This is a genomic window from Streptosporangium sp. NPDC050148, assembly GCF_055586505.1.
In genome coordinates, this window is the sequence record NZ_JBVJIA010000041.1 from 1 (window position 1) to 57,229 (window position 57,229).

46 protein-coding genes and 1 pseudogene (1 of these 47 cut by a window edge) are annotated in these 57,229 nt (G+C 72.8%); 17 read left to right on the forward strand and 30 right to left on the reverse strand.

What is annotated here, in order from left to right; all coding sequences use genetic code 11:
• The first annotated feature begins 125 nt into the window (after window positions 1-125).
• Together ACZ6RT_RS32400 and ACZ6RT_RS32405 are read left to right on the forward strand one after the other, a co-directional pair.
• Entirely contained in the window at window positions 126-2,840 is a 2,715-nt protein-coding gene (locus tag ACZ6RT_RS32400; RefSeq protein WP_470157644.1) for a CDP-glycerol glycerophosphotransferase family protein, read from the forward strand.
• Window positions 2,841-2,973: 133 nt separating this feature from the next.
• The gene (locus ACZ6RT_RS32405; RefSeq protein WP_470157646.1) at window positions 2,974-4,101 is read left to right on the forward strand and encodes a glycosyltransferase; all 1,128 of its coding nucleotides are present in this window, start codon (window positions 2,974-2,976) and stop codon (window positions 4,099-4,101) included.
• Window positions 4,102-4,209: 108 nt separating this feature from the next.
• On the opposite strand, the gene ACZ6RT_RS32410 is transcribed toward ACZ6RT_RS32405, so the two are convergent.
• Window positions 4,210-5,883, reverse strand: a complete 1,674-nt coding sequence (locus tag ACZ6RT_RS32410) for a hypothetical protein (RefSeq protein ID WP_470157648.1) — start codon at window positions 5,881-5,883, stop codon at window positions 4,210-4,212.
• Between the two features lie 264 nt (window positions 5,884-6,147).
• Between ACZ6RT_RS32410 and ACZ6RT_RS32415 the strand changes: the two genes are divergently transcribed.
• Complete coding sequence (locus tag ACZ6RT_RS32415; protein WP_470157650.1) at window positions 6,148-6,972, forward strand: polysaccharide deacetylase family protein; 825 nt, start codon at window positions 6,148-6,150, stop codon at window positions 6,970-6,972.
• Here the strand turns inward: ACZ6RT_RS32415 and ACZ6RT_RS32420 are convergent.
• The 3 genes from ACZ6RT_RS32420 to ACZ6RT_RS32430 all read right to left on the reverse strand — a co-directional run bounded on the left by ACZ6RT_RS32420 (window position 6,876) and on the right by ACZ6RT_RS32430 (window position 10,910).
• Window positions 6,876-8,357 carry an acyltransferase family protein gene (locus ACZ6RT_RS32420; RefSeq protein WP_470157652.1) on the reverse strand — a complete coding sequence of 494 codons (1,482 nt, stop codon included), beginning with the start codon at window positions 8,355-8,357 and terminating at the stop codon, window positions 6,876-6,878. The genes ACZ6RT_RS32415 and ACZ6RT_RS32420 overlap by 97 nt on opposite strands.
• Window positions 8,358-8,434: 77 nt before the next feature.
• Complete coding sequence (guaA, locus tag ACZ6RT_RS32425) at window positions 8,435-10,036, reverse strand: glutamine-hydrolyzing GMP synthase (protein WP_399186090.1); 1,602 nt, start codon at window positions 10,034-10,036, stop codon at window positions 8,435-8,437.
• Window positions 10,037-10,076: 40 nt separating this feature from the next.
• The gene (locus tag ACZ6RT_RS32430; protein ID WP_399185807.1) at window positions 10,077-10,910 is read right to left on the reverse strand and encodes an SDR family NAD(P)-dependent oxidoreductase; all 834 of its coding nucleotides are present in this window, start codon (window positions 10,908-10,910) and stop codon (window positions 10,077-10,079) included.
• Between the two features lie 114 nt (window positions 10,911-11,024).
• Between ACZ6RT_RS32430 and ACZ6RT_RS32435 the strand changes: the two genes are divergently transcribed.
• A complete protein-coding gene (locus ACZ6RT_RS32435; protein WP_470157654.1) occupies window positions 11,025-11,771 on the forward strand; it encodes an SDR family NAD(P)-dependent oxidoreductase in 747 nt (248 codons plus the stop codon).
• A gap of 73 nt (window positions 11,772-11,844) precedes the next feature.
• Here the strand turns inward: ACZ6RT_RS32435 and ACZ6RT_RS32440 are convergent, their stop codons facing one another.
• Genes ACZ6RT_RS32440 through ACZ6RT_RS32455 form a run of 4 tightly spaced genes read right to left on the reverse strand, consistent with a single transcriptional unit; the run spans window position 11,845 to window position 17,796 of the window.
• Entirely contained in the window at window positions 11,845-13,380 is a 1,536-nt protein-coding gene (locus ACZ6RT_RS32440; protein ID WP_470157655.1) for a DUF885 family protein, read from the reverse strand.
• Window positions 13,381-13,410: 30 nt separating this feature from the next.
• Entirely contained in the window at window positions 13,411-16,143 is a 2,733-nt protein-coding gene (locus tag ACZ6RT_RS32445; protein ID WP_470157657.1) for an ATP-binding protein, read from the reverse strand.
• Between the two features lie 46 nt (window positions 16,144-16,189).
• A complete protein-coding gene (locus ACZ6RT_RS32450) occupies window positions 16,190-17,173 on the reverse strand; it encodes a zinc-binding dehydrogenase (RefSeq protein WP_399185803.1) in 984 nt (327 codons plus the stop codon).
• Window positions 17,174-17,208: 35 nt separating this feature from the next.
• The gene (locus ACZ6RT_RS32455; RefSeq protein ID WP_399185802.1) at window positions 17,209-17,796 is read right to left on the reverse strand and encodes an NADPH-dependent FMN reductase; all 588 of its coding nucleotides are present in this window, start codon (window positions 17,794-17,796) and stop codon (window positions 17,209-17,211) included.
• A 193-nt stretch (window positions 17,797-17,989) separates the two neighbouring features.
• Here ACZ6RT_RS32455 and ACZ6RT_RS32460 point away from each other — a divergent pair, with 193 nt between their 5' ends.
• Window positions 17,990-19,378 (forward strand): MFS transporter, encoded by a 1,389-nt coding sequence (locus ACZ6RT_RS32460; protein WP_470157659.1) that lies wholly within the window; start codon window positions 17,990-17,992, stop codon window positions 19,376-19,378.
• A 235-nt stretch (window positions 19,379-19,613) separates the two neighbouring features.
• Here the strand turns inward: ACZ6RT_RS32460 and ACZ6RT_RS32465 are convergent, their stop codons facing one another.
• Complete coding sequence (locus ACZ6RT_RS32465; RefSeq protein WP_470157661.1) at window positions 19,614-20,447, reverse strand: NAD(P)H-binding protein; 834 nt, start codon at window positions 20,445-20,447, stop codon at window positions 19,614-19,616.
• A gap of 82 nt (window positions 20,448-20,529) precedes the next feature.
• Between ACZ6RT_RS32465 and ACZ6RT_RS32470 the strand changes: the two genes are divergently transcribed.
• Complete coding sequence (locus ACZ6RT_RS32470) at window positions 20,530-20,943, forward strand: winged helix-turn-helix transcriptional regulator (RefSeq protein ID WP_399185799.1); 414 nt, start codon at window positions 20,530-20,532, stop codon at window positions 20,941-20,943.
• Window positions 20,944-20,982: 39 nt separating this feature from the next.
• On the opposite strand, the gene ACZ6RT_RS32475 is transcribed toward ACZ6RT_RS32470, so the two are convergent.
• Window positions 20,983-22,350, reverse strand: coding sequence for a pyridoxal phosphate-dependent decarboxylase family protein (locus tag ACZ6RT_RS32475; RefSeq protein WP_470157663.1), 1,368 nt, complete (start codon window positions 22,348-22,350; stop codon window positions 20,983-20,985).
• An 89-nt stretch (window positions 22,351-22,439) separates the two neighbouring features.
• Here ACZ6RT_RS32475 and ACZ6RT_RS32480 point away from each other — a divergent pair, with 89 nt between their 5' ends.
• The gene (locus ACZ6RT_RS32480) at window positions 22,440-22,907 is read left to right on the forward strand and encodes an Lrp/AsnC family transcriptional regulator (RefSeq protein ID WP_344889838.1); all 468 of its coding nucleotides are present in this window, start codon (window positions 22,440-22,442) and stop codon (window positions 22,905-22,907) included.
• An 8-nt stretch (window positions 22,908-22,915) separates the two neighbouring features.
• On the opposite strand, the gene ACZ6RT_RS32485 is transcribed toward ACZ6RT_RS32480, so the two are convergent.
• Window positions 22,916-23,119 carry a hypothetical protein gene (locus tag ACZ6RT_RS32485; protein WP_470157665.1) on the reverse strand — a complete coding sequence of 68 codons (204 nt, stop codon included), beginning with the start codon at window positions 23,117-23,119 and terminating at the stop codon, window positions 22,916-22,918.
• A 101-nt stretch (window positions 23,120-23,220) separates the two neighbouring features.
• Between ACZ6RT_RS32485 and ACZ6RT_RS32490 the strand changes: the two genes are divergently transcribed.
• A complete protein-coding gene (locus ACZ6RT_RS32490) occupies window positions 23,221-23,433 on the forward strand; it encodes a DUF397 domain-containing protein (RefSeq protein WP_470157667.1) in 213 nt (70 codons plus the stop codon).
• A 25-nt stretch (window positions 23,434-23,458) separates the two neighbouring features.
• On the opposite strand, the pseudogene ACZ6RT_RS32495 reads toward ACZ6RT_RS32490, so the two are convergent.
• The 4 genes and pseudogenes from ACZ6RT_RS32495 to ACZ6RT_RS32510 form a co-directional block, all read right to left on the reverse strand.
• A pseudogene (locus ACZ6RT_RS32495) lies at window positions 23,459-23,668 on the reverse strand (hypothetical protein); the annotation flags it as partial.
• A gap of 17 nt (window positions 23,669-23,685) precedes the next feature.
• A complete protein-coding gene (locus ACZ6RT_RS32500; RefSeq protein ID WP_470157669.1) occupies window positions 23,686-24,075 on the reverse strand; it encodes a type II toxin-antitoxin system VapC family toxin in 390 nt (129 codons plus the stop codon).
• Window positions 24,072-24,323 carry a hypothetical protein gene (locus ACZ6RT_RS32505; protein WP_399185794.1) on the reverse strand — a complete coding sequence of 84 codons (252 nt, stop codon included), beginning with the start codon at window positions 24,321-24,323 and terminating at the stop codon, window positions 24,072-24,074. The genes ACZ6RT_RS32500 and ACZ6RT_RS32505 overlap by 4 nt, the downstream gene beginning before the upstream one ends.
• Before the next feature lie 396 nt (window positions 24,324-24,719).
• Window positions 24,720-25,361: an FMN-dependent NADH-azoreductase gene (locus ACZ6RT_RS32510; protein WP_470157670.1), complete on the reverse strand. Its 642-nt coding sequence runs from the start codon at window positions 25,359-25,361 to the stop codon at window positions 24,720-24,722.
• Window positions 25,362-25,464: 103 nt separating this feature from the next.
• Between ACZ6RT_RS32510 and ACZ6RT_RS32515 the strand changes: the two genes are divergently transcribed.
• The gene (locus ACZ6RT_RS32515) at window positions 25,465-25,992 is read left to right on the forward strand and encodes a MarR family winged helix-turn-helix transcriptional regulator (RefSeq protein WP_470157672.1); all 528 of its coding nucleotides are present in this window, start codon (window positions 25,465-25,467) and stop codon (window positions 25,990-25,992) included.
• 17 nt (window positions 25,993-26,009) lie between these two features.
• Here the strand turns inward: ACZ6RT_RS32515 and ACZ6RT_RS32520 are convergent, their stop codons facing one another.
• The 3 genes from ACZ6RT_RS32520 to ACZ6RT_RS32530 form a co-directional block, all read right to left on the reverse strand.
• Window positions 26,010-26,744: a Gfo/Idh/MocA family protein gene (locus tag ACZ6RT_RS32520; RefSeq protein ID WP_470157673.1), complete on the reverse strand. Its 735-nt coding sequence runs from the start codon at window positions 26,742-26,744 to the stop codon at window positions 26,010-26,012.
• A 542-nt stretch (window positions 26,745-27,286) separates the two neighbouring features.
• Window positions 27,287-28,981, reverse strand: coding sequence for a GMC oxidoreductase (locus ACZ6RT_RS32525; protein ID WP_470157675.1), 1,695 nt, complete (start codon window positions 28,979-28,981; stop codon window positions 27,287-27,289).
• 6 nt (window positions 28,982-28,987) lie between these two features.
• Window positions 28,988-30,553: a succinic semialdehyde dehydrogenase gene (locus ACZ6RT_RS32530; RefSeq protein WP_399185789.1), complete on the reverse strand. Its 1,566-nt coding sequence runs from the start codon at window positions 30,551-30,553 to the stop codon at window positions 28,988-28,990.
• Window positions 30,554-30,642: 89 nt separating this feature from the next.
• On the opposite strand from ACZ6RT_RS32530, the gene ACZ6RT_RS32535 reads away from it, so the two are divergent.
• Complete coding sequence (locus tag ACZ6RT_RS32535; protein WP_470157676.1) at window positions 30,643-33,024, forward strand: beta-propeller domain-containing protein; 2,382 nt, start codon at window positions 30,643-30,645, stop codon at window positions 33,022-33,024.
• A gap of 201 nt (window positions 33,025-33,225) precedes the next feature.
• On the forward strand, window positions 33,226-36,132 hold the full coding sequence (locus ACZ6RT_RS32540; protein WP_399185787.1) for a M36 family metallopeptidase: 2,907 nt from the start codon (window positions 33,226-33,228) through the stop codon (window positions 36,130-36,132).
• A 176-nt stretch (window positions 36,133-36,308) separates the two neighbouring features.
• On the opposite strand, the gene glpD is transcribed toward ACZ6RT_RS32540, so the two are convergent.
• From glpD to ACZ6RT_RS32555, 3 genes are all read right to left on the reverse strand, one after another.
• Window positions 36,309-38,051: a glycerol-3-phosphate dehydrogenase gene (gene glpD / locus ACZ6RT_RS32545; RefSeq protein ID WP_399185786.1), complete on the reverse strand. Its 1,743-nt coding sequence runs from the start codon at window positions 38,049-38,051 to the stop codon at window positions 36,309-36,311.
• A gap of 410 nt (window positions 38,052-38,461) precedes the next feature.
• The gene (locus tag ACZ6RT_RS32550) at window positions 38,462-41,455 is read right to left on the reverse strand and encodes a hypothetical protein (protein WP_470157678.1); all 2,994 of its coding nucleotides are present in this window, start codon (window positions 41,453-41,455) and stop codon (window positions 38,462-38,464) included.
• Window positions 41,452-41,655, reverse strand: coding sequence for a hypothetical protein (locus ACZ6RT_RS32555; RefSeq protein WP_470157680.1), 204 nt, complete (start codon window positions 41,653-41,655; stop codon window positions 41,452-41,454). Before ACZ6RT_RS32555 ends, ACZ6RT_RS32550 begins: the two co-directional genes overlap by 4 nt.
• 184 nt (window positions 41,656-41,839) lie before the next feature.
• On the opposite strand from ACZ6RT_RS32555, the gene nagA reads away from it, so the two are divergent.
• Entirely contained in the window at window positions 41,840-42,976 is a 1,137-nt protein-coding gene (gene nagA, locus ACZ6RT_RS32560) for an N-acetylglucosamine-6-phosphate deacetylase (RefSeq protein ID WP_470157682.1), read from the forward strand.
• Window positions 42,977-43,104: 128 nt separating this feature from the next.
• Here nagA and ACZ6RT_RS32565 read toward each other — a convergent pair whose 3' ends face one another.
• Together ACZ6RT_RS32565 and guaB are read right to left on the reverse strand one after the other, a co-directional pair.
• Window positions 43,105-44,223, reverse strand: coding sequence for a GuaB3 family IMP dehydrogenase-related protein (locus ACZ6RT_RS32565; RefSeq protein WP_399185780.1), 1,119 nt, complete (start codon window positions 44,221-44,223; stop codon window positions 43,105-43,107).
• A 71-nt stretch (window positions 44,224-44,294) separates the two neighbouring features.
• Complete coding sequence (guaB, locus tag ACZ6RT_RS32570; RefSeq protein ID WP_470157684.1) at window positions 44,295-45,776, reverse strand: IMP dehydrogenase; 1,482 nt, start codon at window positions 45,774-45,776, stop codon at window positions 44,295-44,297.
• A gap of 575 nt (window positions 45,777-46,351) precedes the next feature.
• Between guaB and ACZ6RT_RS32575 the strand changes: the two genes are divergently transcribed.
• Both ACZ6RT_RS32575 and ACZ6RT_RS32580 read left to right on the forward strand, forming a co-directional pair.
• Window positions 46,352-47,368, forward strand: coding sequence for a response regulator transcription factor (locus tag ACZ6RT_RS32575; protein WP_399185778.1), 1,017 nt, complete (start codon window positions 46,352-46,354; stop codon window positions 47,366-47,368).
• 247 nt (window positions 47,369-47,615) lie between these two features.
• Window positions 47,616-47,993, forward strand: coding sequence for a DUF5319 family protein (locus ACZ6RT_RS32580; protein ID WP_344889895.1), 378 nt, complete (start codon window positions 47,616-47,618; stop codon window positions 47,991-47,993).
• Here the strand turns inward: ACZ6RT_RS32580 and ACZ6RT_RS32585 are convergent.
• The 4 genes from ACZ6RT_RS32585 to groES all read right to left on the reverse strand — a co-directional run bounded on the left by ACZ6RT_RS32585 (window position 47,954) and on the right by groES (window position 51,248).
• On the reverse strand, window positions 47,954-48,166 hold the full coding sequence (locus tag ACZ6RT_RS32585) for a hypothetical protein (protein WP_470157686.1): 213 nt from the start codon (window positions 48,164-48,166) through the stop codon (window positions 47,954-47,956). The two genes, ACZ6RT_RS32580 and ACZ6RT_RS32585, sit on opposite strands and share 40 nt — an antisense overlap.
• Window positions 48,167-48,248: 82 nt before the next feature.
• On the reverse strand, window positions 48,249-48,887 hold the full coding sequence (locus ACZ6RT_RS32590; RefSeq protein WP_344889898.1) for a sigma-70 family RNA polymerase sigma factor: 639 nt from the start codon (window positions 48,885-48,887) through the stop codon (window positions 48,249-48,251).
• Between the two features lie 334 nt (window positions 48,888-49,221).
• Window positions 49,222-50,844, reverse strand: a complete 1,623-nt coding sequence (groL, locus tag ACZ6RT_RS32595) for a chaperonin GroEL (RefSeq protein WP_399185776.1) — start codon at window positions 50,842-50,844, stop codon at window positions 49,222-49,224.
• A 92-nt stretch (window positions 50,845-50,936) separates the two neighbouring features.
• The gene (groES, locus tag ACZ6RT_RS32600) at window positions 50,937-51,248 is read right to left on the reverse strand and encodes a co-chaperone GroES (protein ID WP_399185775.1); all 312 of its coding nucleotides are present in this window, start codon (window positions 51,246-51,248) and stop codon (window positions 50,937-50,939) included.
• A gap of 243 nt (window positions 51,249-51,491) precedes the next feature.
• Between groES and ACZ6RT_RS32605 the strand changes: the two genes are divergently transcribed.
• Window positions 51,492-52,658, forward strand: coding sequence for a class I SAM-dependent methyltransferase (locus ACZ6RT_RS32605; protein ID WP_399185774.1), 1,167 nt, complete (start codon window positions 51,492-51,494; stop codon window positions 52,656-52,658).
• Window positions 52,659-52,898: 240 nt separating this feature from the next.
• Window positions 52,899-54,134, forward strand: a complete 1,236-nt coding sequence (locus ACZ6RT_RS32610; protein ID WP_399185773.1) for a hypothetical protein — start codon at window positions 52,899-52,901, stop codon at window positions 54,132-54,134.
• A 99-nt stretch (window positions 54,135-54,233) separates the two neighbouring features.
• Here the strand turns inward: ACZ6RT_RS32610 and ACZ6RT_RS32615 are convergent, their stop codons facing one another.
• Window positions 54,234-54,836 carry a MarR family winged helix-turn-helix transcriptional regulator gene (locus tag ACZ6RT_RS32615; RefSeq protein WP_470157689.1) on the reverse strand — a complete coding sequence of 201 codons (603 nt, stop codon included), beginning with the start codon at window positions 54,834-54,836 and terminating at the stop codon, window positions 54,234-54,236.
• A gap of 108 nt (window positions 54,837-54,944) precedes the next feature.
• On the opposite strand from ACZ6RT_RS32615, the gene ACZ6RT_RS32620 reads away from it, so the two are divergent.
• The gene (locus tag ACZ6RT_RS32620) at window positions 54,945-56,012 is read left to right on the forward strand and encodes an alkene reductase (protein ID WP_470157691.1); all 1,068 of its coding nucleotides are present in this window, start codon (window positions 54,945-54,947) and stop codon (window positions 56,010-56,012) included.
• A gap of 60 nt (window positions 56,013-56,072) precedes the next feature.
• Here the strand turns inward: ACZ6RT_RS32620 and tsaD are convergent, their stop codons facing one another.
• On the reverse strand, window positions 56,073-57,104 hold the full coding sequence (tsaD, locus tag ACZ6RT_RS32625; RefSeq protein WP_470157693.1) for a tRNA (adenosine(37)-N6)-threonylcarbamoyltransferase complex transferase subunit TsaD: 1,032 nt from the start codon (window positions 57,102-57,104) through the stop codon (window positions 56,073-56,075).
• Window positions 57,097-57,229, reverse strand: partial view of a ribosomal protein S18-alanine N-acetyltransferase gene (gene rimI / locus ACZ6RT_RS32630; RefSeq protein ID WP_399185769.1) — the end only. 320 nt of this gene lie beyond the right edge of the window; 133 of the gene's 453 nt are visible here — the last part of the coding sequence; the start codon falls outside the window, past its right edge — the gene reads right to left on this strand; its stop codon occupies window positions 57,097-57,099. Before rimI ends, tsaD begins: the two co-directional genes overlap by 8 nt.

The following is a 57,229-nucleotide window of genomic DNA, read 5'->3' on the forward strand; positions in this document are numbered from 1 at the left end:
GGGAGGGGTGGGCTGGCGGAGAGGGTGGGGGGTGGGCAGGGGAAGGGAGAGGGAGGGGGAGGGGGGTGGGGGGGGGGGGTGGGGGGCGGGGGGGCGGGGCCCCCCCCCCCCCCCCCAACACCGGCATGGACGCCGCCCGCGCGCCCTTCCTGATGTTCCTCGACAGCGACGACGAGCTGCCCCGGCACGCCTGCAAGAGCCTGCTGCTGGAGGCCGAGCGCACCGACGCCGACTTCGTCATGGGCACCGTGGAGCGCGTCGACGAGGCGACCGGCGCCGTCACCCTGTGGTACCCGCAGCTGTTCGCCGAGCGGCGGACCGTGGAGGGCATCCGCGCCGAGCCCGAGCTGCTCTTCAACTGCCTGGCCACCAACAAGCTGTACCGGCGGAGCTTCCTGGACGCCACCGGCATCCGGTTCCACGAGGACATCCACCACGAGGACATCGTCTGGTCCACCGAGCTGTTCTGCCGGAGCAAGCTGTTCGCCCTGGTGCCGTGGCCGGTCTACCGCTGGCTGCTCGCGGCCACCCCGGCGACCAGGTCGATCTCCTCCCGGCGGCACGAGCTGGAGAACGTGCGCCAGCGCGTCACGGCCGCCGAGCTGAGCGACCGCGTGCTGGCCGAGACCCATTCCCTCGACCTCAAGCAGGACAAGGACTTCCGCTTCCTCTCCCACGACCTCCGCCTCTACCTGGGCGACCTGCCGCTGCGCGACCCGCGGTGGATCGACGAGTTCGCCGGCATCGTCATCCCGTACGTCGACACCCTGGAGCCGGGGGCGATCCGGCGGCTGAGCCGGGCCGAGCGGGTCTGCATCCAGCTCGTCCGCGAGCGGCGCGGCGCCGACGCGGCGCTCGCCGCCGTCGAGCTGGGCGGCGCCTCCTCGATCCCGCCCCGGCAGGTCGTCGCGCACGGCGGGCGGGTGTTCTGGGGGGCGACGCCGCCGGTGGACGAGCGGGGGCGGAGCGAGCTGGACGTCACCGAGCTGCACCTGGCCGAACAGCCGCTGACCGGCGCGCTGCTGCGGCACGAGCTGGTCGACCTGCAGGCGTCCGGGGACCGGGTGGACCTGACGGTACGGACCTACGACCCCGGCCGGGTGCTCGACGGCCGGGCGCCGTCCGCGTCGCTGCGCCTCGGCGGCAGGAGGAGGACGATCGCCTCGATCCCGTTCGCGCCGGTGCCCGCGGCGACCGGCCCGGACGGAACCGGATCCATGGACGGGACGGGGTCGCCCGAAGGGACCGGGTCCCCGGACGGGCCGGTCGTCCTGGAGGGGACGGTGTCGATCGCCCTGTCCGACCTGGTCTGGCCGGACGGCGTCGTACGGCCGCAGGCGGTCATGGTCGTGCTGAGCGAGGGCGGGCGCCACAACGTCAGGCCCCTGCTGGCCTCCCCCGGCCTGTCGTTCACCTCCGTGGGCGAGGTGGGTTCCGGGGTGCCCGGAGGCTCCGGGGGATCTAGGGCCTCCCGGGTGTCCGGCACGTCCTGGAGCCTCGGGAGGCTCGGGAGGCTCGGGACATCCGGGACGTCCGGTGCGTCCGTGGGCTCGGGGGTGTCGGGCGGCCCGGGACGGCTCGTCCTGGAGTCCTCGCCCGACGCACCGTTCCGCCTCACCGCGCGCAGGCTCGGCCCGGTCCCCCGGCGGCGGTTCCCCAGGCCGGCCGAGCTGTGGAGGAGCCTGCTCGCCGACCTCGCCACCCCCCGCAACCTGGGCCGCTTCTACCGGCTGGTCAGCGCGGTCGTGCCGGTGAACCGGCGTCTGGTGCTGTTCGAGTCGGCCGAGGGGAGCGACTACACCGGCAACCCGCGCTACATCCACGAGGAGCTGCAGCGGCGCGCCACCGAGCTGCGGGCGGTCTGGTCGCACGCGGGCGTTCCCGAGCGCTTCCCCGAGGACGTCGACCTCGTCCGGCGCGACACCTTCCGCTACGCCTGGACGCTGGCCCGCGCCGGGTACTGGGTGGACAGCCACAACCTGCCCTACTGCTACCGCAAGCGCAGGGGAACCCGCTACCTGCAGACCTGGCACGGCCAGGTCTTCAAGAAGATGGGCCTGGAGGAACCCCGGCACCGCACGCAGCCCGCCCTGGCCAGGAGGTACGCCGAGGCCGTGGCGCGCTGGGACGTGCTGCTCACGCCGAGCCGCGACTTCCAGCGCGACTTCGCCCGGGCCAGCGGCTTCGACGGTGAGCCGCTGCACGCGGGCTACCCGCGCAACGACGTGCTGGTACGGCACGCCGAGCCCGCGCAGCGCGAGCGGGCGCGGCTGGTACGGGAGTTCTTCGAGATCCCCGCGGGCAGACGGGTCGTCCTGTACGCGCCCACCTACCGCGACGGCGGGCGCTTCAGCGGCGACTCGATCCGGCTGGACCTGCCCGCCCTCGCCGAGGCGCTCCCCCCGGACTGGGTGATCCTGGTCCGGGCCCACCGCTACGACCGGTTCTCGGTGCCCGACCCGCTGGGCTTCCTCGTCCGGGACGCCTCGGCGTACCCCGAGGTGAACGACCTGATGCTGGCCTCGGACGTGCTGGTGACGGACTACTCCTCGATCATGTTCGACTACGCCTGCCTCGGCCGGCCGATCCTGTACTACGTCGACGACCACGAGAGCTACGCCTCCGCCCAGCGGGGCGTCTGCTTCGACCTGGCCGAGGTCGCGCCGGGGCCGCTGCTGCGCGACACCGGCGAGCTGGCCGGCGCGCTGGCCGGGCTCGACGAGGTCACCCAGACCTGTGCCGAGCGCTACGCCCGCTTCCGCGAGCGCTGGTGCGGCCTCGACGACGGGCAGTCCGCAGCCAGGGTCGTGGACGCCTTCTTCGGGGAGGCCGTCCGATGACCGCGTCCCCCACGGCCGAGGACAGGCCGTGCGACGACGAGCCCCCGCGTCCCCCGCGTCCCCTGAGCCCCCGGCGGGCCGCGCGACGCCGGCGCGTCCCCCGTTTCACCCGTTTCCCGCAGGAGATCATCCGATGAGAGCCCGCGACGTCTTCTTCCTCAGCACCGACGCCGACTCGATGGGCGGGTCCCAGCGGGTGATCCACACCCTGGCCCAGGGACTCGGGGCACGCGGCCACCGGGTGACCATGATCAGCATCAACCCGTCCAGGCAGCCGCAGACCTACGTCGCCGACCCCCTCTACCGGCGCGCCACGCTGTACGACACTCCCGCGCCCGAGGCCGCCGCCCGCGCGCTTCCGTGGCGCAGGGGCAGGCCCCGGCGCTCCCCGCGGGAGGTCGAGGCCGCCAGGACGAGGCTGCTGCGGCTGACCGACCCGGTCCGCGGCGGCTACCTGGTCGTCGCCTCCCCCTGGGCCGCCCACTGGATCGCCGACCTGCCCCTGGAGCACATCGCCAAGGTCGGCCAGTACCACCAGTCGTACGCCGAGGCGGTGGAGTCCCCGAACCTCAGGCTGATCAAGAAGCACTACGCCCACTACGACAAGGCGCTCTTCCTCTGCGAGGACTACGCCACCTCCTTCGCCGGCCACCGGCTCGCCAACTGCGGGACCATGCTGAACCCGGTCGGGATCTTCCCCGAGCGCGCGGCCCCGCTGCGCACCCCCCGGATCGTCTCGGCGGGGCGGCTGGTCCGGGTCAAGCGGATCGACCTGCTGATCGACGCCTTCGCCGCCGCGGCCCCGGCCGTCGCCGAGCGGTGGGAGCTGCACATCATCGGTGACGGGCCGCTGCGGGGGGCGCTGGAGGCGCAGGCGTGGCAGACCGGGTTCGGCGACCGGATCGTCTTCCGGGGGCAGGTCGCCGACGTCGAGTCCGAGTACCTCGACGCCTCCATCGTCACGCTGAGCAGCGACTTCGAGGGATGGGGGCTGGTGCTGGCCGAGGGCGCCGCCTGCGGCCTGCCCGCCGTGGCCAGCGACGCCTCGGCGGGCGTGCGGACCCTGGTCCGGGACGGGGACAACGGGATGCTGGCCGAGCCCGGCAACGCCGCGAGCTTCGCCGCCGCGCTGGAACGCCTCATGTCCGATGCCGAGCTGCGCCGCGCGATGGGCGCGCGGGGCAGGGAGCGGATGGGCGAGTACCGGCTGCCCCGGGTCCTGGACCGGTGGGAGGCGCTCTTCGACGAGATCGACCGCTGAGCGGCCGGTCCGCGGGTCGGCCTCCGGCGAGATCGATCGCACGAGCGGCCGGACGCCCGGTCCGCGACGGCCCCGGCGGGAGCGATCGCCGGACGGCCGGTCCGCGGGTCAGCGGCGGGCCGCCAGGATCCGTACCTCCCGCGCCAGCAGCGGCGTCAGCAGGATCCCCACCAGGATCGGCGTCACCATGAACCGGAAGTCCGGCGCGGTGTTGGTGAGGATCACGCCGAGCTGCTGGCCCGCGACCACCGCGGCCCCGGCCGTCGCCGCCCTGCTCCCGGTACGCCGCCAGGCCAGCGCGGCCGCGGCGTAGGCGAGGTAGCACCACAGGGGCCCCCGCCACAGCAGCCACTCGAACTGCCTGACCGTGGCGGCGTCCAGCGCGGTCAGCCCGGCGCTCCGCAGGATCGGCACGAACGGCCGCTGCCGCATCACCGAGGCCGTCGCGGTGCCCTCCCAGGCCGCGGGGAGCCGGGGGTCGTGCGTCGAGAAGCGGTAGAGCTCGCCGCCGGGTTCGCCCGCGGTCGAGCCGATCTGCCAGGCGAGCGCGGCGCGGCAGATGCGGGTGCCGAGCATCAGGCCGGGCGCGCGGACCAGCAGGCTCCGCCACAGCCGCAGGACGTCGGAGATCCGCCGCTCGGCCGCGGCGTGACCGAACGCGGGGTCGAAGAAGATCCGCGCCATGGTCTGGCAGGTCGCCCCCCGCCGCCAGGCGTCGGGCGGGGCGATGGTCTCCAGCAGCGCCCGCTCCTCGCGGCCGAACAGCTCGGGACGCTCCCCGTACGCCACGGCCAGGTCGCCGAAGACCGTCTGGTAGGCGAACGTGCGGGACGGCGGCGCGATGCCCAGGGCCGGATAGCCGGCCCCCAGCAGCAGCGGGGGCACGGCCACCGCCCCGGCCGCCGTCACCGCCACCCACCGGCGGGCGCCGGGCAGCAGCAGGACCAGCAGGACGGCGGCGATCAGCGCGACCAGGAAGCCGTTGTGGCGGAACAGGCCGAGCCCGAGCAGCTCGGCGCCCAGGGCGGCGTGACGCCGGTCCCAGACCCACCCGTTGCCGGGCCTGCGCCGCCGCCGGGATCCGCCCCGCCGCCGGGACCCGGCTCGCGCGGCACCCCCGGCGGGACCGGCCGTGGGACCGGTCATGGGACCGGCCGCGGACCCACGTGCCGCGTCACCGTCGGGACGGCCCGCGGCGTCCTCGGCCGGACCACCCGGCGGACCACCCGAAGGACGGCCTGACGGGCCACCCGACGGACCGCCCGACGGACCGCGCGCGGTGCGCCCGGAGGCGAGCCGGATCGCGGTGCCCACGGCCAGCACCGCGCAGATCGTGAACGGCACGTCCTTCCAGATCGTCACGGTGAAGGCGCCGAGCGGCGGCGACAGCGTGGCGCACCCGACCGCGACGAGCAGCCACCGCCGCCTCGGGCCCAGCGGCCGGAGCGCGCCCGCCAGGTGGGCCAGCGCGGCGGCCATCGCGGCCGTCTGCAGGAGGGTGACCCCGGACACGTCCCCGGTCAGCCACAGGCAGAGCCCGAGCAGCGCGTCGTAGGCGACCGACTGCCCGGCCACCCAGGGACCCGTCGTGACGTGCTCGACGTAGGTGACGGAGTCGGGGCTCATCAGCCCCGGATGGAAGGCGAGCCACCAGCCGAGCAGCACGAGCTGGCCGGTCGCGTAGCAGGCGAGCGTGAACCACCGGCCGGGGTCCGCCGGGGAACCGGGGGTCTCCCGCCGTCTCTCCCCGGCAACGCTCGGCCGCACCGTACTGATCGTCATGGTCTTCCCAGCGGGTTCCGGCAGCGGGCGGGTGCCCATCATCGGCCACCCGCCCCGGCCGCCCGCGCCGATATACGCAGCCGTGACCTGGGTAATCACCAAGCTTGCGACACGCCCGCCGGAGCGCCCCCGGCTCCGGCGGGGTGGGGTTTCACAGAACATCGTGACTCTTCCGCCCCGGAAGGCCTCAGCCGTCTCGATAGGATGCCCCTTCGACCGACGTCGATTTGACCCGGAGCTCCCCTCATGAAGTCTCCTGTCCGAATGTTGCTGGCCGCATCCTGCGCGCTGGCCATGGTTTCCGTTCCGACCACCGCGTGGAGTGCGGACAAGCCCGAAACGACCTCCAAGGCGAAGGAGACGGGCAAGGCCAAGCCCGCCCCCAAGCCCGTGCCCGTGGACTGCGCGAAGGTCAAGTGCATCGCGCTGACCTTCGACGACGGTCCCGGCAAGTACGCCGACAAGCTGCTCGACACCTTCAAGAAGTACAAGTCCAAGGCGACGTTCTTCCTTGAGGGCCAGTACGTGAAGTCCCGGCCCGCGTTCGCCAAGCGGATGGTCACCGAGGGCCACGAGATCGGCAACCACAGCTACACCCACCCGCACCTGCGGGAGGTGTCCGAGGACAAGATCCGCGACGAGCTGATCAACACCCAGGACATCGTCAAGAAGGTCACCGGCAAGTACCCGACGACGATCCGCCCCCCGTACGGCGAGTTCGACGAGCGGGTCACGGCGATCGCCAAGCAGATGGGCATGCCGATCATCCTGTGGAACGGCGGCTCGCGGGACTGGGCGACCAGGAACGAGAAGGCCATCCACGACGAGGTGCTCAAGAACGCCAAGCGTGACGGCGTCATCCTCATGCACGACTGGGTGGAGCAGACCGTCAAGGTGATGCCGAAGCTGCTGGCGTCGCTGCAGAAGCAGGGCTACCACGTGGTGTCGGTCTCCTCGCTGCGCGGCGCCAAGGCCACCGCACCCGGGGACGTCTACCCCGTCGGCTCCGAGAAGGACGAGGGCCTGGCCTCGGACTCGCCCACCGGCGACCCGGACGACTTCGCGCAGTCCCCGGCGGACGGTTCCTGACCCGCGGTCTCACAGGACGGCTCCCGAGCCCCGTCGCCCGAGGACGGCGGCCCGGGAGCCGTACCCCCCGCACCACCGGCGTTCCCCGCCCCGGCCGCACCGAGCGTGCCGGCGGCACCGACCGTGCCGTCCGTGCCGTCCGTGCCGTTCGTGCTCCCGGCGGCCGTCGCTCCCTCCGCACCCTCCGCGCCACCGGCGTTCCCCGCGGCCGCTCCGCGGGCCAGCCGCCTGCCCAGCCGCTGCATGGGAAGCTCCACGTAGCGGTAGGTGAGCAGGCTCAGGCCCAGCACCGTCAGCACGAACACCGCGCTGAGCAGGAGCTGCACCGCCTGCCCCGCGGCCCGCACGTCCCCGACGACGGCGTGGAAGATCCGCAGCAGCGGATGGTGCAGCAGGTAGACCGAGTAGCTCACCAGCCCCAGCCAGACGAGGAACCGGGGCAATTCGCGCCCGCGCAGGGCCATCCCCCCGGCGAACGTCGCCCCCGCCAGCACCATGGTCGCGAGCCACGGCCCCGACTGCACCCACCACCAGCCCGCCTGGGGCGCCCAGACGGGGGTGACGCCCACCAGGACGGCCGTCGCCGCGACCGGGACGAGCCCTCCCGCCCCCTCCTCCCAGCGGCGGATCGCGGTCCCGGCGAACATCACCGCCAGGATCACCGCCCCCAGCCACGGCACGAAGCCGGAGAAGATCAGCAGCACCAGGGCCATCGCGCCCAGCACGTAGGCGGCGCTCCTGCGGAACCTGCCGCCGACCAGGCAGGCCAGGCCCGCGAGGAACACCGGGCCCGACACCAGGGCGGGCCAGGGCCCCTGCAGCAGCGGCCCGGTCAGCACCAGCCCGGCGACGACCGCGACCGTCCCGAAGGCCACCGCGATCGTCCCGCTCGCCCGGTGCGCCCCGCCGACGAACAGCGCGGTCACGACCAGGTAGAAGACCATCTCGTACGAGAGCGTCCACATGGTGTCGGCCAGGCCGCCCCGGTGCACCACGTCCAGCAGCATCGTGGCGTGCGCGAAGACCGACGACAGGTCCCTGGGCACCTGCTCGCGGACCGGCATCCAGATCGCCGCCACCAGCACCCCGGCCACGACCAGCAGGTAGATCGGGTACAGCCGGAACACCCGGCTGATCCAGAAGGCCCGCACGTCCCCGCGCCGCTCCAGCGAGACCGGGATGATGTAGCCGCTGACCAGGAAGAACACCAGGACGCCGTACATGCCGAGGTTGAACCAGTACGGCCTCAGGGAGGGCATGAACCAGGGCAGCAGGTGTTCCAGCATGACGGCGACGGCGCCGATGCCGCGCAGCGCGTCGAGCCACGCCAGGCGGGCGGCGGAGGCCGGGGGGGCGCCGGCGCCGATCGGAGAGGTGGAGGACACCCGCCCCAACCTACCGTCCGGCACTTTGCGAAGCCTTGCCGTCGGCGACGAGCCGACCGATCACTCCCCCCGGAGGGTCACTCCCACTCGATGGTGCCCGGCGGCTTGCTGGTCACGTCGAGGACCACCCTGTTGATCTCGCGGACCTCGTTGGTGATGCGGGTGGAGATCCGGGCGAGCACGTCGTACGGGACGCGGGACCAGTCGGCGGTCATGGCGTCCTCGCTGGAGACCGGGCGGAGCACGACCGGGTGACCGTAGGTGCGGCCGTCGCCCTGGACGCCCACCGAGCGGACGTCGGCGAGCAGCACGACCGGGCACTGCCAGATGTCCCGGTCGAGACCGGCGCGGGTCAGCTCCTCCCGGGCGATGGCGTCGGCCTCGCGGAGGATCTCCAGGCGCTCGCGGCTGACCGCGCCGACGATGCGGATGCCCAGGCCGGGGCCGGGGAACGGCTGGCGCCAGACCATGGCGGCGGGCAGGCCCAGCTCCTCGCCGGCCCGGCGGACCTCGTCCTTGAACAGTGCGCGCAGCGGCTCGACCAGTGAGAACCGCAGGTCGTCGGGGAGGCCGCCGACGTTGTGGTGGGACTTGATGTTGGCGGTGCCGGTGCCGCCGCCGGACTCGACCACGTCCGGGTACAGGGTGCCCTGGACGAGGAAGTCGACGGGCCCGTCGGCCAGGATGGCGCGCTGCTCGTCCTCGAAGACCCTGATGAACTCGCGGCCGATGATCTTGCGCTTCTCCTCGGGGTCGGTGACCCCGTCGAGCGCCTTCAGGAAGCGCTCCTGGGCGTCGGCCACCCGGAGCTTGACGCCGGTGGCGGCCACGAAGTCGCGCTCGACCTGCTCGGCCTCGCCCTTGCGCAGCAGCCCGTGGTCGACGAAGACGCAGGTCAGGCGGTCACCGATGGCCCGCTGGACCATGGCGGCGGCCACCGCGGAGTCGACGCCGCCCGACAGGCCGCAGATGGCGCGGCCCTCGGGGCCGATCTGGGCGCGGATCGCCTCGACCGCGTCCTCGACGATGTTGAGCATCGTCCAGGAGGGGCGGCAGCCCGCGGCGTCGAGGAAGCGCTTGAGCACGGCCTGGCCGTGCTCGGAGTGCAACACCTCGGGGTGGAACTGGACGCCGTACAGCCCCAGCTCGGGGTGCTCGAAGGCGGCCACGGGCGTCTGGGCGGTCGCGGCGGTGACGAGGAACCCCTCGGGGGCGGCCGAGACGCTGTCGCCGTGGGACATCCAGACCGACTGGCTGCGGGGCAGCCCGGCGAAGAGCACGCCCTGGTCGCTCACGTCCAGGTGGGTGCCGCCGTACTCGGCGGTGCCGGTCCTGGCCACCTCGCCGCCGAGCTCCTGGGCCATGACCTGGAAGCCGTAGCAGATGCCGAAGGTGGGCACGCCGGTGCCGAACAGGCCCGCGGGGGCGGCCGGGGCGCCCTCGGCGTACACCGACGACGGGCCACCGGACAGGATGACGGCCTTGGGCTTCCTGGCCATCATCTCCTCCACCGGCATCGTCGAGGGGACGATCTCGGAGTAGACGTGGCATTCACGCACCCGTCGCGCGATCAGCTGCGCGTACTGCGCGCCGAAGTCGACGACCAGGACCGTGTCGAACTCAGACACAAGACCCCCAAAAGAACCCCCGAAGGGAACAGAGCGGTCGTGCCAGTCTATCGGCGCCCGCCCGCGCGCCCGTTCGGGTACGGGGGAGTGCCTATCCGTGGCGGGGAAAGGGGGGTACGGCCCCGGCCAGGAGGGCGTCGGTCTGATCGCGCAGGCCCTGCGCGTAGCCGGGGTGGGTCAGGGCCAGGAAGCGCTCCTCGCGGATGGCCTCCAGCGCCGCGAGCGCCACCGCGGCCGGGTCGACGCCCCCCTCCACGATCCCGTCGATGATCTCCCCGGAGAGCGCCTCGTCCTCGGTCCGCCCGGCGACCCGCAGGGGCTCCGGGCGGACCCGCTCGGAGCGGTTGATCCCGGTCCGCACCCCTCCCGGGCAGAGCGCCGTCACCCGGAGCCGGGAGGAGACCGACGCGAGATCCTGGGCCAGGGCCTGCGACGCCGCGAACGCGGCGTACTTCGAGACCGAGTAGGCCCCGGCGAGCGGGGCGGCGAACAGCCCCGCGACCGAGACCGTGTTGACGATGTGCCCCTCGGTGTCCTGCTCGATCATGCGGGGGACGAAGGCCCGGATGCCGTGCAGCACCCCCCACAGGTTCACCCCGAGCAGCCAGGCGAAGTCCTCGGGCTCCCTGGTCCAGATCCGGCCGCCCTGGAAGACGCCCGCGTTGTTGCAGAGCACGTGCACGGCGCCCAGCTCGCCGAAGGTCCGGTCGGCCAGGTGCTCCACGGCCACCGGGTCGGAGACGTCGGTGATCTCGGTGAGCACCGTGACCCCCTCCACCAGCGAGGCGGTCTCCGCGAGCCCTCCGGGGTCGACGTCGGCGAGCATCAGGGTCGTGCCCTCCGCGGCCAGGGCGAGCGCGAGGGCCCTGCCGATGCCGCCGCCCGCGCCGGTGACGACCGCGACCTTGCCCGACAGTTCCCGCATCGTGCCTCCTTGGGCCGGTGGCGCGCGTCCCGCGCCGTCGCGGGCCGTGGCGCACCTGGCGACCGATCGGCCACCAAGTTAACGTTGGAGACCACCGGCGGTCGAGGAGGCCCCATGACGAGCAGCGCAGTCGTCGTCACCGGCGGGGCGTCGGGGATCGGCCGGGCCTGCGCGCTGGCGCTGGCCGAGGCCGGGCGCCCGGTCGCGATCTGGGACCTGGACGGGCCGGGTGCCAAGGAGACCGCCTCGTTCGTCGCCATGAACGGGGCCGCCGCGGTCGCCGTGACCGTCGACGTCACCGACGCCTCGGCCTTCCCCGCCGCGATCGCCGCCGGCCGCGACGCCCTCGGGCCGATCGGCGGGCTGGTCCACGCGGCCGGGATCGCCGCGCCCACGGCCCTCGGCGACCTGACCGAGGACGCCTGGGACGCGGTCCTCGACGTCAACCTGCGCGCGCACGCCCTGCTGGTCAAGGCCCTGCTGCCGGACCTGCGCGGGCAGGAGGGCGCCGCGGTCGTCGGCGTCTCCTCCATCGAGGGCCTGGTCGGGCAGGCGTTCATCCCGGCGTACTGCTCCTCCAAGGCCGGGATGCTCGGCCTGACCCGGTCCATGGCCCACGAGCTGGTGCCGATCCGGGTGAACGCCGTCTGCCCCGGCTACATCGACACCCCGATGCTCGTCCACGCCACCGGTGGCGACCCCGGCCACCTGGAGTCCTTCAGGACCAGGTCGCCCCTGGGCCGCCTGGGCCGCCCCGGCGAGGTCGCCGCGGCCGTACGGTTCCTGCTGAGCGACGAGGCGTCCTTCATCACCGGCGCCCACCTGGTCGTCGACGGCGGGACCACGGCCGTGGACCGCTGACCGGTGATCGACGGGCGGCGATCACCGGTCGCCGAGCGCGAGAAGGGCCCCGCGGGCCCGCCCGCCGGGATCCTCACGCGGGAACGGGCGCCGTCCCCAGCGCGTGGCCGAGCAGGCCGAGCGGCGGCGAGCCGAGGGCGAGCATGGCGGTGTGGAAGCGGTTGAGCCCGAACCCGGAGCCCCATTCGGCCCTGGCGCGCTCACGCAGGTCGAGGATCTCCAGCTTGCCCCAGGTGTAGCGGCCGTAGGTGGGGTCGAAGGTGGCACGCGCCGCCTCCGACAGGGCCGCGGGACCGGCGATGTGGGTGTCGGCGGTGAAGCGGCGGGCCCCCTCCTCGACGGTCATCGCGCCGGAGTGCACGCCGATCGCGCAGGCCAGCCGGGTCACCCGCAGCAGCGCCTCCAGGCACACGCCGATCTCGAAACGCGGGTCGTCGGGCGCGAAGCCCTCCTCCACGCAGAGTTCCTCGGCGTAGTGCGCCCAGCCCTCGGCGAAGGCCAGCGACATCAGCGTGCGCCGCACCTCGGAGCGGACGTGGCGCAGGGCGCGGCCGTGCGAGAAGTGCCCGGGGGCGACCTCGTGCACGTTGATCGCCGGGAGCGTGGTCTCGCTGAAGACCTCCAGCCACTCCTCGATGTCGCGTTCGGGCCAGGAGGGGTCGGGCGGGGTGACGTGGTACCAGGAGGGACCGTCGGGCTCGCCCGGTGCCGCCCAGCTCATCATGGCCATGCTCCACCGGCGCGACTCGGGCGCGATGCCGACCAGGCACTCCCCGTCGTGGTGGGGCACCAGGTCCCTCTCCCGGGTGAACGCGATCGCCCGCTCGGTGCCGATCCTGGCCGCCTCGATCACGCCCTCGGGACCGGGGTGGTCCCTGACGAGCTCGCGCGCGACCTCCAGCGGCTGCCGGTCGGCGAAGCCCAGGGCCGCGCAGGACTCCGCCAGCCGGGCCATCAGCCGGTCGCGCTCGGCGTCGGCGCGCTCGGCGAGCCGTCCCAGGTCGACCGGGAGGCCCTCGCCCGCGCCCATCAGCCGGGCCAGGCCGTCGGCGCCGAGGGAGGCGTCCGGGTCCCCGGAACGGGCGGCCTTCTCGACGTGCTCCACCAGCCGGGCGTGGGCCCTGAACGCGGCCTCGCGCGCGCTCTCCTTCGCGTCCCCGGGCACCCCGGACGCCAGGCCGCGCACCGCTCCGAGCAGCGCGGTCGCGACGGGGGCGCTGAGCAGGTCGAGGGAGGCGATCGCGTGGTCCACCGCCTCGGGCCACAGGGCGAGGTGGGCCTGCTTGGCGGCCTCCCGGTCGGCCTCGGGCGCGTAGTCGCGGTCGTAGGTGGCCAGGTCGAGGTTGCCCAGGTGCTCCAGGGGGTTGCGCCGGTGCAGCTGCAGCTCGCCGAACTGCACCCGCATGGCCTCCTCGAAGATCTGCAGGTGGGCGGCGTCGTAGGGGTCGGCGGGCAGCGGCCCCCGGCCCAGCGCGGCCAGCCCGGCGCGCACCCCCTCCGGGGACAGGTCCTGGATCATGCCGTCGTACTCGTGCCGCCCGGCCATTTCCCTGACGCCGGAGACGGTGAGGTCGCAAACCGCACGAAGGCGGCCGTCGAGTTCGGTCATGACCGCGACGCTACAACAGGGGACGCGCCGCTAGCCCGTCTCCGCCGAGAGGTCGAGCCGGGCGAGCTCGCCCCGGGTGGCGACGCCCAGCTTGGGATAGGCGTTGTACAGGTGGTGGCCCACGGTCCTGGGGCTGAGGAAGAGCTGGGCGCCGATGTCGCGGTTGCTCAGACCCGCCGCGGCGAGCCGTACGACCTGGAACTCCTGCGGGGAGAGACGGCTCAGCGGGCCGGTGCCGCGATCCCGCGCGGCCAGGCTCTCGCCGGAGGCGCGCAGCTCGGTGCGGGCACGGGCGGCCCACGGTGCGGCGCCGAGCCGTTCGAAGATCTCCAGGGCGGAGCGGAGCGGCGGGCGGGCGTCCGACCTGCGGCGGGAGCGGCGCAGCCATTCGCCGTAGAGCAGCTCGGTCCTGGCCCGGTCGAAGGGGCGTTCCCCGGTGCGGTGCAGCCGGACCGCCCGCTCGTAGTACGCGCCGGCCTCCTCGTCGTCGGCGAGCAGCGCCCGGCACCGCAGCGCGACGGCACCGGCCCAGGGCTGCCCGGACTGCTCGGCCCAGCCCCGGTAGCGGCGGCAGGACTCCGCCGCGCGTCCGGGCAGCCCGAGGCGGGCCGCGGCCTCGACGAGGTCGGGCAGGCTGGAGAGGGTGTCCAGCCGGTTGGGGCCGGCCGTGACGCCCTCCAGCCGGTGCAGGGCGGCCTCGTGCCTGCCGAGGCCGAGGTCGAGCAGGCTGAGCGCGCACGCGGCCCACACCGGGTTCGCCCCGGTCCCCCGCGCCAGGACCTCCTTCACCAGGTCGGCGCAGCGCTCCTGGTCGCCCTCGACGGCCGCGATCTGGGCCAGGACGACCGCGTGGTAGCCCTCGTGGTCGCTCTGACCGGTGTCGTGCGCGATGCGCAGCCCCTCGGTGCCGCTCGCCAGCGCGTCGCGGTACCGCCCCTGGGGCATCTGCGCCCTGGCCAGCAGCGCCAGGGCCCGCGGCAGCACGCCGATCGCGCCCTCGGTACGGCAGTCCCGCACCAGGGCGACGGCCAGGTCGTGGGCCGCGACGTGCTCACCGAGCATCAGGTGCCACCAGGTGACCCGCGCGCGCTCCCGGAAACCCGCCCGGTGCGGCCCGCCCGCCGTGAGGCCGATCAGTTCGCGCAGCGCCGGCAGCCCGTCCCCGACCTCGTCGGCCGCCAGGCCGGTGAGCCCCGCGGCCACCCGGACGAGGGCCCGTACGCGGTCGTCGGGGGCATGGCCCAGGGCGCGGGCCCGTTCCACGACGCCGGTGACGGCCGCGAGGTCACCGGCGAACCAGGCGGCCTCGACCGCGTCGAAGAGCATGGCCGCCGTCGTGTCCGGGTCGTGCCCGGCGGTGGAGAGCACCGCCTCGGCGAGGATCTCGTGGGCCACCTTCGGCTGTCCCCGCTCGCCGGCGACGGTGGCCCGGACCCTGGCGACCTCCGCCGCCGTCGTCGGGTCCAGGGCGTGCGGGACGGCCTGGTCGGCCAGGGCGACGGCCCGGTCGAGCTGCCCGGCGTCGACGGCGGCCCGTGCCGCCGCGGCCAGGCGCCTGCCCCTGCCGTGCCGGTCGGGGCTGAGCGAGGCCGCGCGTTCGTAGGCCGCGGCGATCGCCGCGTACCCGCCGCGTGCGCGCGCGTGCTCGGCGCTGCGCTCCAGGGCGGCGGCGACCTCCTCGTCGGGACGCGTGCTGGCGGCGGCCAGGTGCCAGGCGCGCCGGTCGGCGTCGGCGTGCGCCTCCAGGGTGTCGGCCAGGGCCCGGTGCACCGCGATCCGCCGGCTCAGCGTGGCCCCCCGGTAGGCGGCGGCCCGGATCAGCGGGTGCCGGAAGACCAGCCGGTCCTCGGTGAAGAGCAGCAGGCGCCTGTGCTCGGCCGGTTCCAGGTCCTCGACGTCCGCGCCGAGCCGCGCGGCGGCCCCGAGCACGACGGCCGGATCGCCGGTGTCGTCGGCCGCGGCGACCAGCAGGAGGGTGCGGGTGCGCTCGGGCAGGGTGGCGATCCGGTCGGTGAAGGTCTGCTGGATCCGGCTGTGCGTCGGCAGCGTTCCCAGGTTGTACGGGTAGGCGGGCAGCTGGCCCTCGCGCTGCGCGGCCGACAGCTCCAGCAGGGCCAGCGGGTTGCCCCGGGCCTCGCGCAGGATCTGCTCCCGCACGTGCCGGGGCAGGTCGGCGGCGTGCCCGGCCAGCAGGTCCGCGGCGGTCGTCCCGTCCAGCCCGGACAGGCGCATCTCGGCGAGGCCGGGCGCGGGGAAGGCGGGCGCGTGCAGGTCGCGGGCGGCGAAGACCAGGGCGATGCCCTCGGCGCCGAGGCGGCGGGCGGCGAACAGCAGGACCTCGGCGGAGGCGTGGTCGAGCCAGTGGGCGTCGTCGACCAGGCACAGCAGCGGGCGGTCCTCGGCGAGGTCCGCCAGCAGGGTCAGGACCGCCAGGCCGGTCAGGAACCGGTCGCCGCCGGACACGGGCGCCATCCCCAGCGCGCCGCGCAGGGCCCGCGCCTGCCTGTCGGGGAGGGCGTCGACGTGGTCCGCGACCCCCCGCAGGAGCAGGTGCAGGCCGGCGAACGGCAGCTCGCTCTCCGACTCGATCCCGACCCCGCGCAGCACCCGCATGTCACCGGCCTCCGCCGCCGCGTGGTCGAGCAGGGCGGACTTCCCGATCCCGGCCTCCCCGCGGACGACCAGGGCCCCGCTCCGGCGGCCGCGGGCGTCGGCCAGGAGGCGGTCGATGACCGCCAGCTCGTCGGTCCGCCCGTGGAACATGACTAAAAACTACTCAACCGTTGTCCGCGGCCCGCAGGTGACCGGCTCAGGGGACCAGCACGACCTTGCCCACGGTGGCCCGCGTCTCCAGGGCGGTGTGCGCCAGCGCGGCCTCGGCGAGCGCGAACCGCTGGACCTCGGGGACGAGCCGGCCGGACGCCGCCTCGGCGAGCGAGCGCTCCTCCAGGCCGCGCAGCCCCCCGGGCGCCTTCAGGATCCGCGGGCCCAGAGCGACCGAGGCGGTCAGGCAGCGGGCGTAGAGGTCATCGGTGGACAGCTCGGTCGGCTTCCCCGCCGACCAGCCGAACATGACGAACCGGCCGCCGACGCCGAGCAGTTCCAGGGCGGTACGGCCCAGGGTGCCGCCGACCCCGTCGAAGGCCACCGTCACCTCGCGCCCGTTCAGCGCGTCGCGCACCCGGCCGCCCCAGTCCGGCGTGTCGTAGTCGACGGCGATCGACGCCCCCAGCCGTCGGACCCGCTCGGTCTTGGCCGGGCCGCCGGCCACGCCCACGACGGTCGCGCCGATGTTCCGCGCCGCCTGGACGAGCAGGTTGCCGATCCCGCCGGCGGCCGCGGTCACCAGCACCACGTCGTCCTGCACGATCTGCCCGACGTCGAGGATGCCCATGGTGGTGCGGCCGGTGCCGATCATCGCCACCGCGACGTCGTCCGCCAGGCCGTCGGGGAGCGCGTGCACCGCCTCGGCCTCGCGGACCGCGAACTCGGCGTAGCCGCCGCTGGCCAGGCCCAGGTGGGCGACGACCCGGCGGCCCAGCCAGCTCTCCTCGACGCCCTCGCCCACCGCGTCGACGACGCCGGCCACCTCGCGGCCGGGGGTCATCGGCAGGTCCGGGAGCGGGAAGGGCAGCTCGTCGGCGGAACCGGCGCGGATCGAGGTGTCCATGAGGTGGACCCCGGCGGCCCGTACCGCGATGCGGACCTGTCCCGGGCCGGGCGAGGGGTCCTCGACCTCCTCGTGGAGCAGGTTCTCGGCGGGGCCGAAGGCGTACTGCCGGATGGCGTGCATGACGATCTCCTGAATCGGTTCGGTGAGGGGACGGATCAGCCGGTGTAGGGCCGCCTGGACCTGGCCTCCCGCAGCGCGCGGGCCCACCAGGCGAGCTGGCCGAGCATGGACGTGGCCGCCGCGTCGCACTCCTCGGGTCTGCGGGGCCGGCCGTCGGGGTCGAACCGGTTGTGCGCGCCGTGGAAGCTGACCGTGTCGCGGACGGTCACCGCGTGCAGCTCGGCGAACACCTGCCGCAGGTGCTCCACCGCGCGCAGCCCTCCGGCCATGCCCCCGTAGGAGACGAAACCGATCGGCTTGGCCTGCCATTCGGTGAAGTGCCAGTCGATGGCGCTCTTGAGCGACGCGGGGAAGCTGTGGTTGTACTCGGGGGTCACGACGACGTACGCGTCGGCCGCGGCCAGCCGCGGGGTGAGCGCGGCCACCTCGGGCGGGGGCTCGTTCGTGAGCGTGGCGGGCAGCCGGGCCTCGGCCAGGTCCAGCACGTCGACGTCCATGTCGCCGTGCTGCTCGGCACGGCCGGTGAACCACCGGGCCACGGTCGGGGCGAAACGGCCCTCCCTGGTGCTGCCGATGATGATCGCCAGACGCAGCCGGTCCTGGGACACCGTGATCTCCTTCATGCCTCGTTCGGTCGGTGACACCGACGGTAGGAGAAGGCGGGACGGCGCCGCATGAGTCATATGACTGGTGTCCCGCGGCGACCGGCGCGGTTCCCGGACGCGGGCCCCGGCCCCGCGTGACCTGCGCGTCCGGTCGCCGGTGCCAGTCGATCGACAGAAGCGCGGCGGCGCGTCCCTTCCTAGCGTCGTGACCATGAACGAGCACGAGACACCGACCACGGCCGGGGCCGTGGAGCGCACGCGATGGGGACCGGTGGTGGCGCTCGCCATGGCGATGCTGGTCGTCTCGGTCGAGATGAGCCTGGCGGCGGTCACCCTGCCGGTGATCGGGGCCGAGATGGGCGTCGGCCCGGCCGCGACCGCCTGGGTGCTGCTGGGCTACGTCCTGCCCACGGCGGCCCTGGCCGTCCCCGCGGGCCGGTGGGTGGATCGCGCCGACCTGCGGTCGGTGCTCATGGTCGCGGTGACCGGGGTGGGGCTGACGAGCCTGCTGGCGGCGTTCGCGCCGGCGTTCTGGACACTCCTGGTCGCCCGGGTGCTGCAGGGGATCGCGGGGGGCCTGGTCGTCGCGGTCTACATGCCCGTCGTGCGGGCGAGCGTCCGGGCCGAGCACCGCGGCCGCGCCCTGGGCTACATCGCCACGATCATGCCCCTGGGCACGATGGCCGGCGCGTCGCTGGGAGGGCTCGTGGCCGGGGCGTACGGGTGGCGCCCGGTCTTCCTGCTGAAGATCCCGATCCTGCTCGTCGTGCTGTGGCTGGGGTACCGCACCGTTCCCGGCGGCCGGGGCGGCCTCCCCGCGCCGGACCGGTCGTTGCTGGGCGAGGTCGCGATCCTGGGGGGCGCGGTCGCCGCCCTGCTCCTGGCGTTCGACCGGGTCGGCGGCGGCGCGGTCGTCGTCGTACCGCTCGCGGTCACCGCCCTGGCGCTGGCCGTGGCGTGGAGCCGGCTCCCCGCCTCCCGGCCGGTGATCACGCTCGTCCGCCGCCGCGCGTACGGCCTGCCGCTGGCCGCCCTGCTGCTGATGAGCTCGGTCGTGGGGCTGACGCTGTTCCTGCTGCCCTATCTCGTGGCCGACGTGCTGCGGGGCACCCCCGGGACGACCGGGGTCGCGCTGCTGTTCTTCGTCGGCGGGATGGCGGCGTGCTCCCCGGTCAGCGGGGCGCTGGCCGACCGGTACCGGCCGAACGTGATCGCCGTCGCGGGCGGCGCGGTGACCCTGGCCGGGACGCTGAGCATGCTCACCCTGGGCCCGTCCGCGGGGCTCGCGGACCTGGCCTGGCGGCTGGCGCTGGTCGGTGCCGGTCAGGGGCTGTTCAACGCCCCGAACAACGCCGCGCTGCTGGCCGCGGCGCCCCTCGGCATGACGGGCACGGCCGGAGGGGTCGGCGCCACCGTCCGGACCCTCGGCTTCACGGTGGGCCCGGCCGTGACGTCCCTGGCGTGGCACCTGGCCGGGGGCGGGGCCGGCGGCTTCCGCGCCGGTGTGATCGTCCTGGCCTCGGCGCAGGTCGCCGGGCTCGCCGTTCTGGCGGCGGTCCGGGGAGGGCGGCGGAGCGGGGAGGAGACCGCCACGGATTGAATACTTGTAAATACCAAAAATGTGCTTTAGAGGCCCGGGAGGCCGACCTGTTCGGGCTCGGCGGGCTGGTCTGCCTCCTCGCGGTGGGCGCGGGGCTGGAACTCCCCGGGGACGGCGTCACCGGCCCGGCCCGGGGACGGCGCCTGCTCGACGACGTCATGGGGGACGCCTGGCGATCGCCCCTCATGAGGGCGGCCCCCTGCGGCGGAAGCGGTCCTGTCCGGCGGGAGCCGCCCTATCCGGTGAGGACGGCGGTCGCGATCTCCAGGGCGGGCCGGGGAGCCCTGCCCAGCAGGTTTCGCAGGTCGCCGCCGGTGCCGTCCATGAACCCGTGCGCGATGCACGAGTAGGTGCCGACCAGCATGGGGATCTGGAAGGGCGCCGGCCCGAGGGCGGCGAGATCCTCCCGCGCGCCGGCCAGGGTGCCCGGTTCGTACGAGACGGTGCTTCCGGTGGCGCCCGACAGGGCGGCGGCCAGGTCGGCGCCGCCGACCGCCTGCTCCCCGACGAGTTCGTAGACGCGTCCCGCGTGCGCGGGGGCGTCGGCCGCGACCAGGGCGGCCGCCTCGGCCAGGTCCGCGCGGGCCACCGCGGCCAGCCGCCCCGTCCCCAGCGGCGCCGTGATCCTGCCGTCCGCGACGGGGGCGAGCGTCGCCAGCAGCTCGGCGTACAGGCCGTTGCGCAGGATCGTCCAGCTCGCGGTGCCGGCCCGGAGCCTGCGCTCGGTCCAGCGGTGGGCGAGCGCGTAGGCCAGGTGGTCTCCGGCCGCGCTGAGGCTGGTGTAGACGATGTGCCGCACCCCGGCCCGTTCGGCCGCGTCGATCGCGGCGCCGTGCCGGGCGATCACGACGTCGTCCTCCCCGTAACCCGCGGAGATCAGCAACAGCGTGTCCACCCCGGCGAAGCCCTTCTCCAGCGAACCGGGGTCGTCGAAGTCGATCCGGCGGGCCGGGGATCCGGCCGGGATCTCCTCCGGGGAGCGGGTGCCGATCGCGACATCGGGCCGCCCGGCCAGCCGTTCGGTGACGAGGCGCCCCAGCGCCCCCGTCGCTCCGGTGACCAGAATCATGGAAGTCCCCCGCTCATGTGGTTCCCTGTAGTAACCACCCCATTCTCAGTAACCAGGACACTCGACGTAAGAAGGCATTCCAATGTCGGTAGGGCACACGGCGGTAACCGCCGATCCGGTCGTCTCCTGCGGCGGCGAGACCGAGGACTGCGGCATCCGCGAGGTCCTCGACCGGATCGGCGACAAGTGGTCGGTCCTGGTGGTCGTCGAGCTCGCCCAGGGAGTACGCCGGTTCCGCGAGCTCCAGCGGGCGGTCCCGGGCATCTCGCAGCGGATGCTCACCCTGACCGTACGGCGCCTGGAGCGTGACGGCCTGGTCTCCAGGACCGTCCACCCGGTCGTGCCGCCGAAGGTCGACTACGAGCTGACGCCGACCGGGCACAGCCTCACCCACCTGGTGAAGGCCCTCGCCGACTGGTCGGCCGAGCACCGCGACGGCATCGCCGACTCCCGCCGCCGCTGGGACGCCGCCAACCCCGGCTCCGACGTCCGCTGACCCCCTGGCCGGCCCGACCCGGCCCGGCCCGAACCGCTCCTACCGCGCCGCCCGCCCGTCCGGCTCGGCGACGCGGTCCAGCAGCGCCTCCAGCGTCTTGTCGTCGGTGGCCGGTGCCATCACCACCGCCCGCAGGTGCCGGACCCCGCCGATCTCGGCCGAGGTCAGTTGGAACGAGCCGTCCTCCATCAGGCGTTCCCGGACGGCCGCCTGGTCGCCGGTGCCGTACCGGAAGCAGACGATGTTGCTCTCCGGCTCGTAGGGGCAGGTGAAGCCCGGCCGGCGCGTGGCCAGCTCCCACAGGCGGTGGGCGGTGGCGTACCGCTGCGCGACGTACTCGCCCAGGCCGCGCTCGCCCCGCCAGGCCAGGTTGAGGAAGATCTTCAGGCCCAGCTCGGCCTTGCTGCACTCCACGGTCCTGCCGATGAGGTCGAAGCCCTGCTCGCCGTAGAACAGGTAGCTGGCCTTCTGCCGGAAGGCCGCGTCCAGGTCGCCCTCCCTGCGGGTCAGCACCGCCGCCGCCAGGCTGGAGGTACGGAGCATCTTGTGCGCGTCCCAGATCAGCGAGTCGGCGAGCTCGATCCCGTCCAGCAGGTGGCGGTGTCCCTCCGACAGCAGCGCCGAGGCGCCGTGGGCGCCGTCCACGTGGAACCAGATCCCGTTGGCCGCGCAGAACCCGCCGACACCGCGCAGGTCGTCGTACAGGCCGGTCCCGGTCGCGCAGGCGTTCGCCACCAGGGCCATCGGCCGCCGCCCGGCCCGGCGTACCCGCGCCAACGCCTCGGGCAGGCGCGCGACGTCGATCCTGCCGAGCCCGTCCACGTCCAGCGGCATCACGGCCCGCTCCCCCAGGCCGAGGATCGCGGCGGCGCGGGTGAGCGAGTAGTGCGTCGAGGCCGGGGCGAGCAGGGCCAGATCGCCCGGTACGCCGTCGGTCCACGCGTCCGGGGCCACCGAGGCCCGCGCGGCCAGCAGCGCGGTGAGGTTGGCCAGCGACCCCCCGTGGGTCAGCACCCCGCCGCCCGCCTCGCCGAACCCCACCGTGGCGAGCATCCAGCGCAACACCTCGAACTCCACGGTCGCGGCCGAGGCGCCCATCTCGTAGATCGCCATCGGGTTGTTGCTCACCCCGTGGACGAGGTCGGCCAGCGCGGCCGGGAAGTCGGGGACGGCGACCTGGTGGCCGAGGTAGGCGGGGTGGTGCAGCCGGGTGCCCTCGGCGAGGTAGACCCGCAGGAACTCCGCGTGGTCGTCGGCGGTCATCCCGCCCTCGCGGATCCACCGGGCGAGGCCGAGCCGTTCGGCCAGCTCGCGCGGGGGCCTGCGGCGGATGACGGGCGGCACGCCCCGCTGGCTCTCGTCGACGTAGGCGGCCAGCTCACCGACGGTCGCGTTCGCCGCGTTCACGAATTCTTCGACATTCCACATCACACGGGGATACTGGTGGAATTCACGGTGGCTCGCCATCGCGTCCGAATCACGGAGGACCGAAGACGATGAGCGTCGAACTGGATTCGGTGGACCGGCGGATTCTGGTCGAGTTGCAGAAGGATGCGCGGCTGCCCAACAAGGACCTGGCCGAGCGCGTGGGCGTCGCCCCGTCCACCGCGCTGGAGCGGGTGCGCTCCCTGCGCAGGCGCGGGGTGATCGGCGCCTTCCGCGCGGAGGTCGACCCGGCCACACTGGGCCGTCCCCTGCAGGCGCTGCTGGCCCTGCGGGTACGCCCGCACACCAGCCAGCTCGTCGACCCGCTGCGGGCCTTCGTCCTGGGCCTGCCCGAGACCATCGCCCTGTTCCACGTGGCCGGGCCGCAGGACTTCCTGGTCCACGTGGCGGTCGCCGACGCCGACCGCCTGCACCGGCTGCTGCTGGAGAAGTTCCTGATCCGCCCGGAGATCGTGCACGTCGAGACGACCCTCATCTACCGGACCGAGACCCAGCCCGTCCAGCGGCCCACCGGCTGACCCGCGTCTCAGGCCGACGGCCGGGACGTCGTACGCGTCGCTTCAGGGGGAAGCCTCCAGCGGGCCCAGACGGTCTTGCCGGGGTGGTCGGGCAGCGGGACGACGCCGGAATCGTGGGAGAGGGCCTCGACGATGGTCAGGCCACGGCCGTGCAGGGCGCCGGTGTCGAGACGAAGGTGCCGGGGCCGCCCCGGCCCGTGGTCGGTCGGCATGTCCGTGTCTCATGGATGCAGGGAATCGGGTACGACATGATTCGAGTCCATGCACATCCTCAGCACGTCTCCATCGAGTTGGTCGGAGAGGCGGAGAAACTGTGGACCTGACCAAGGAGCTGGAGAACGCGGTCTGGCATAAGGCCACGAAGAGCGCGTCCAACCAAGACGACTGCCTTGAGGTGGCTCCGCTGTCCGGTGGAAGGGTCGGCCTGCGCGACACCGAGGCCCCGGAGAAGGCCCCCTTCGTGGTGAGCGCCGGTATCTGGGACGCGTTCGTCGACGGAGCCAAGAAGGGCGAGTTCGACTTCTGACGTGACCAGAAGGCGCAAGGGCCCTTCAGACACCGGCCGAGGGACTCTTAAAGATCGTGACTAGTTCGGTGAGGCGGTGGTAACAGATGAGAGCCGCCGCGACGGCGACGAAGGACGCGAAGTGCTCTGCTCGGCGTTCGTAGCGGCGATATAGGCGGCGGCAGCCGGGCAGTCGGGAGACGGTTCGTTCGACGACCCGGCAGTGACGGCTGCCGATCAGCAAGTGGCCGGTCGATAAAGCTTCGCTGACCGTTATGGCTGCGCCGGGGTGATGTCGGTGTGTGGAAAATCCTCGCCCTTGAAGAGCAGGGGCTGGCCAAGGTCCTTGGCGAGAGCGTAGGCGAAGCAGTCACCCATGTTGAGTCTGGCCTTGGAATCGTTGCCCTTGCCGTACGTCTGGTAAGCACGGCGCGCGATTCTTGCCTGATGGGCGGTTACTGGTTCGATGATGAGGCCCATCTCGTTGACAAGCACGTCGAAGGCATCGCGCATGGCTTCCCCGCGGTTGTCCGCCACGATGGCCGCTTCGACGTAGTTCACAGCCGAGATACGACACACGGTGGCGGCGATGGCGTTGGCAAAGCCGATGGCCTCGGGCTCACCGTTGATGACGGCGATGATGGCGCTGGAATCGATGATCATGCAGGCAGGCCGGTGTCCGGGTCATAGAGGTCATCCGTGGACAGTTTGTCCTGACCAAAGTGGGTTCGCATGCTGACAGCGACACTCAGAATACGTTCGGCTCTTTCGGCGGCTCCGGTGCGGCGTTCCAGCGCTTCCAGGCGGCGTTCGAGCACCTGAGCGGCGTGCTGGGTCTCCTCGGCCAACCGGATGACCCGGCGGGCGAGATCATGAATGGGCTCGTGCTCGAGGTCCACGCTCATCGTCACCCAACCTCCTTCGGTCGCGTCACCCGGGCTGTAGCTTCAGCGTAGCTTGTGACCAAGCTTTACCCGTGCCGATGGACGGCTTCCGTCCAGTCGCGCGCCTCTCTTCGCACGGCCCGTTGCATGATAAGCGTTGTCCTCGCGCCTACCTGGCCTTTCTCACCCTGGTGATAGCTATGACCTGCCACAAGCGGCATACGGTCTGGCTACGACAACGGCTTATCCGATCATCCAGGTCGAAAATTACCCCCGGAGGACAGGGTGGCGCGGACGGTGCGGAGCATCCGGACCAGCTCGGCGGCGTCCGCGTCCGACAGCCCCATGGCCTGCGGGGCGTTGAAGGCCATGGGGCCGGGCAGGGCGCGGTCGCGACACGTCCGGCCGGTTCCCCGCGAGGGGTCAGGCGGCGTGCCGGGCGGCGAGGGCCCTTCCGGCCTCGACCGCCGCCTCCTCGGCGGCCTTTCGCATGATCGCCGCCAGCTCGGTGAACTCGTCGAGGGCCGGGTTCACGCCGACGAGCGTGAACTCGCGCTCGACCACCGTGAGGTCGGCACCCCAGATGTCGACGAGGATCCGGCGCAGGTAGTCGATGTTGTGGTCCCAGCCCTCGCGCGGGGTGCCGGGGCCGTAGGCGCCACCGCGGGTGACGACCAGGACGGTCGGCGTGCCGTCGAGCAGGCGGGTGCCGTGCGGCGCTCCGGCGAGCGTGAGGTCGATCCACGTCTTCGCGTGCTGCGAGACGCCGAAGTTGTAGAGCGGCAGTGCGAGCACGGCGCTCGTCGCCCGCCGCAATTCGCCGGCGAGCCCCTCGGCCGTGGCGAGCGCCTCGCGCTGCGCGGCGGTGCGGTCCGCCTCCGGAACGAAATTCCCGGAGATCGCGGTCTCCCAGGCGTGCGCGGGCAGCGGGTCCCGGCCGAGGTGACGCCGTACCACCGGCACTCCGGGGCGGGCGGCGGCGAACTCGTCGAGGATGCGGTCGGCGAGTGCGCTGCTGGCGGAGCGGTCGCCCTGGATGGAGGCGTCGACGCGGAGCACGGACATGGGATTCCCCTGACGTACGGAGGTGACTTGAATGTTCAAGCTCGACAGTACGCCGGATGACTTGAACATTCAAGTCGGCAGACAGGGTCGGTAGGGTGAGGGGGTGAGCGCCGACGCCCCTCGCGAGACCACCATCGATCACGACCCGCCGTGGCTGTCGCCCGACCAGCAACGCGACTGGCGGGCGCTGGTCGCCCTGTTCATGACCCTTCCGCCCGCGCTGGACGCGCAGCTCAAGCGCGATGCCGGGGTGAACGCCTTCGAGTACCAGGTGCTCGCGGCCCTCTCCGAGAGGCCCGACCGCACGCTGGGGCTCAGCGACCTGGCCGCGTCGTCACAGGGGTCGCTCTCGCGGCTCTCCCACGCGATCACCCGTCTTGAGCGGTCCGGCTGGGTCGAGCGGCACAGCGAGCCCGGCTGCGCCGGCCGGCGCATGCAGGCGCGGCTCACCGACGCGGGCTTCGCCAAGGTCGAGGAGATCGCCCCCGGTCACGTCCGCGAGGCGCGTCGTCTCGTCATCGACGTGCTGACGCCCGAGCAGCTCGCCGCACTCGGTGACGCCGCCCGTGCGATCACCGCCGTCCTGATGGCGGGGGCCTCCGAGGCGTGCCGGGAGGCCGGCGGCCACTGACCCGGAAGGAGAGCCTCCTAGACCGGATCGGGTACGGGCACCGGGTGAGAGCCGTTCCGCAGCGATTCCGCCCCGGCCACACCGACGAGTGAGGCCGCGACGGCGGGCCGGACCGGGATCAACGGCGGTGCCCCTCGTTCCACGGTGGCCCGGAAGGCCTGAAGCAGCAGTACGGTTCCCTCCGCGGCGCGCTCCACGGTCTCTCCGCGCAGGACGAGCGGAGGCGGCACCCGTACCTCGTCGCGGGTCGTCCCCTCGGGGCCGGCCCACGCCTCTGTCCTGAAGCGGACCGACCACGCCTGTTCACCCGGCCCACGGACGGATTCGGCCAGCGCGTGGGTGCCCCGCACGGAGAGCCAGCTCCAGTGGCTGTCCGGCTCGCCCTGGAGGAATCCGTGGCGGGTGACGGCGAGCGCGCCGGTGGACAGTCGCACGGTCATGACGACCGCGGCCCGCGGATCGGCCTCGTCGACCGAGAATGCCGTGACCTCCACGGGCCACGCGTCCGTGACCGCCAACACGGGCGAGACGGTGTGGGTGCAGTAGGCGGTGGCGGCGATACGTCCTCGCCAGTGAAGGGGGTCACCGATCAGCGCGGCGACCGCCTCCGGCGACATGCCGTGCAGATAGTCGGCCTCGATGAGGCTCACCCGTCCGACCTCGCCCGTGTCGACCGCCTCCCGGATCAGACGAACATGCGGGTGGAAGACGTAGTTCTCGGCGAACGAGTAGGTCGCGGAGGAACTCTCCACCGCCGCGATGAGCCGGCGCCCCTCCTCGTAGGAGGTGCATGCCGCCGCTTCCGAGAGGACGTGCACCCCCTGGCGAGGAACGAGAGTGCCAGGGGCGCGTGGGCGTCGAAGTCATTGGCGAGCACCACTCCGTCGAGCCCCTGCGTCAGCAGGTCCCGCCACCGCTCGGTGAGGGCCGCCTCCGGCAGCCGCTCCTTCGCCGCGGCGAGCCGCTCGGGGTCGCGATCGCACAGCGACACCACGTCCATGCCCACCCGGCGACACCACGTCGCCAGGTGGAGCCCCATCTTGAGCCCCACCACTCCCACTCGCACGGTGAGATGATCGTCGACCTCCCTTCACGGTGCAACCGGCTTTCGCCCGCGAGCCGGCGCTCATCGTGACCTGCGGCGACGCTGCTCGTCCGGGTCGTGTGGCGCGATCCCTGCCGGCGGGCCCACCGGTTCGGTACGGCCTGACGGTCTGAACCGCGCCGGTTTCGTGGCGCTCCGACGTACCTCGGGTCCGGTGGAGCCGGCCCCCGACGGGACCGGCGCCTCCCGTCAGGTGATCTGGACGATGGGCAGGCGCAGGGCCCCCGGGGCCGCGGCCGGGACGACCGGGTTCCCGGGAACGACGGGCGCCAGGCGCACGTACGGGGAGCCGGGGGCCGGGCGGGTGTCCGGCTCGCCCCGGTTGGGCCACAGGGCCATCGCCCGCTCGGCCTGGGCGGTGATGGTGAGCGAGGGGTTGACGCCCGGGTTGGCCGAGACCGCGGAACCGTCCACGACGTGCAGACCCTCGTACCCGTGGACGCGGTGGTAGGGGTCGATCACCCCGGTCTCCGGCCCGGCGCCGATCGCGCAGCCGCCCAGGAAGTGCGCGGTGGCCGGGATGTCGAACAGGTCGAGCCAGGAGCCTCCGGGCATGCCGCCGATCTCCTCGGCCGCGTGCCGGACGAACTCGTGGCCCGCGGGCAGCCAGGTGGGGTTGGGCTCGCCGTGACCCCGCCCCGAGCGCAGCCGCGGCCCGAACGGCCCCCTGCGCGCCGACAGGGTGATCGAGTTGTCCTTGGCCTGCATGACCAGGGCGATGATCGAGCGCTCGGACCAGCGGCGATGGTCGAACAGCCGCGCCACCCGGTGGGGCCGGCGTACGGCCTCGCCGAGGAACCTCAGCCAGCGCGGGGCGCCGCCGCCGTCGATGAGCAGGGAGCGGAGCATGCCCATCGCGTTGGAGCCGTCGCCGTAGCGGACCGGTTCGATGTGCGTGTGGGCGTCGGGGTGGATGGAGGAGGTGATCGCCACCCCGCGGTTGAGCTTCTCCCCCTTCACCGACAGGCGCTCGAACCCGAGCAGCGCCTCGGAGTTGGTCCGGGTGAGGGTGCCCAGCCGGTCGGAGATCCGGGGCAGGACGCCGTCCGCCCTGAGCCGGTGCAGCAGCCGCTGGGTGCCGTACGTCCCGGCCGCGAAGATCACCTGTTCGGCGGTGAGCACGCGCCGGCGCCAGGGCGTGCCGGTCCTGCGCACCTCGACGCGGTAGCCGCCGCCGTCCAGCGGGGCGACCGAGGTGACCGTGGCCTCGGCGAAGACCCTGGCACCGGCCCGCTCGGCCAGGTGCAGGTAGTTCTTGACCAGCGTGTTCTTGGCCCCGTGGCGGCAGCCCGTCATGCACTCGCCGCACTCGGTGCAGCCGCTGCGGCGCGGCCCGGCCCCGCCGAAGTAGGGATCGTCGACCTCGACGCCCGGGGTGCCGAAGAAGACGCCGACCGGGGCCATGTGGAAGGTGTCGCCCACGCCCATCCGCTCGGCGACCGTGCGCATCACCTCGTCCGCGCGGGTGACGGTCGGGTTGAGCACCACGCCCAGCATCCGTTTCGCCTGGTCGTAGTACGGGGCCAGCTCGGCCTTCCAGTCGGTGATGCCCGCCCACTGGGCGTCCCGGAAAAAGGCCTCGTGCGGCTCGTAGAGGGTGTTGGCGTAGACCAGGGAGCCGCCGCCGACCCCGGCGCCCGCCAGGACCATGACGCCGGTGCCCTTCTCCCCGCGGAGCACGTGGATGCGCTGAATGCCCTTCAGGCCCAGCGCGGGCGCCCACAGGAAGTCCCGGACCCGCCAGGAGGTCCTGGGCAGCGTGCTCTCGTCGAAGCGGCGCCCGGCCTCCAGCACGGCGACGCGGTAGCCCTTCTCGGTCAGCCGCAGTGCCGAGACGCTGCCGCCGAATCCCGATCCGATCACCAATACGTCATGGTCGAACACGGAGCCTCACTTCACCCGGAGCGCCTTGAGGACCTTGAAGACGCTCACGAGGGTGTCGGCGTACCGCTCGTAGGTCATGCCGAGGATCGGCTCGAAACCCAGCCAGGGGGCCTGGCTGGAGACGGTCTGCGACTCGGTGTACTTCAGCAGGCCCTCGGCCCCGTGACGGCGGCCCAGCCCCGAGGACTTCATGCCGCCCATGGGGGCGTCGTAGGAGGCGTAGGCCGAGCCGTACCCCTCGTTGACGTTGACGGTCCCCGCGTCGATCCGGGCGGCCAGGGCGCGCCCGCGCGCCACGTCGCGGGTCCAGACCGAGGCGTTGAGCCCGTAGGCGGTGTCGTTGGCCCGCTCCACCGCCTCGTCGTCGTCGCCGAAGCGGTACAGCGCCACGACGGGCCCGAAGGTCTCGGCGTGGCAGAGCTCCATGCTCTCGTCCACGCCGGTCAGCACGGTGGGCTCGTAGAAGAACGGGCCCAGGTCCGGGCGGGCCCGGCCTCCGGCCAGCACGCGGGCGCCCTTGGCCACGGCGTCGTCGACCTGCGCGGTGACCGCCTCCAGCTGCCGCCGGGAGGAGAGCGAGCCCATCTGCAGGTTCCAGTCGAACCCGGCGCCGAGCCTCATGTTGCCGACCTGGCGGACGAACCTGTCGGCGAACGCGTCGTGGACGGAGTCGTGGACGTAGAGTCGCTCCACCGACAGGCAGAGCTGCCCCGCGTTGGTGAAGCAGGCGCGCAGCGCGCCCTGGGCCGCGAGGTCGAGGTCGGCGTCGTCGAGCACCAGCATCGGGTTCTTGCCGCCGAGCTCCAGCGAGCAGCCGATCAGGTTCCTGCCCGCCTGCTCGGCGATCCGGCGCCCGGCCCGGGTGGAGCCGGTGAACGCCACGTAGTCGGCGCCCTCGATCAGCACGTCGCCCACCTCGGCGGGCTCGCCCAGGACGACCTGCCAGATCTCCCGGGGCATGCCCAGCGAGACCAGCAGGTCGATCGTCCAGAGCGTGGAGAGCGCGGTCCGGGTGTCGGGCTTGTGCACCACGGTGTTGCCGGCCAGCAGCGCCGGGACGACGTCGGTGACGCCCAGCGAGAGCGGGTAGTTCCACGGCGAGACCACCGCCACCGTCCCCTTGGGCCGGTGGTTCTCCACCGTCCTGGTGGCCAGCGGCATGAAGGGGACGCGCCGGTCGGGCTCCAGCAGGCCGGGGGCGCGCCGCGCGTAGTACAGGGTGCAGCCCGCGACGTCGAGGACCTCCTCGAAGGCGTGCCTGCGCGCCTTGCCGGTCTCCCACTGCAGGATGTCCAGGACCTCGGTGCGACGGTCGAGGATGGCGCCGTGCAGGCGCAGGAAGGGCTCGGCGCGCTCCCGCGCGGGCAGCGCCGCCCACGCCCGCCGCGCCTCGTGCGCGGCCCGGTAGGCGTCGCGGACGTCGTCGGCGGTGGAGACGGGCATCTCGGCGAGGACCTCACCGGTGAACGGCGCGACGATCTCCTGCGTCTTGCCGGTGGAGGCCACGTGTCCTACGACGCGTTCGATCATGCGGGGGGACAGGGCCCGCGTCACTTCGGGGGGAACGGCCATGTTCGCAGGGTAATCGGGATGGACCCGCCATGGCTACCAACCGGTAGCAAGCCGTTGAACCGCCCGCCCCCGCGATCCGTCATAGGGGCATGAGGACATCGACGCGTACGGCCGGCACCGTCGGCGCGGTCACCCTGGCCGCCGCCCTGCTCGCCGGCGCGTGCACGCAGACGGGGACCGGCGGCGCGCCGGGCACGCGAACGGCCACGCAGGGCGCCGTCAAGCTGCCCCCGGTCACGCTGGTCGCCTACGACGGCTGCGACGACATGCTGGCCGGGCTGCGCGCGTCCACGGCCGGGAACGTCGGCCCCTGGGGTCTCGGCGGGCCCTCGATCCTGTACGCTACGGCGCGGGACTCGGCCGCCTCCGCCAAGAGCGGGGGCGAGGCGCCCGAGCACTCCACCACGAACGTGCACGAGGCCGGGGTGGACGAGCCGGACCTGGTCAAGACCGACGGCAAGCGCGTGATCACCGTGAACCGCGGCGTGCTGCGGGTGGCGGACACCGCGACCAGGAAGGTCACCGGCACCCTCAGGCTGGTGAACCCCGAGATGTGGGCCCCGGCCGACCTGCTCGTCAGCGGTGACCGGGCACTGGTGCTGTTCTCCGGCGGCGGGATCGTCCCGTTCGGCGCGACGTCCAAGCGCGCGGCGATCGGCGGGCCGCACTACGCCCTCGTGGACCTGTCCGGGAAGCCGAAGGTGATCGGCTCGCTCACCCCCGAGGGCTCCCACGTGGACGCCCGGATGGTCGGCTCGACCGTGCGGATCGTGGTCCGCAGCCAGCCGCGGATCGAGTTCCCCGACCACGGCGACGTGTCGGAGAACGAGCGGACCCGGCGGAACGCGGAGATCGTCGCCAAGGCGCCGATCGAGGCGTGGCTGCCCCGGTACGAGCTGGCGCCCACCGGCGGGACGGCCTCGAAGCGCACCGTCGGATGCGAGCGGATCAGCCACCCCGCGAAGTACACCGGCACGTCGATGCTGAGCGTGCACACCCTCGACCTGGCGGGAACGCTCACCGACACCGTCCCGATCGGCGTGGTCGCCGACGGGGACACCGTCTACGGGACGGGCTCCAGCCTGTACGTGACCAGCAACCCGGGCTGGTGGTCGCCCCGGCCGATCGACTCGGTGATCGTCGACGACGCCCCGGCGACCCCGGCCGCCACCCCCACGGCGTCCCCGGCGTCCCCGGCTCCCCCGGCGGTCTCGACGCCCACACCCGGCAGGACCGCGCCGGACGCCCCGGCGGCCCCGGGTGCCGTCCCCGGCCTCGACCCGCAGCCGACCCTGCTGCCGGAACCGGTCCCGGACGCGTCCACCGCCCCCCCCGAACCCGCCCCGAGCGCGCCGGTCACCTCGCCGGTCCCGGCCGAGACGCCGGGCACGGCCACCCCGGTCGTCTCCCCGGCCGTCTCCTCGCCCGCCACCGGCACGCCGTCCGCGGAGCCGGTGGAGCCGACGCGGCCGGTGGAGCCTCCCGAGGAGACCGAGATCCACCGGTTCGACGTCACCGCGCCCGGCGCGCCGCGCTACGTCGCCTCGGGCAGGGTCCCGGGCAGGCTGCTCAACCAGTACTCCCTGTCGGAACACGAGGGGCACCTGCGGGTCGCCACCACCCTGACCCTGCCCGCACCGACCGTCTCCCCGTCCACCACCCCGTCCGCGGGCCCGTCCGTCACCCCGTCCACCACCCCGTCCGTGAGCCCGTCCACCGCTCCCGCCCCCGACCCGGCCGTCGACCCCGCCGTCGAGCCGCCGGGCGTGCCGGACACCTCCAGCTCCGTCCACGTGCTCAAGGCCGACACCCTGGTCAAGACCGGCGAGGTCGGCGGGCTCGGACGGGGCGAGCGGATCTACTCGGTACGCTTCATCGGCCCGCTCGGCTACGTGGTGACGTTCCGCCAGGTGGACCCGCTCTACACGCTCGACCTGCGCGACCCGGCCGCGCCGAGGGCGACCGGCGAGCTGAAGATCACCGGCTACTCGGCGTACCTGCACCCGGCCGGTGAGGGACGGCTGATCGGCGTCGGCCAGGAGGCGAGCGAGCAGGGACGCACGCTCGGCACCCAGGTCTCCCTGTTCGACGTCGGCGACCCGGCCGCCCCGCGCCGCCTGTCGCAGATGTTCCAGAAGGACTCCGGCTCCGAGGCCGAGTGGGACCCGCACGCCTTCCTGTACTGGCCGAAGACGGGCACCGCGGTCATCCCCTTGAGCTCCTGGGCCGGGAGCGAGCCGACCACCGGGGCCGCCGTGGTCCTCGACATCGGCGAGACCGAGATCACCAAGGTCGGCACGATCCAGCACTCCGCGCGCAAGCGGGCGGGCAACACCCGTCTCGCCGCCTACGACCCGGGAATCCGCCGCTCGGTCGTCATCGGCGACGAGCTGTGGACGGTCTCCGACCTCGGCCTCAAGGTCAACACCCTCGACGGCCTGGCCGAACGGGCCTGGATCCCGTTCTCCTGACAGGCGTTCGTCACCTCGGGACCGTGCCCCGGCCCACCCGCCGGGGGACGGTTTCCCCGTCCCCATAGGGCCCCTATTACACCTACATATCCCTCTTTACAATATCTTGTCATGTCACTTGAATAGGTGTTACCTCTTGCGCAACACACGCGAGTCGCGTGTGGCATGGCCAACGACGGCCATCTCTGCGCAGGAGGATCGGTGCCGACCAACCCCCGGTTACGCCTCACCGTCATAGCGGCCGCGACAGCGGCGCTCGTACTTCCCCTTCCGGGAGTCGCCCAGGGCGAACCCGGAGGGCAGCCCCCCAGGGCTCTCGACTTCCAGGCCGAACACGGCGCCAAGCCCGACCTGGACAACCGGCGCGGCAGCGTCGCGCCCCCGTCGTCGTCCGCCCGATCACTGGCGAGCGCCGCGACGGTCCGTTGGAACGCTCTCGGCACCCCCGCCGTCGTCACCTCCTCCGCCCCCCTCGCCGAGGGACTGGGCGCCGACCCCGAGCAGGCCGCGCGCGCCTACCTCAAGGCGAACGAGAACCTGTTCGGCCTCTCCGCCGAGGCCGTGGACGCCCTTGAGAAGATCGCCGCCAACCCCATCGGGGACGGGCACGCCGTACTGCTCAGGCAGAAGTTCGGCGACCTGCCCGCGGGCGTGGACGGGCAGGTCGTGGTCGGCGTGAAGGGCGGCAAGGTCCTGCACGTCACCTCCACCCTCTCCCGCTCCACCCAGGCGCCCCCGGCCGCCCGGATCACCGAGCAGCAGGCGCTGGAGGCCGCGGCCAGGGACGGCGGGATCGACCTGGCCACGGCCACGGTCAAGAAGGTCACCGCCGTGGCGGTGCCCGCGCCGGACGGGACGCACAACGCGTTCCAGGTCGTCCTGATCGGTGGCGGCAAGGGCGACCCGGCCGCGTACACCACGCACGTGGACGCGGTCAGCGGTCAGATCCTCACCCGCGAGAACCTGGTCGACCACCACTCCGCGCCGGAGGACCCGCGCTGGAAGGCGTTCCCGGCCAACCCCCCGGCCGACTACTCCTCCACCGACACCCGCGCGACGTGGTGCTCCATCGCGGGCCCCGGCTGCGACGTCATCGGCGCCGACCCGGCCACCGGCAAGCCGTGGGACTTCGACCACGTCGCCGGCGCCCCCACGTTCACCAGCATCGGCAACGCCGCCAAGACCGTGGAGAACCGCGCCAGCGCCGACCCGTACACGGTGGGCACCCGCAGCAACGTGAACACGCCCAGCCGCGAGTACGCCTACCCGTGGACCAACAAGTGGTACACGGCCAAGTGCGACCCGGCGTCGCTGGACCAGCCCGGTGAGGCCGACCTGGAGGCCGCCATCACCAACCTGCACGTCATGCACAACCGCATGCACGACTGGTCCTACCGGCTCGGCTTCACCGAGACCGCGTGGAACATGCAGCAGGAGAACGGCGAGCGCGGCGGCCTGGACGGCGACCCCGAGCAGGGCAACGCCCAGGCGGGCGCCCGGGATCTCAGCGTGCGCGACAACGCCAACCAGATCACCGGTCCCGACGGGGTCGCCCCCATCACCAACATGTACCTCTGGCAGCCGGTCGCGGGCGCGTTCTACCCGCCCTGCGTGGACGGCGACTACGACATGTCGGTCATCGGCCACGAGTACACCCACGCGATCTCCGGCCGCATGGTCGGCGGCCCGAACGCCGGATGGAGCGGCGCCCAGGCCGGGGCCATGAACGAGAGCACCTCGGACCTGTTCGCGATGGAGTACCTGGCCGAGTACGGCTTCCGCCCCGCGGGTGACACCCCGTACGTCACCGGCGGCTACGTCACCGGCGACAAGAAGGCCGGAATCCGCAACTACGACATGTCCGCCTCGCCGCTGAACTACAGCGACATCGCCTACGACCTCGTCGGGCAGCAGGTGCACGCCGACGGCGAGATCTGGTCGGCCACCCAGTTCGACGTGCGCAAGGCGTTCGTGCAGAAGTACGGCCAGGGCACCCCGGCCAGGCAGAAGGCGTGCGCCGACGGCGCGACCCCGCTCGACCAGTGCCCGGGCAACCGGCGCTGGGCCCAGCTCTCCTTCGACGCGCTGCTGCTGATGGCCTCCGGCGCGGTCAGCTACGTCGACCACCGCGACGCGCTGCTCGCGGCCGACGCCATCCGCTTCGGCGGGGCCAACCAGGGCATCATGTGGCGGGCCTTCGCCGAGCACGGGCTCGGCGAGGACGCGGCGAGCGCCGGGACGAACGACCCCGACCCGACGCCGAGCTTCGTCAACCCGTCCGGCAAGAACGGCGAGCTCCAGCTCAAGCCGCTGCTGGAGTCCAAGGGCGCCGCGCTCCGGCTGTACGTGGGCCACTACGAGGGCCGTGTGGTGCCGGTGGCCGACACCGACCCCGCGACCGAGCTCGGCGACACCGTGAAGATGACCCCGGGCCTGTACGACTTCGTGGTCACGGGCAAGGGCTACGGGCACACCCGGCTGAAGTTCGCGGTGCTGCCCGGCGTGAAGCTGCCGCTGCCGGTGTCGGTGCCGAAGAACGTCGCCTCGGCGGCGCTCGGCGCCACCGCGGCCGGTGACGGCGTCAACCAGGCCCTGCTGATCGACGAGACCGAGGCGACGAACTGGGCCTCGCTCACCGCGCCGGTCAAGGGCAAGGCCGTCACCGTGGACCTGGCCGGGACCGACCCGGTGAAGGTCCGCCGGGTGCAGGTCAGCGCCATGCTCCGGCCCAACACCGGCGACACCGCCGACCCCGGCGCCCAGAACCGCTTCACGGCCCTGCGCGCCTTCGAGGTCCTGGCCTGTGACGCCACCAAGAAGGACTGCTCCTCGCCGGAGTCCTTCTCGGTCGTCTACACCAGCCCGGACGACGCCTTCCAGACCCGCCGGCCGCGCCCCCGCGGCGCCGACCTGATCATGAAGTCCTTCAAGATCCCGACCACCACGGCGACCCACCTGACCCTGCGGGCCGTCTCCACCCAGTGCACCGGCAACCCGCTCTACGCCGGTGAGCAGGACGCCGACCCCAACTCCTTCACCGACTGCGCCACCGCCAACCCCGCCAGGGACCAGCTGCGCGCGGCCGAGTTCCAGGCGTTCACCCGCTAGGGACTCGTTCCTTCACGACACCGGGCTCCCCGGGTACGGCAAGGCTCCGTACCCGGGGTGTCCCGGTGCCCGGGAAAGACGAGTGCCCGCGAAAGACGAGTGCGGCCCCCGCCTTCCGGCGGGGGCCGCACTCGTCTGCGAAGGACCGGACAGGACGCGCTCCGTCGCCGGCCGCGTCAGACCGGGTGCGTCTCCGGGGCCGCCACCGGCACGATCTCCGGGGCGCCCAGGCGGATGGCGTCGGCCTCCTGGTCGGTGTCCTGCTCCTGGGAGAGGCGCTCGGACTCCACGCGCTTGGTGTAGTACTCCACCTCGCGCTTGATCTGCTCGGCGTCCCAGCCCAGCGGCCCGGCGAGCAGCTGCGCGGCCTCCTCGACCACGGCCACCCCCCGGTGGAAGGTCTCGATCGAGATGTGCGTGCGCCGGGTCAGCACGTCGTTCACGTGCCGGGCGCCCTCGTGGGTGGCCGCGTAGACCACCTCCGCCCGCAGGTAGTCGTCCGCGCCGGTGAGCGGCTTGCCCAGCGAGGGGTCCTGCTCGACCAGGGCCAGGACCTCGTCGATCATCGACCCGTACCGCTGGAGCAGGTGCTCGATCCTGGCCACGTGCAGCCCGGAGGAGTGGGCCAGCCGGTGGCGGGAGTTCCACAGCGCCTGGTAGCCCTCGGCCCCGGCGAGCGGGATGCGGTCGGTGCAGGAGGGCGGGACCCGGTAGTCCAGGCCGTGCGCCACCGCGTCGACCGCGTCCTTCGCCATGACGCGGTACGTCGTGTACTTCCCTCCGGCGACCATGACCAGCCCCGGCACCGGGTGCGCCACCACGTGCTCGCGGGAGAGCTTGGAGGTCTCCTCCGACTCCCCCGACAGCAGCGGGCGCAGCCCGGCGTAGACGCCCTCGACGTCCTCGCGGGTCAGCGGGACCTCCAGCACCTCGTTGACGTGGTCGAGGACGTAGTCGATGTCGGAGCGCGACGCCGCCGGATGAGCCCGGTCCAGCTCCCACGCGGTGTCGGTGGTGCCGATGATCCAGTGACGGCCCCAGGGGATGACGAACAGCACCGACTTCTCGGTCCGCAGGATGATCCCGGTGAGCGAGTGGATCCGGTCGCGCGGCACCACCAGGTGGATGCCCTTGGAGGCGCGTACGTGGATCTGCCCCCGCCCGCCGACCATCTCCTGGAGATCGTCGGTCCACACCCCGGTGGCGTTGACCACCTGGCGGGCCCGGATCTCCATCTCGCCGCCGTTCTCCAGGTCGCGGACCCGGACCCCGGTGACCCGCTCCCCCTCGCGCAGGAAGCCCACCACCTGCGTCCTGGAGGCCACGCTGGCGCCGTACATGGCGGCCGTGCGCAGCGTGGTCATCACGTGCCGGGCGTCGTCGATCTGGGCGTCCCAGTACTGCACGGCGCCGGTGAAGGCGCTCTTGCGCAGCGAGGGCGCCAGCCGCAGCGCCCGCCTGCGCGACAGGTGCCGGTGGCCGGGCATCCCCCGGCCGGACCCGAAGGAGAAGCCCATGGTGTCGTACAGGACCAGGCCGGCGCCGACGTAGGGCCGCTCCCAGCCGCGGTGCTTGAGCGGGAACAGGAACGGCACAGGCCGGACCAGGTGCGGGGCGATCCGCTGCAGCAGCAGCGAGCGTTCCTGGAGCGCCTCCCTGACCAGGTCGAAGTTGAGCTGTTCCAGGTAGCGCAGGCCCCCGTGGATCAGCTTGGACGATCTGGACGAGGTGCCGGAGGCGAAGTCGCGCGCCTCCACCAGCCCCACGGACAGCCCCCGGGTCGCCGCGTCCAGCGCGACCCCGGCTCCGACGACCCCGCCTCCGATCACCACCACGTCGAGTTCCGCGGCGCTCATCTGCGCCAGTGCGGCGGATCGCTCGGCAGGCCCGAGCCGTCCCGTGCCCATTCGCGCCGTCATGTGCAACCCCCTGGGGTGCGTCTTGTCGCCTTACGTGAGGTATCTACCCATCTACCCTAGGCACCATTACCGGCCGGTAGGAAACGGCGGGCGAGATTCCCGTCACAACCCCGGTGAACAGCGCGAACCCGTCGCCGAGGCCCCTTCTCCCAGGGGTCCCGCCGAGATCATGTGAACCTCCGGCCACCCCGGTCGCTACCCACCCGACATGAACAGGGGTGCCGAGAAGATGCCGCCGCACCGGCCCGCGCCACCGCGCCGTCGTCCCCCGCCCTCCCGGTCGAACCGACCCTGGAGGACGGCTACCTCGCCCTCATGGAAGACGTCCGCCGAGCCTCTCCGGGAAGGGAGAAGCCGTGGATCACGTGACCGGTCCGAGCCGGGTCACCGGGGGAAGGGACCGGCCACGGTCAGCGGAGCCGGTCGCGCAGGCGTGCGCACTCCCGGGCGAAGCGGCTGCCGCGGCCGCTCGCCGCGTGGGCCGACACGGCCGGGATCTCGCCACGGGCACCGGCCCAGGCGGCGACGTCGGCGGCGAACGCCACCGCCTCGGAGTGGATCACGGTCGGGCGCTCTCCCGGGCCGGGCAGCAGGACCGGCAGCATGCTCGCCAGGATCGTCCACACCTGCTCGTGTCCTCCCCGGCGGGCGGCATCGGTGAGGAAGGCCAGCACCGGACGGGTCGCGAACCGGGCGCGGCGGATCAGGAACGCGAGCTGGCGGCCGATCGCCTCGGCGGGCAGATCTCCACGGGCCGCCATCCGCAGCAGCAGCGGCACCGCCTCCGTATGCCCTTCGGCCAGGAAATAGGCCAGAAGGAGCGCCGTCGCGTCCCCCGGCGGGCCGTCCGTCTCGGACAGGGCCGCCAGATGCGGGGGGTGCACTCCCGGACGGTCCCACTGGTAGAACAGGTGGGGCAGGTAGTTGACGGAGACGATCTCCCGGTGCGACGGCAGGACCGCCGGCCACCAGTCCATGGCGTGACCGTGATCCTCCCCGCACCACTTCGACGGCTCGCGCAGCAGCTCGTCGATGAGGTCGTGCCCGGCCGGCTTCGCGTGCAGCACCGGCACCAGCCGGATCTGGCCGACCTGCCGCATCTCGTGCTCCTCGAAGAGGTGCTCGCGGCCGTCCTCGACGTACCCCCACCGCACACCCGCCTCCGGGTCGGGCAGCCCGCCTCCGGCCAGCCAGGCGGCGAGCGACGCCCCGGCCCGCGAGCCCACCCGCGCGGCTCGCTCGGCGACGTCGGGGTGAGCACCTCTCGGCAGCCGCAGCAGCGCCTGCCGCAGGTCCGCGACCGGCGGCTCGACCCCCGCGGCCGCGCACGCCTCCAGCCGGTCCACCAGCGTGCCGGGATCGAGGTGCCCGGTCATCACCGTGGGGGTCGCCAGCAGGACGGGGGGCAGCGTCCCCTCCCTCAGCGCCACGTAGAGCTCGCTGAGCCGGTGCAGCAGGAACAGGTGCGGTGGCGACACCGATCCGGGTTCCGGCAGCCGTCGCCGCCGGCGGAACTCCACCGCGGGGTCGGGTGTCTCGGGCTCGCCGAACAGCCCGCGTGGGCCCATGTAGCCGATCATCACGCGGAACGCCGGTTCTCCGGGGTCGGCCGGGGGCATGGGCAGCCCGTCGCGCATCGCCGTCACCCGCTCGGCGGAGACCCCGATCTCCTCGATCCCGCGGAAGATCTCCTCCCGTACGTGCTCGGGGAGCTCGCCGAACGCCCGCCCGGGCTCGCCGTCCTCCTCGTCCTTCGACTCCTCCCACTCGTCGTCCTGCTCCCCGGCCGGTACGGCCGTGACGCTCACCGAGAAACTCGCTCCCTCCCAGGGATCGACGGGTTCGGGATCGGGCACGCCGGGATCGGCTCCGGGCGTGATCACTTCCCTGGCGAGGGCGACGGCCCAGGAGTACGGGTCGACCCAGCGCTCCGTCGAGTACAGGTTGGGAAAGGGGCGGTCGAAGGCGGGGAGCAGCTTCTCACTCAGGACCGAGCGGTCACTCCATGCCTGCTCGACGAAGCCGGCGAGCCACCGCTCGTACGTCACCCAGCCGTGCGAATTCCACCCGCCCATCTCCAGGGTCGGGGGCGGGAACCGGCCGGGTTCCGCGACGGCGGGCAGCGGCACGGGGGTGAACGGCTCCAGCGCCTCCTCCGGGGCGATCTCGCCGCCGAACGCCGCGGCCACCCGCGCGCCGAGCGCCGCGGGCAGCAGGGGGACGGCGTCGGCGATCAGCGCCGAGGCCGTACCGAAGGCGGCGGCGTGCTTGACGGCGAGCTGGGCCGCGCGTCCCTGAACCTCGTAGGAGGTGTGCGCGAACGCCGTGGCGAGCGCGGGCGCCATCTCTCCGGCGCGTGCGGGTGCCCGCCTGACCTCCTCGTCCAGCCAGCTCAGACCCGCACGGGCCAGCTTGGCCTCGGCGCGGAAGGTCAGCGCGCCGATCGCCTCGGCGACGTCGTCGCCGTCGTGGGGGCCGGTACGGCGTACCTGGGCGAGCGCCGGCTCGGCGACCGTGCCGGGGGCGGTGGGGAGCAGCCGCAGGTAGTCGCGTGCCCGCGCGGCGGCCTCCTGCGGCGTGGGGTCGATCATCTCGTGCAGCCGCACGAAGAAACGCAGGTCGGCGGCGTCGCCCCCGCGCAGGAAGCGGCCCACGCAGCCGTCGAGCAGGTCGTCACGCGACACCCGTCCGGCCGCGAGGAGCCTCCGGAGCAGGGAGAGCCACCGGGTGGGCACGGGCGTCAGCCGTTCCTCCCGCAGGGCGCGGCCCGCTCCCTCCGCCTCGAAGATCCTCGGAAGCAGCGGGCCGATCAGCGGGTCGTCGTCCACCGTCCCGGCGGAGAGCCAGGCGACCACGAGGGGGTCGTGCTCGGGCGGCTCGCCACCGCAGGCCCGAAGCAGCGCCAGTGCCAGGGGGGCGATGCGGTCGTTCGTCCCGCGGATCCTCCGGGAGAGCCGTCTCGCCACGTCGGCCTGCCAGTCGAGGGGACGGGTGGCCATCGCGCGGATCACGTCGGCCGGATCCGGCTGCGGCGCCCACCGGGGGGTGAACTCGCGGCGGGTCAGCCAGGCGGTCACGGCGGCGGGACCCGAGATCGTGCCCGCCCCCACGACGCGCAGCGGCGTCCCGAAACCGGCGAGCACGTCGCCCGTCGTCTCGCGGAGGGTCGCCAGGATCTCCTCCCGTTCCCAGGCGGTCAGATCCCCCTCGTCGAGGACGCCGTAGTCGGCCGGCGAGCTCTCCTGCACCATCCCCGCGGCGGTGTCGCGCAGTTCCTTGAGGAACTCCGGCAGCCGCCCCGCCACCTCGGCACGCTCGGCATCGGTCAACGCGGCCACGCGGTCGGCCAGCGCCTCGGTCCGGCGTTCGGTGACGAGGTCGCGCACCTCCTGCCAGGCGCTCACGGGGTCGCCTCCACGGCGGTACGGGCGGGTGCCGCCTGCGTCACCGTCCCGCTGAGGAATCCGGGCGTGAGAGCGGGACCACCAAGCGCGCCAAGGTCACCAAGGTCACCGGGAGCGCCGCCGGACATCGACGATCCCGGACGTCCGTCCACCAGGCTGGAAGGCGCGGCGTACATGTACGCCTGCGTCGCACGTGTCATGGGCCGGAGACTAGAGATCGTCTCCGACAAAAGACCCGCGCGGGCCGTCCACATCGGCCACCGGCCGTTCCCCGGCGAGGGACTCCTGGCGGTTACTCCCACCGCCGCGATCACGCGGGCGCTCCCCGGCGCGGAGCCCCGGCCCGGGAACGCGTCCGCACGCGGACCCGGAAGGATGGGGCCCATGAGCATCACACTCGCCGACGCCCGCGTCGTGACCCCCGACGGTGTCCACGAGGGCTGGCTGACCATCGAGGACGGCCGCATCACCCACGTGGGGCAGGGCGCCGCCCCCGGGCCGGGGCTGGACCTGGCCGGCCGGTACGTCGTGCCGGGCTTCGTCGACATCCACAACCACGGCGGGGCGGGCGGCTCCTTCCCCTCCGGCGACCTCGCGCAGGCCAGGACGGCGGCGGACCTGCACTCCCGGCACGGCACCACCACGCTCGTCGCGAGCCTGGTCACCGCCTCCCTGGACGACCTGGCCTCGGCGGCCGCGGCGCTGGCCGAGCTGTGCGAGGACGGCCTGCTGGCCGGGATCCACTTCGAGGGCCCCTACATCGCCGCCGCCCGGTGCGGGGCCCACGACCCGGCCCTGCTGCGCGAACCCTCCCCGCGGGAGCTCGCCCGGCTGCTCAGGGCCGGGCGCGGCCACGTGCGGATGGTCACCCTCGCCGCGGAGCTGCCCGGCGCGCTGGACACCGTACGCGAGGCGGTGGCGGGCGGCGTGATCGCCGCCCTCGGCCACAGCGACGCGAGCTACGAGCAGACGATCGCGGGCATCGACGCGGGCGGCAGCGTGGCGACCCACCTGTACAACGCGATGCCGCCGCTGCACCACCGCGACCCCGGGCCCATCGCCGCCCTGCTCCAGGACGAGCGCGTCACGGTCGAGCTGATCAACGACGGTGTGCACCTGCACCCGGCCATGACCCGCCTGGCCTTCACGACGGCGGGTCCCGCGAGGACCGCGCTGATCACCGACGCGATGGCGGCGGCCGGGATGGGCGACGGCGTCTACGGGCTCGGCCCGATGAGCGTGAACGTGATCGACGGGGTGGCCCGGCTGGCCGAGGGCGGCGCCATCGCGGGCAGCACCCTGACCATGGACGTCGCGTTCCGGCACGCCGTGCGCGAGGTGGGCCTCTCGATGACCGAGGCGGCCGAGATCTCGTCCCTGACCCCGGCCAGGGTGCTCGGCCTCGACGACCGCCTGGGCTCGATCACGGTCGGCAGGCAGGCCGACCTGGTGGTGCTCTCCGACGACCTGGAGGTCTCCGGGGTGATGCGCCGGGGCTCCTGGATCACCGAACCGCGCTGACCCACCGGCCCGCCCGCCGGGTCACGGCCCGGCGGGCGGGACGACCCCGCCGGGACGGCCCCGCGGGCGGAACGGCCCCACCGGGACGACTCCGCGGGTGGAACCGCCCCGCGAGCGCGAGGCGGTTCTCAGGTGACGTGGGGGGCGACGACCACCTCGACGCGCTGGAACTCCTTGAGGTCGGAGTACCCGGCGGTCGCCATGGTGCGCCTGAGCGCGCCCATCAGGTTCATCGAGCCGTCGGCCACCGAGGAGGGGCCCTGGAGGATCTGCTCCAGCGTGCCGACCGTGCCGAACTCGACCCGCTTGCCCCGGGGCAGCTCCGGGTGCTGCGCCTCCGACCCCCAGTGGAAGCCGCGGCCGGGGGCCTCGGAGGCCCGCGCCAGCGGCGAGCCGACCATGACCGCGTCCGCTCCCACCGCGATCGCCTTGGCGATGTCACCGGAGGTGCCCATGCCGCCGTCGGCGATGACGTGGACGTACCGCCCGCCCGACTCGTCCATGTAGTCGCGGCGTGCCGCGGCCACGTCGGAGATCGCGGTGGCCATCGGCACCACCACGCCCAGTACCGTGCGGGTGGTGTGCGAGGCGCCGCCGCCGAAGCCGACGAGCACCCCGGCCGCGCCGGTCCGCATCAGGTGCAGCGCCGCGGTGTAGGTGGCGCATCCCCCGACGATCACGGGGACGTCGAGCTCGTAGATGAACTGCTTGAGGTTGAGCGGCTCGGCCCTGCCGGAGACGTGCTCGGCCGAGACCGTGGTGCCGCGGATCACGAAGATGTCCACGCCCGCGTCGATGACGGCCTTGTGGTACTGGACGGTCCGCTGCGGGGAGAGCCGGACGGCCGTGGCCACCCCGGCGGCGCGGATCTCCTCGATCCGGCGGCCGATCAGCTCCTCCTTGATCGGCGCGTTGTAGATCTCCTGCAGCCGCTTGGTGGCGGGCGCCCCCTTGAGCGCGGCCACCTCCTCCAGCAGCGGCATCGGATCGTCGTACCGGGTCCAGAGCCCTTCGAGGTCGAGCACGGCGAGACCGCCGAGCCTGCCGACCTCGATGGCGGTCCGCGGCGAGACCACGCTGTCCATCGGGCTCACCACGACGGGCAGCTCGAAGCGGTAGGCGTCGATCTGCCAGGCGATCGAGACCTCCTCGGGGTCGCGGGTCCGGCGCGAGGGGACGATGCCGATCTCGTCGAGCGCGTAGGCACGACGGCCGCTCTTGCCGCGGCCGATCTCCACCTGAGTCATATGCCTGTCTTTCCCGTTCATGCGGATGCGGCGCGCGTCGTGATCCTCACGCGCGCGCCGTGCCCGCCGCTCTAACGACCGTGGTAGTTGGGGGCCTCGACCGTCATCTGGATGTCGTGCGGGTGGCTCTCCTTCAGGCCCGCCGCGGTGATCGGCATCAGCTCGCACCGCTCGTGCATGTCGGCGACCGTGCGGCATCCGGCGTACCACATGCCCTGGCGGAGGCCGCCGACGAGCTGGTGGGCCACCGCGGCGACCGGGCCGCGGTAGGGGACCTGGCCCTCGATGCCCTCGGGGATGAACCTGTCCTCGGTGCCGACGTCGGCCTGGGCGTAGCGGTCCTTGCTGAAGGAGGTGCCGCCGCGCTCCCGGTTGCGGACCGCGCCGAGCGAGCCCATCCCCCGGTACGACTTGAACTGCTTGCCGTTGATGAAGATCAACTCGCCCGGGGACTCCTCGCAGCCGGCCAGGAGCGACCCGAGCATGACCGAGTCGGCCCCGGCCGCGATGGCCTTGACGATGTCGCCCGAGTACTGCAGGCCGCCGTCGCCGATCACCGGCACCCCGGCGGGCCCCGCGGCCAGCGACGCCTCGTGGATGGCCGTCACCTGCGGGGCGCCGACACCGGCGACCACCCGGGTGGTGCAGATGGAGCCGGGACCGACCCCGACCTTGACCGCGTCGGCTCCGGCGTCGATCAGCATCTGGGCGCCCGCGCGGGTGGCGATGTTGCCGCCGACCACGTCGATCCCGCCGTTCGCCTTGATCTTGGCGATCATGTCGGCGAGTCCCTTGGAGTGACCGTGCGCGACGTCCACCACGATCACGTCGACCCCGGCCTCGATAAGCGCGGCCGCCCGCTTGTCGGCGTCGCCGCCGACGCCGACGGCCGCCCCCACGACCAGCCTGCCGTCGGCGTCCTTGGTCGCCATCGGGTACTTCTCGCTCTTGGTGAAGTCCTTGACGGTGATGAGCCCGCGCAGCCGGCCCCCGGCGTCCACCAGCGGAAGCTTCTCGATCTTGTTCTGCCTGAGCAGGTCGAACGCGTCGTCGGTGGAGACCCCGACCGGCGCGGTGACCAGCGGCATCGGGGTCATGACCTCGCGCACCGGGCGGTTGTGGTCGGTCTCGAAGCGCATGTCACGGTTGGTGACGATGCCGACGAGCACGCCGGTCCCGTCGGTCACGGGCACGCCCGAGATCCGGTACGTGGCGCAGAGGCGCTCGACGTCGGCGAGCGTGTCGTCCGGGGAGCAGGTGACCGGGTTGGTGACCATCCCGGCCTCGGAGCGCTTGACGAGGTCGGCCTGCTGGGCCTGGTCCTCGATCGAGAGGTTGCGGTGCAGAATGCCGATGCCGCCCTGGCGTGCCATCGCCACCGCCATGCGGGCCTCGGTCACCGTGTCCATCGCCGCGGAGATCAGCGGGATCCTCAGGGTGATGCCCCTGGACAGGCGCGTGGTGGTCTCGGCCTCGCCCGGTTGCAGGTCCGAATAGGCGGGGACCAGGAGCACGTCGTCGTACGTGAGCCCCGGTTCGGTGAACTTGGCCATCAGCAACCCTCCTGCCACGGCGCTCTCATGACGGGGAAAGGCGCCGACCCCCGGGCTCACAGTTTAGAGTCTGGCACCGATCCGGGCCGACCCGGGGGAAAAGCCCGCGCGTGGCGGGGCCGGGCCACGGCCGGGCCACGGCCGGGGAGGGCGCTGCGCCGTAGGGGGTGTCGCCGAAGAGGGTGGTCGCCGAAGAGAGCCGGGGAAGGACGGGCCGTCCCGGGAAGGGCCGTCCGGGAAGGCGGGCCGTCAGGGGAGACAGGCCGTCCGGGAGAGGGAGAAGGTCGGGGGGCCGAGCGGTCGGTGACCCGCTCGGTCCCCCGGATCACCGGTACCGTCACGGAGCGCCTTGGCGCCACCGGACCCCCCTCCGCACCCGGATGGCGGCGTCATCCGTGTCGGTACCGACGCTGCGTCAAGAGTGCGTCACGATACGTTCTGCAGGCAATGTAGAAACGTGCAATTGCACGAAGTTGCACACGACGGCATGCCGGTAGAGGCAACGCCCGGACAGGGATGATTCACCGGGCTATCCTCGCCAGACCCCCCGTGTCATCTGCAGGAGTCCCTCACTGATGCGTACTGACACATCCATGTCCGCCCCGTCCGACCCGCTGGAGACACTGGGCCTCACCCCGGCCCAGGCCAGCCTGTACAACACGGTCCTGCGCCTGCACCGTGCCACCCGCGACGACCTGGTCCAGGCCACCGACGGCTCGTCGGAGCCGATCACCCGCGAGCTGGCCACCCTGGTACGGCTGGGCGTGGTCGCCGAGCAGGGCGGCGAGTACCTCGCCCGGCACCCGGCCACCGCCCTGGGGAACCTGATCGCCGAGAGGCTGGACCGGCTGGCCGCCGAGAGCCGCGGCATCGACCGCGTGCTCGGCTCGATCCGCGGCTTCATCCACCAGTACGACGCGGGGCACGACTACCAGGCCGGCCGGTTCCCGGTGGAGGCCGTCGGCGGGGCCGACGAGTTCTACGAGAGCGTGATCGGCCTGGCCGTGCAGTCCCCGCCGCTGACGCTGCTGTCGGCCATCCCGGACGGCCGGATGATGAGCGACTTCGCGCACCGCTACGCCGACCAGTGGATCGGGGCCCAGCACGCCGGCCTGCTCTCCTGCCGGGTCGTCATCCCGGTCCACACGCTGGAGATCCCGGGCCTGCGCGACAAGCTGGACCGGTTCGAGCGGGCCGGAGCCCAGGTGCGCACCCTGGACGTGGTGCCGAGCTGGTTCCTGGTCGCCGGGGGCGACGCCGCGGGCCTGCCGCCCCAGTGGGGAGGCACGCTGCCGGAGAACGCCTACAACTTCCACCTGCTCCGGGCGCCCGTCGTGGTGGCCGCGCTCGGCTCGCTCTTTCGGGAGCTGTGGGCACGCTCGGCCCGGCTGCCCTGGACCCACCGCGACGACGTCGTGGTCCGGGTGCTGCGTCTGGCCGGCCAGGGCGTCCCGGACGAGATGATCGCCCGGCAGCTGGGCGTCTCGGTCCGCACGGTACGGGCCCGGTTCGCCGACGCCATGGCCGAGCTGGGCGCGCAGTCACGCTTCCAGGCGGGGGTGGAGGCGGCCCGGCGCGGCTGGCTCTCCTAGGACCGCGGCCCTCCCTCGGCGACCGGGGACCTCCCGCGCCTCCGGGCGCGGCCCCGGCGCCTCCGGTTGCCTTCTCCGACGCCTTCGGGTACGGCCCCTGCCCCTTCGGGCGACCGGCTCTCCGCAGGGCCGGGACGCCTTCCGAGGCGCCGTACGCCCCCGGCAGGGCCGGATACGCCTCGCCCGGGACCGCCGCACTCGTGCAGTTCCATGCCTCTCTGTCACATCCAGGCCATAAGGTGGGATCGTGCTCGACGATGTCCCTCGCGACCCGTTCGCGGATGACCCCGACGACCCGGCGGCGGCGCTGGGCGATCCCGACGATCCCGAGCCGCTCACCACGGACGAGCGCGACGAGGCCATGACCGACCTCGCCGACGTGGAGGTCTTCCGCTCACTGCTGGAGCCCCAGGGAGTGCTCGGCCTGGTGCTCGACTGCCCCGAATGCGGCGAGCAGCACTACTTCGACTGGGAACTGCTCCGCGGCAACCTGCGCCAGATGATCGAGAACGGCCAGCCGCAGGTCCATGAGCCCGCCTACGAGCCCGACCCCACCGACTACGTGAGCTGGGAGTACGCCCGGGGTTACGTGGACGGTGTGATCGACACCGAGGAACACCGCTGATCCACGTCGTCGGCCAGGGCCGCCAGTAGCGCGACCGCGACGTCTCCGGCCTTCGAGGGGGAGACCGGTGTCCTGCGGGACAGTGCCTCGACGACCGCCTCGGTCTCGGTCACGGCCGGATCCTCGTCCGGCCCGTACCTGCGGGCCGGACGTCGCGGGTGAACCGTTGTCATGATCGTTCTCGCTCCGGGTCGTCGCGAGCCCCGTCCCGCGGTTCGGGTCTCCGCTCGCGGCCCCTGCTCAGCGGCTCCGCGGTCAAGCTATCGACTCCAGCTCCGCCATCGCCCGAAGCCTGGCCAGCGCCCTGTGCTGGGCGACACGAACCGCACCTGGTGACATGCCGAGTACATTACCGGTCTCCTCGGCGGAAAGGCCCGACACCACCCGGAGCATGAGCAGCTCCCGCTGGTTGTCCGGCAGCCGCGACAGCAGCCGGCGGGCGTGCTCGGCCTCGATGTAGCGCACCACGGTCTCCTCCGGCCCCGGCCCCTCGTCGGGGCCGTCCGGAAGGTCCTGGGTGGGCACGGCCGAACGCACCGAGCTGCGCAGCGCGTCGGCCACCTTGTGGGAGGCGATGCCGAAGACGAAGGACGCGAAAGGGCGGCCCATGTCACGGTAGCGGGGCAGCGCGGACAGCACCGCGATGCACACCTCCTGGGCCACGTCGTCCGCGATGTGGTATTGACCGGAGACCCGGCCCAGACGACCACGGCAATAACGCACGACCATCGGCCGCAGTTGCGCGATCAGAGCCTCGATCGCGGTGCGATCCCCCTGAACGGCGAGGCTTGTCAGATCCTTGAGATCATCCCTGTGGGCGACCCCATCGGACCTCGTCGCAAGCCTCACCCCATTTTTGGCGTCGGCGACGCATCCCTCGGTCACGTTAGGCATGATGCCCGCCCTGATAGTGCCTGTCGTCATGGCAAACGGCTACGGATTGGTCACATTGAGGCGGTGATAACCGCGCGTAATCAAGGGGCGACGCTATCGACTACGGTATGTAGGAATATTCCGCTCGATTGCCAGAATGCGTTCTATAGAGCAGAAGCGTTTTTTGGATCTTCCACGCCGGAAGACGTGCCATGACGCTTTGGGACCGCTTTCGGTTCACCGCCGGAAGCGATCGTCCTTCATCCTCCACGCGAGCCCGGCGGGTCCCGGACGCGGAGACACGAACGGCCCGCGTCCCCCGAGGGGGGCGCGGGCCGCGCGGGAGCGGTACCGATCAGTGGCCGTGACCGTGGCCGTGGCCCTGACCGCCGCCGGCCGGGGCCTCCTCCTCGGGCTTGTCCACCACGAGGGCCTCGGTCGTCAGCAGCATGCCGGCGATGGAGGCGGCGTTCTGGACGGCCGAGCGGGTGACCTTGACCGGGTCGATGACGCCCTGGGCGATCAGGTCGCCGTACTCGCCGGTGGCGGCGTTGAAGCCCTGGCCGGCGGAGAGCTCGGTGACCTTGGCCGTCACCACGTAACCCTCGAGACCGGCGTTCTCGGCGATCCAGCGGGCCGGCTCGACGAGCGCCTTGCGGACGATCGAGACACCGGTCGCCTCGTCCCCGGTCAGGCCCAGGTCGTCGAGGGCCTTGGAGACGTGGATGAGCGCGGAGCCACCGCCGGAGACGATGCCCTCCTCGATCGCGGCGCGGGTGGCCGAGATCGCGTCCTCGAGGCGGTGCTTCTTCTCCTTGAGCTCCACCTCGGTGGCCGCGCCGACCTTGAGCACGCAGACACCGCCGGAGAGCTTGGCCAGACGCTCCTGGAGCTTCTCGCGGTCCCAGTCGGAGTCGGACTGCTCGATGGCGAGCTTGATCTCCTTGACGCGGTCGGCGATCGCCGTGGCCTCGCCGGCACCGTCGACGACGGTGGTGGAGTCCTTGGTGATCACGACGCGGCGGGCGGTGCCCAGCACCTCGACGCCGACGTGCTCCAGCTTGAGGCCGATCTCCTCGCTGACGACCTGGCCACCGGTGAGGATGGCGATGTCCTGCAGCATGGCCTTGCGGCGGTCACCGAAGCCGGGCGCCTTGACCGCGACCGAGGTGAAGGTGCCGCGGATCTTGTTCGTCACCAGGACGGCCAGGGCCTCGCCCTCGACGTCCTCGGCGATGACCAGCAGGGCCTTCTTGGTCTGCGCGATCTTCTCGAGCAGCGGCAGGAAGTCGGCGACCGAGGAGATCTTGCCCTGGGTGATCAGGATGTAGGGGTCCTCCAGGACCGCCTCCATGCGCTCCTGGTCGGTCACCATGTAGGGCGACAGGTAACCCTTGTCGAACTGCAGGCCCTCGGTGAACTCCAGCTCCAGGCCCATGGTGTTGGACTCTTCGACGGTGATCACACCGTCCTTGCCCACCTTGTCGAACGCCTCGGCGATCAGCTCGCCGATCTTGGCGTCCTGCGCGGAGATCGTCGCGACGTGCGCGATCTCCTTCTTGTCCTCGACCGGGCGGGCGGACTCGATGAGCCTGTCGCTGACGGTCTTGGCGGCGATGTCGATGCCGCGCTTGAGGGAGAGCGGCTGGGCGCCGGCGGCCACGTTGCGCAGGCCCTCGCGGACCATGGCCTGGGCCAGGACGGTCGCGGTGGTGGTGCCGTCACCGGCGACGTCGTTGGTCTTGGTCGCCACCTCCTTGGCCAGCTGCGCGCCGAGGTTCTCGTACGGCGCCTCCAGCTCGACCTCACGGGCGATGGTGACACCGTCGTTGGTGATGGTGGGCGCACCGAACTTCTTGTCGATGACGACGTTGCGACCACGCGGGCCCAGCGTCACCTTGACCGCGTCCGCGAGAGCGTTCACGCCGCGCTCGAGAGCTCGGCGCGCGTCCTCCTCGAACGACAGGATCTTCGGCATGACAATCCTCTCTATAAGTACGTCGGCGCATCAAAGCCCCGGGCGCTGTCGCGACCCGGGGCTCGATACGTCATCTTTTTGTGAAGCGAGATCTACTTCTCGATGATGGCGAGCACGTCGCGGGCGGAGAGCACCAGGTACTCCTCGCCGCTGTACTTCACCTCGGTGCCGCCGTACTTGCTGTAGAGGACCACGTCGCCCTCGTTGACGTCGAGCGGAACACGCTTCGTGCCGGCGTCGTCCCAGTTGCCGGGACCCACCGCGAGGACCTTGCCCTCCTGCGGCTTCTCCTTGGCGGTGTCCGGGATGACCAGACCGGAAGCGGTGGTCTGCTCGGCCTCAAGCGGCTGGACCACGATGCGGTCGCCGAGCGGCTTAACGGGAACCTTGGTGGCGGTCGTCACGTCGGACCTCCCCTTCAGATGTGAACGATCTAGAAGAGGCGACCAGCGGTCTGCCGTCGCGGGTGTCAGACCTGCCTCGTCGCATTGATTTGGCACTCTCACGGGGAGAGTGCCAATACGGAACAGTATGCAAGGAGGCCTTGACAGTCAACACGAAGCGCCCTTCTGCGCTAGGAGCGGACGGCGAACCGGGAGGAAAACCCCTCATCAGGCCCGTGACGGAAGGCGATAGCGTCGGCTGCTGTGAATCTCGACGCATTCCGGGAGCTGCTCACCCCGCGCGGCCAGGAGGCGCTCGCCGCCGCGGCCGGGACCGCCGGCGACGACCCGGTGACGGCGGTGACCCGCCTCCGGAGGCACTACGACGCGGACCTGACCTCGGCCGCGCTCACCCAGGCCGCGCTCAGGGTGCGCGCCAGGGACAAGTTCGGCCCCGACGCCGACCTGATGTACTTCACCCGCGCCGGGCTGGAGCAGGCCACCCGCCGCGAGGTCGCCGACCACCGGGCGCGCCGCCTGGCGGCGGGCTCGCGGGTCGCCGACGTCTGCTGCGGCATCGGCGGCGACCTGCTGGCCCTGGCCAGGGCCGGATGCACGGTCGAGGCCGTGGACGCCGACCCGCTCACCGCCGCGGTGGCGCGGGCCAACGCGGACGCGCTGGGACTGGGCGAGCGGGTCTCGGTCCGCGCCGCCGACGCCTCCGTCCTGGACCCGGCCGCCTTCGACGTGCTGTTCGCCGACCCCGCGCGCCGCACGGCCCGGGGCAGGACCTTCGACCCGATGGGGTACTCGCCGCCCTGGCCCGCGGTGCTGGAGATGGTGGCCCGCGCCGGCGCCGCCTGCCTGAAGGTCGCCCCCGGCATCCCGTACGAATTCATCCCCGACGGCGCCGAGGCCGAGTGGGTCTCCTGGCGCGGCGACGTCAAGGAGGCGGTGATCTGGTGCGGCGCGCCGGCCGGGACGACGCCGCGCCGGGCCACGCTCCTGCCGTCCGGCGTCACGATGACGCCCGACCCCGCGCTCGGCGCCCCGCCCACCGGCCCGGTGGGCCGCTACATCTACGAGCCGGACGGCGCGGCGATCCGGGCCCACCTGGTCGCGGAGATCGCCGCCTCGGTCGGCGGGCGCCTGCTCGACGCGCAGATCGCCTACATCACCGGCGACGACGCGGTGACGACGCCGTGGGCGTCCCGGTACGAGGTCCACGAGACGCTGCCGTTCTCGCTCAAGCGGTTGCGGGCGGCGCTGCGCGAGCGCGACGCAGGAAACGTGACGATCAAGAAACGCGGTTCCGCGGTGGACGTCGACCGGCTCAGGAAAGACCTCCGGCTCTCCGGCGGTGAATCCGTCACGGTCATTCTCACCCGGATCGGCGAGAGGCCGTTCGCCTTCGTCTGCAGCCCCGGCTGACCAGCCAAAATAGTTAATTCTTCCAGCCAACCGGCAATTCCCATCTTTTAGTCTCGCCGCTGGAAAACCTTGATCCACCGGCTAAGGTTTCGGGGCGGGAGTTCTCCCTCGTCCGCGGTTTCACCATGTTCAGCAGTATTCGTCAGCGTTCATCAGTATTTGTCAGCGTTCATCAGCGTTCATCAGCGACCGACCCCATCCCACCGCGCGGCCGACCGTCGGCGAGTGAAGGAGTTCTCGGTGGATCACTCCGACCACGCCCTGTTCCAGGCGGGCAGCCAGACCGCCATCTCCGACCGGATGCGCGAGCTCCTCGCCCGCGCGGCCCAGGACCACGTCTACGAGCAGCGGACCCAGGGCGCCGTGCTCGACGAGATCCGGCAGCGCCTGGAGGGCATGGAGTGGCTGCTCCGCGAGGTCAGGGAGCGCGAGATCGGCGGGCTGAACGGCACCCTCGAATCCGTGCACGGGCGCCTGGACGAGATCGCCGCCCGCCCGCCCACCTGGGCCGAGAGCCTGGCCCAGCACGTCGAGGCGGTCCGTGACCACGTCGACGCCGTCGGACGGCGCGTCGACGCGGTGCGCGACCGGATCTCGGACGTCGGCGAGCTGCCGAGCCTGTGGACCGACCTGGGCGCCATGGGCGAGGGCGTGGAGGAGGCCCTGGCCCGGCTGCGCGCGATCTCGGACGGCACCCAGGGCGTCGACGAGCAGGTGCGCGGGCTGGCCGAGCACCTCGCCCGGCTCCAGGCCGACATGGGCATCGCCGCGCACCGGTTCAGCCGGCTGGACCGGGCGCTGGCCGACCTGGCCCAGCGCACCGGGCGCGTCGAGGCGGGCATGCTCGAGGCGTCCACGAGCCTGCAGCAGGCCCTGGGCACCGCCACCGACCGGGTACTGGCCGCGGTCGACCAGGTCAACGCCAAGGTCGACCAGGTGAGCGGCAGGGTCGACCTGGTCGTGCCGAGGATCGACGAGCGGACCGCGGCCGTCGAGAGCCGCATCGACCGCCTGGACGGCCATCGGACGGCGGCCGGAGGGCGCTTCGACACCCTGGAGGAGCGCCTCGACGACATCGAGGGACGGGTCACCGGCCGCATGGACGTCATCGACTCCCGCCTGTCCACCCTGGACGGCCACGCGGAGAAGTCGGCCGAGCGCCTGGAGAGCCTGGACGAGCGGGTCGGCTTCCTGCCCGCGATCCTCGGCCTGGACGTGCTCATCGGCGCCCAGGCCACCGAGCAGCGGGAGCGCTTCGACACCCTGGAGGAGCGCGCCCGGCGGGCCGAGGCCGCGCTGGCCCCACTGGCCGAGATGGTCCGCGCCCGGCCCGACCGCGAGCAGCTCACCCAGGCGCTGAGCGAGACCGTGGAGCCCGCGCACGCCGACCTGACCCGCCGCCTGGGCGCCCTGGAGGAGACCATGCTGGCGCTCGCGGAGGCTTTACTGCGTCCGGCCAGGCCCGACAAGGGCTGACCGGGCCCCGGACCGCGCGGGCCCGGTCTGTGCGATCCCCGTGTGATCCCGGTCCGTGCGGTTCCCGGTCCGTGCGGTTCCGGCCCATGCGGTCCCGGCTTATGCGGTCCCGGTGCGCACGGGCTCGATCCGCGCGGACGCCGGGATCCTCTCAGCCGGGGTGCCCGGGGTGCTCGGGGCGCCCGCGACCTGCCCTCCCGGAGGGTACGTCTCGCGGCAGAGGTTCCCCTTGACCACCTTGAGCAGGGCCGACAGCTCCTCGACCTGCTCGTCCGTCAGCCCCCGGGTCATCCGGTGCTGCAGCTCGGCCATGACCCGGTCCACCTCGGGAAGGAGCGCGCGCCCGGCGGGTGTGATCTCGACCATGCTGATCCGCCGGTTGGCCGGGCAGGGACTGCGGCTGACGAACCCGCTGCGCTCCAGGCGCTGGAGCGTCTTGGTCATGGTGGACACGTCGACGCCGACGATCCTGGCCAGCGCGTTCTGCGACTGGGGACCGTGGTCCCCCAGCGCGCCCAGCACGCGTTCCTGACCGGGGTACAGGTCGATCTCCGCGAGGAGGTTCGCGAGCAGGGCACGGTGGTCACGGCCGGCGACGACCATCAGGCAGTTGAGGCTCTCCTCGTACTCACCGCAGCCTCCGCCCGTGCCGTCGCAGCTTCCGTCCGCCTCGTACACCGTCTCGATCCGCGTCTCCGCCATGTCCGGGTCCTTTCCGTCCCTGTCGAGACTACCGCTTGCATGTTGGCCGACCAAGTTGTACAAATAATCCTTGGCTGGCCAAGTTGGTCAGCCAAGAAGGGAAACGTCATGCCTTTCTCATCGTTCACGCTCGGCGACATCACCCTCCCCAACCGCCTGGTGATGGCCCCCATGACCCGCTCGCGGGCCTACGTCGACGGCATCCCGTCCTCGCTGACCGCCCTCTACTACGCCCAGCGGGCCTCCGCGGGCCTGATCGTCACCGAGGGGGTGCAGCCCAGCCATGCCGGCAAGGGCTACATGAACACCCCCGGCCTGCACACCGACGAGCAGGTGGCCGGGTGGCGTGAGGTCACCGACGCCGTGCACGCGGCGGGCGGGCGGATCTTCGCCCAGATCATGCACGCCGGCCGGATCGGCCACCCCGACAACACCGGCGCCGTGCCGGTCGCCCCCTCCGCCGTACGGCCGGCCGGGCAGATCTTCACGCCCGCGGGCATGCAGGACCACCTCACGCCGATCGAGCTGACCACCGCCGAGGTCGAGGCGACCGTCCAGGACTTCGCGGACGCCGCCGCCCGCGCGATCGAGGCCGGTTTCGACGGGGTCGAGCTGCACGGCGCCAACGGCTACCTCATCCACCAGTTCCTGTCACAGAACGCCAACCTGCGCGAGGACCGCTTCGGCCGGTCGTCGGTGGACGACAGGATCCGCTTCGCCGTGGAGACCGCGCGGGCGGTCGTCGACCGGATCGGTGCCTCCAGGGTCGGCATCCGGCTCTCGCCCGGCAACGGCATGGGCGACCTGGTCGAGGAGGACATGCACGAGGTCTACCCGGCGCTGGTGAACGAGCTGGCCGCGCTCGACCTCGTCTACCTGCACCTGGTGGCGGGCGCCTCCGACGACCTCGAGCAGGAGATCCGCAAGGCGTGGCCGAACGCCCTGGTCCTCAACACCCCCGCGATCGGCGACCCGGCCGCCAGGGTCGCGCGCTCCCTGGAGCGCGGCGCCGACCTGGTCTCGCTGGGCGCCTCGTTCCTGGCCAACCCCGACCTGCCGCTCCGGCTGCGGCTCGGCGCCGAGCTCAGCCAGGCCGACTTCGCCACGGCCTTCGGCGGCGACCACCGGGGCTACACCGACTACCCGGTGCTGTCCCTGCACCCGGCGTCGGCCTGAGACCGGCCGACCGCACGGGGGCGTGCGGGAACACTCGGGAAGCCACGAGGCGCCCGGGGGTCACACGTGGACGGTGGTGACGGGCAGCGAGGAGTCGGCGGGGATGTCCAGCGGGGACGGCGTGATGCCCGCCGACACCAGGTCCGAGCCCAGGGCGGCCACCATGGCCCCGTTGTCGGTGCACAGCCCGGGGCTGGGGACCCGCAGCCGGACACCGGCCGCGTCGCAGCGCTCCTGCGCCAGCGCGCGCAGCCGGGAGTTGGCCGCGACCCCGCCCCCGATCAGCAGGTCCTGGACGCCGTGCTCGGCGCACGCCCGCAGGGCCTTGCGGGTCAGCACGTCCACCACCGCCTCCTGGAACGAGGCCGCCACGTCGGGCACGTGAACCGTCTCGCCCGCCTTCTGCCTGGCCTCCACCCACCGGGCCACCGCGGTCTTCAGGCCGGAGAAGGAGAAGTCGAGCGTCCCGTCCTCGTACTTGCCGCGGGGGAAGGCGACGGCGGTCCCGGAGCCCTCGCGGGCCGCCCGGTCGATGTGCGGGCCCCCCGGGAACGGCAGGCCGAGCACCCTGGCCACCTTGTCGAACGCCTCGCCCGCGGCGTCGTCCACCGTGGAGCCCAGCGGGACGATCTCCTTGGCGACGTCGGGCACCAGCAGCAGGGACGAGTGCCCGCCCGAGACCAGCAGGGCGACGCACGGCTTGGGCAGGGCCCCGTGCTCCAGCTGGTCCACCGCGACGTGGGCGGCCAGATGGTTGACCCCGTACAGCGGCACGCCCAGGCCCAGCGAGTACGCCTTGGCGGCGGCGACGCCCACGAGCAGCGCCCCGGACAGGCCGGGCCCGGCCGTGACCGCGATGGCGTCGACGTCGGCCAGGCGCAGCCCGGCCTTCTCCAGGGCCCGCTCCACGGTCGGGGTCATCGCCTCCAGGTGGGCCCTGGAGGCGACCTCGGGCACCACCCCGCCGAAGCGGGCGTGCTGCTCGACGCTGGAGGCGATGGCGTTGGCCAGCATGGTGTGCCCCCGGACGATGCCCACGCCCGTCTCGTCGCAGGAGGTCTCGATGCCCAGGACCACCGGTTCGTCACTCATGGAGATCCTTCCTCATCATGATCGCGTCGGTGCCGTCCTCGTAGTAACGGCGGCGCAGGCCGATCCGCTCGAACCCGAACCTGTGGTAGACCGCCTGCGCGTCCGGGTTGTCCGCCCGTACCTCC

Coding starts and splice junctions, on each gene's coding strand:
- ACZ6RT_RS32400 (WP_470157644.1), top strand. CDS start 126: ATGGACGCCGCCCGCGCGCCCTTCCTGATGTTCCTCGACAGCGACGAC.
- ACZ6RT_RS32405 (WP_470157646.1), top strand. CDS start 2,974: ATGAGAGCCCGCGACGTCTTCTTCCTCAGCACCGACGCCGACTCGATG.
- ACZ6RT_RS32410 (WP_470157648.1), bottom strand. CDS start 5,883: ATGACGATCAGTACGGTGCGGCCGAGCGTTGCCGGGGAGAGACGGCGG.
- ACZ6RT_RS32415 (WP_470157650.1), top strand. CDS start 6,148: ATGTTGCTGGCCGCATCCTGCGCGCTGGCCATGGTTTCCGTTCCGACC.
- ACZ6RT_RS32430 (WP_399185807.1), bottom strand. CDS start 10,910: ATGCGGGAACTGTCGGGCAAGGTCGCGGTCGTCACCGGCGCGGGCGGC.
- ACZ6RT_RS32435 (WP_470157654.1), top strand. CDS start 11,025: ATGACGAGCAGCGCAGTCGTCGTCACCGGCGGGGCGTCGGGGATCGGC.
- ACZ6RT_RS32440 (WP_470157655.1), bottom strand. CDS start 13,380: ATGACCGAACTCGACGGCCGCCTTCGTGCGGTTTGCGACCTCACCGTC.
- ACZ6RT_RS32445 (WP_470157657.1), bottom strand. CDS start 16,143: ATGTTCCACGGGCGGACCGACGAGCTGGCGGTCATCGACCGCCTCCTG.
- ACZ6RT_RS32450 (WP_399185803.1), bottom strand. CDS start 17,173: ATGCACGCCATCCGGCAGTACGCCTTCGGCCCCGCCGAGAACCTGCTC.
- ACZ6RT_RS32455 (WP_399185802.1), bottom strand. CDS start 17,796: ATGAAGGAGATCACGGTGTCCCAGGACCGGCTGCGTCTGGCGATCATC.
- ACZ6RT_RS32460 (WP_470157659.1), top strand. CDS start 17,990: ATGAACGAGCACGAGACACCGACCACGGCCGGGGCCGTGGAGCGCACG.
- ACZ6RT_RS32465 (WP_470157661.1), bottom strand. CDS start 20,447: ATGATTCTGGTCACCGGAGCGACGGGGGCGCTGGGGCGCCTCGTCACC.
- ACZ6RT_RS32470 (WP_399185799.1), top strand. CDS start 20,530: ATGTCGGTAGGGCACACGGCGGTAACCGCCGATCCGGTCGTCTCCTGC.
- ACZ6RT_RS32480 (WP_344889838.1), top strand. CDS start 22,440: ATGAGCGTCGAACTGGATTCGGTGGACCGGCGGATTCTGGTCGAGTTG.
- ACZ6RT_RS32485 (WP_470157665.1), bottom strand. CDS start 23,119: ATGCCGACCGACCACGGGCCGGGGCGGCCCCGGCACCTTCGTCTCGAC.
- ACZ6RT_RS32500 (WP_470157669.1), bottom strand. CDS start 24,075: ATGATCATCGATTCCAGCGCCATCATCGCCGTCATCAACGGTGAGCCC.
- ACZ6RT_RS32510 (WP_470157670.1), bottom strand. CDS start 25,361: ATGTCCGTGCTCCGCGTCGACGCCTCCATCCAGGGCGACCGCTCCGCC.
- ACZ6RT_RS32530 (WP_399185789.1), bottom strand. CDS start 30,553: ATGGCCGTTCCCCCCGAAGTGACGCGGGCCCTGTCCCCCCGCATGATC.
- ACZ6RT_RS32535 (WP_470157676.1), top strand. CDS start 30,643: ATGAGGACATCGACGCGTACGGCCGGCACCGTCGGCGCGGTCACCCTG.
- glpD (WP_399185786.1), bottom strand. CDS start 38,051: ATGACGGCGCGAATGGGCACGGGACGGCTCGGGCCTGCCGAGCGATCC.
- ACZ6RT_RS32555 (WP_470157680.1), bottom strand. CDS start 41,655: ATGACACGTGCGACGCAGGCGTACATGTACGCCGCGCCTTCCAGCCTG.
- nagA (WP_470157682.1), top strand. CDS start 41,840: ATGAGCATCACACTCGCCGACGCCCGCGTCGTGACCCCCGACGGTGTC.
- ACZ6RT_RS32565 (WP_399185780.1), bottom strand. CDS start 44,223: ATGACTCAGGTGGAGATCGGCCGCGGCAAGAGCGGCCGTCGTGCCTAC.
- guaB (WP_470157684.1), bottom strand. CDS start 45,776: ATGGCCAAGTTCACCGAACCGGGGCTCACGTACGACGACGTGCTCCTG.
- ACZ6RT_RS32575 (WP_399185778.1), top strand. CDS start 46,352: ATGCGTACTGACACATCCATGTCCGCCCCGTCCGACCCGCTGGAGACA.
- ACZ6RT_RS32585 (WP_470157686.1), bottom strand. CDS start 48,166: ATGACAACGGTTCACCCGCGACGTCCGGCCCGCAGGTACGGGCCGGAC.
- ACZ6RT_RS32590 (WP_344889898.1), bottom strand. CDS start 48,887: ATGCCTAACGTGACCGAGGGATGCGTCGCCGACGCCAAAAATGGGGTG.
- groL (WP_399185776.1), bottom strand. CDS start 50,844: ATGCCGAAGATCCTGTCGTTCGAGGAGGACGCGCGCCGAGCTCTCGAG.
- ACZ6RT_RS32615 (WP_470157689.1), bottom strand. CDS start 54,836: ATGGCGGAGACGCGGATCGAGACGGTGTACGAGGCGGACGGAAGCTGC.
- ACZ6RT_RS32620 (WP_470157691.1), top strand. CDS start 54,945: ATGCCTTTCTCATCGTTCACGCTCGGCGACATCACCCTCCCCAACCGC.
- tsaD (WP_470157693.1), bottom strand. CDS start 57,104: ATGAGTGACGAACCGGTGGTCCTGGGCATCGAGACCTCCTGCGACGAG.